Annotated in this window: 45 protein-coding genes and 1 tRNA gene (1 of these 46 running past the window's edge); 24 read left to right on the forward strand and 22 right to left on the reverse strand. The window is 32.6% G+C overall.

The genetic code is table 11. The annotated features are described in order from the left end of the window. Positions 1-297: 297 nt before the first annotated feature. The 3 genes from O9267_RS11310 to O9267_RS11320 form a co-directional block, all read right to left on the reverse strand. Positions 298-954, reverse strand: coding sequence for a response regulator transcription factor (locus tag O9267_RS11310; protein WP_298179493.1), 657 nt, complete (start codon positions 952-954; stop codon positions 298-300). Between the two features lie 7 nt (positions 955-961). After that, the gene (locus O9267_RS11315; RefSeq protein ID WP_298179496.1) at positions 962-1729 is read right to left on the reverse strand and encodes an ATP-binding protein; all 768 of its coding nucleotides are present in this window, start codon (positions 1727-1729) and stop codon (positions 962-964) included. Positions 1730-2336: 607 nt separating this feature from the next. After that, entirely contained in the window at positions 2337-3044 is a 708-nt protein-coding gene (locus tag O9267_RS11320) for a hypothetical protein (RefSeq protein WP_298179499.1), read from the reverse strand. A 265-nt stretch (positions 3045-3309) separates the two neighbouring features. Here O9267_RS11320 and O9267_RS11325 point away from each other — a divergent pair, with 265 nt between their 5' ends. From O9267_RS11325 to O9267_RS11405, 17 genes are all read left to right on the forward strand, one after another. Then, on the forward strand, positions 3310-4092 hold the full coding sequence (locus O9267_RS11325; RefSeq protein WP_298179502.1) for a hypothetical protein: 783 nt from the start codon (positions 3310-3312) through the stop codon (positions 4090-4092). Positions 4093-4748: 656 nt separating this feature from the next. Continuing rightward, positions 4749-5132 (forward strand): HU family DNA-binding protein, encoded by a 384-nt coding sequence (locus O9267_RS11330; RefSeq protein ID WP_298179504.1) that lies wholly within the window; start codon positions 4749-4751, stop codon positions 5130-5132. A 1062-nt stretch (positions 5133-6194) separates the two neighbouring features. After that, positions 6195-7031, forward strand: coding sequence for a DUF4328 domain-containing protein (locus O9267_RS11335; protein ID WP_298179506.1), 837 nt, complete (start codon positions 6195-6197; stop codon positions 7029-7031). Between the two features lie 187 nt (positions 7032-7218). Then, positions 7219-10113 carry an SNF2-related protein gene (locus O9267_RS11340; RefSeq protein ID WP_298179508.1) on the forward strand — a complete coding sequence of 965 codons (2895 nt, stop codon included), beginning with the start codon at positions 7219-7221 and terminating at the stop codon, positions 10111-10113. Position 10114: 1 nt separating this feature from the next. After that, positions 10115-10864: a DUF3800 domain-containing protein gene (locus O9267_RS11345; RefSeq protein WP_298179510.1), complete on the forward strand. Its 750-nt coding sequence runs from the start codon at positions 10115-10117 to the stop codon at positions 10862-10864. A 2-nt stretch (positions 10865-10866) separates the two neighbouring features. Next, positions 10867-11355, forward strand: a complete 489-nt coding sequence (locus O9267_RS11350; RefSeq protein WP_298179512.1) for a hypothetical protein — start codon at positions 10867-10869, stop codon at positions 11353-11355. A 122-nt stretch (positions 11356-11477) separates the two neighbouring features. Beyond that, positions 11478-13139, forward strand: a complete 1662-nt coding sequence (locus O9267_RS11355) for a site-specific DNA-methyltransferase (RefSeq protein ID WP_298179514.1) — start codon at positions 11478-11480, stop codon at positions 13137-13139. A 9-nt stretch (positions 13140-13148) separates the two neighbouring features. Further along, the gene (locus O9267_RS11360) at positions 13149-15842 is read left to right on the forward strand and encodes a DEAD/DEAH box helicase family protein (protein ID WP_298179518.1); all 2694 of its coding nucleotides are present in this window, start codon (positions 13149-13151) and stop codon (positions 15840-15842) included. A gap of 279 nt (positions 15843-16121) precedes the next feature. Then, positions 16122-17171: a putative phage abortive infection protein gene (locus tag O9267_RS11365; RefSeq protein ID WP_298179520.1), complete on the forward strand. Its 1050-nt coding sequence runs from the start codon at positions 16122-16124 to the stop codon at positions 17169-17171. Further along, positions 17172-17738 carry a hypothetical protein gene (locus O9267_RS11370; protein ID WP_298179523.1) on the forward strand — a complete coding sequence of 189 codons (567 nt, stop codon included), beginning with the start codon at positions 17172-17174 and terminating at the stop codon, positions 17736-17738. A 58-nt stretch (positions 17739-17796) separates the two neighbouring features. Continuing rightward, complete coding sequence (locus tag O9267_RS11375) at positions 17797-18363, forward strand: hypothetical protein (RefSeq protein WP_298179525.1); 567 nt, start codon at positions 17797-17799, stop codon at positions 18361-18363. 92 nt (positions 18364-18455) lie between these two features. Next, positions 18456-19388 carry a phospholipase D family protein gene (locus O9267_RS11380; RefSeq protein ID WP_298179527.1) on the forward strand — a complete coding sequence of 311 codons (933 nt, stop codon included), beginning with the start codon at positions 18456-18458 and terminating at the stop codon, positions 19386-19388. A gap of 21 nt (positions 19389-19409) precedes the next feature. Next, positions 19410-22085, forward strand: a complete 2676-nt coding sequence (locus tag O9267_RS11385; RefSeq protein WP_298179528.1) for a UvrD-helicase domain-containing protein — start codon at positions 19410-19412, stop codon at positions 22083-22085. 383 nt (positions 22086-22468) lie between these two features. After that, positions 22469-22915 (forward strand): hypothetical protein, encoded by a 447-nt coding sequence (locus O9267_RS11390; RefSeq protein ID WP_298179531.1) that lies wholly within the window; start codon positions 22469-22471, stop codon positions 22913-22915. 66 nt (positions 22916-22981) lie between these two features. Then, positions 22982-23464 (forward strand): hypothetical protein, encoded by a 483-nt coding sequence (locus O9267_RS11395; protein WP_298179534.1) that lies wholly within the window; start codon positions 22982-22984, stop codon positions 23462-23464. 9 nt (positions 23465-23473) lie between these two features. Beyond that, positions 23474-24190, forward strand: coding sequence for a hypothetical protein (locus tag O9267_RS11400; protein ID WP_298179536.1), 717 nt, complete (start codon positions 23474-23476; stop codon positions 24188-24190). 75 nt (positions 24191-24265) lie between these two features. Continuing rightward, on the forward strand, positions 24266-24871 hold the full coding sequence (locus O9267_RS11405; protein WP_298179538.1) for a transposase: 606 nt from the start codon (positions 24266-24268) through the stop codon (positions 24869-24871). On the opposite strand, the gene O9267_RS11410 is transcribed toward O9267_RS11405, so the two are convergent. The 3 genes from O9267_RS11410 to O9267_RS11420 all read right to left on the reverse strand — a co-directional run bounded on the left by O9267_RS11410 (position 24828) and on the right by O9267_RS11420 (position 29440). Then, positions 24828-25526 carry a DUF1826 domain-containing protein gene (locus tag O9267_RS11410; RefSeq protein ID WP_298179540.1) on the reverse strand — a complete coding sequence of 233 codons (699 nt, stop codon included), beginning with the start codon at positions 25524-25526 and terminating at the stop codon, positions 24828-24830. The two genes, O9267_RS11405 and O9267_RS11410, sit on opposite strands and share 44 nt — an antisense overlap. A gap of 1225 nt (positions 25527-26751) precedes the next feature. Next, positions 26752-28215 (reverse strand): AAA family ATPase, encoded by a 1464-nt coding sequence (locus O9267_RS11415; RefSeq protein ID WP_298179543.1) that lies wholly within the window; start codon positions 28213-28215, stop codon positions 26752-26754. Between the two features lie 106 nt (positions 28216-28321). Further along, entirely contained in the window at positions 28322-29440 is a 1119-nt protein-coding gene (locus O9267_RS11420; RefSeq protein WP_298179545.1) for a VWA domain-containing protein, read from the reverse strand. A 483-nt stretch (positions 29441-29923) separates the two neighbouring features. On the opposite strand from O9267_RS11420, the gene O9267_RS11425 reads away from it, so the two are divergent. After that, the gene (locus O9267_RS11425) at positions 29924-33484 is read left to right on the forward strand and encodes a response regulator (RefSeq protein ID WP_298179547.1); all 3561 of its coding nucleotides are present in this window, start codon (positions 29924-29926) and stop codon (positions 33482-33484) included. A gap of 330 nt (positions 33485-33814) precedes the next feature. Here O9267_RS11425 and O9267_RS11430 read toward each other — a convergent pair whose 3' ends face one another. Then, positions 33815-34069 carry a hypothetical protein gene (locus O9267_RS11430; RefSeq protein ID WP_298179549.1) on the reverse strand — a complete coding sequence of 85 codons (255 nt, stop codon included), beginning with the start codon at positions 34067-34069 and terminating at the stop codon, positions 33815-33817. A 466-nt stretch (positions 34070-34535) separates the two neighbouring features. Between O9267_RS11430 and O9267_RS11435 the strand changes: the two genes are divergently transcribed. After that, positions 34536-35009, forward strand: a complete 474-nt coding sequence (locus O9267_RS11435) for a hypothetical protein (RefSeq protein ID WP_298179550.1) — start codon at positions 34536-34538, stop codon at positions 35007-35009. Between the two features lie 306 nt (positions 35010-35315). On the opposite strand, the gene O9267_RS11440 is transcribed toward O9267_RS11435, so the two are convergent. The 13 genes from O9267_RS11440 to O9267_RS11500 form a co-directional block, all read right to left on the reverse strand. Continuing rightward, a complete protein-coding gene (locus tag O9267_RS11440) occupies positions 35316-35846 on the reverse strand; it encodes an NUDIX domain-containing protein (protein WP_298179554.1) in 531 nt (176 codons plus the stop codon). Between the two features lie 220 nt (positions 35847-36066). Further along, on the reverse strand, positions 36067-37107 hold the full coding sequence (locus tag O9267_RS11445; protein ID WP_298179556.1) for a GMP reductase: 1041 nt from the start codon (positions 37105-37107) through the stop codon (positions 36067-36069). 1076 nt (positions 37108-38183) lie between these two features. Beyond that, positions 38184-38369, reverse strand: coding sequence for a DUF2892 domain-containing protein (locus tag O9267_RS11450; protein WP_298179559.1), 186 nt, complete (start codon positions 38367-38369; stop codon positions 38184-38186). A 34-nt stretch (positions 38370-38403) separates the two neighbouring features. Next, the gene (locus tag O9267_RS11455) at positions 38404-38709 is read right to left on the reverse strand and encodes a hypothetical protein (RefSeq protein ID WP_298179562.1); all 306 of its coding nucleotides are present in this window, start codon (positions 38707-38709) and stop codon (positions 38404-38406) included. 159 nt (positions 38710-38868) lie between these two features. After that, entirely contained in the window at positions 38869-42060 is a 3192-nt protein-coding gene (locus O9267_RS11460; protein WP_298179565.1) for an efflux RND transporter permease subunit, read from the reverse strand. Positions 42061-42227: 167 nt separating this feature from the next. Continuing rightward, entirely contained in the window at positions 42228-43316 is a 1089-nt protein-coding gene (locus O9267_RS11465; protein ID WP_298179567.1) for an efflux RND transporter periplasmic adaptor subunit, read from the reverse strand. A gap of 48 nt (positions 43317-43364) precedes the next feature. Further along, positions 43365-44678 (reverse strand): TolC family protein, encoded by a 1314-nt coding sequence (locus tag O9267_RS11470; protein WP_298179570.1) that lies wholly within the window; start codon positions 44676-44678, stop codon positions 43365-43367. Between the two features lie 106 nt (positions 44679-44784). Further along, the gene (locus O9267_RS11475) at positions 44785-45339 is read right to left on the reverse strand and encodes a phosphatase PAP2 family protein (RefSeq protein WP_298179572.1); all 555 of its coding nucleotides are present in this window, start codon (positions 45337-45339) and stop codon (positions 44785-44787) included. Next, positions 45339-45662, reverse strand: coding sequence for a twin-arginine translocase TatA/TatE family subunit (locus O9267_RS11480; protein WP_298179575.1), 324 nt, complete (start codon positions 45660-45662; stop codon positions 45339-45341). The genes O9267_RS11475 and O9267_RS11480 overlap by 1 nt, the downstream gene beginning before the upstream one ends. A 31-nt stretch (positions 45663-45693) precedes the next feature. Then, positions 45694-47928 (reverse strand): M1 family metallopeptidase, encoded by a 2235-nt coding sequence (locus tag O9267_RS11485; protein WP_298179578.1) that lies wholly within the window; start codon positions 47926-47928, stop codon positions 45694-45696. A gap of 174 nt (positions 47929-48102) precedes the next feature. Beyond that, positions 48103-48597: a DUF6702 family protein gene (locus O9267_RS11490; protein ID WP_298179580.1), complete on the reverse strand. Its 495-nt coding sequence runs from the start codon at positions 48595-48597 to the stop codon at positions 48103-48105. Positions 48598-48617: 20 nt separating this feature from the next. Next, positions 48618-49373, reverse strand: a complete 756-nt coding sequence (locus O9267_RS11495) for a hypothetical protein (RefSeq protein WP_298179583.1) — start codon at positions 49371-49373, stop codon at positions 48618-48620. A 3-nt stretch (positions 49374-49376) separates the two neighbouring features. Further along, the gene (locus O9267_RS11500) at positions 49377-50096 is read right to left on the reverse strand and encodes a carboxypeptidase-like regulatory domain-containing protein (protein WP_298179587.1); all 720 of its coding nucleotides are present in this window, start codon (positions 50094-50096) and stop codon (positions 49377-49379) included. A gap of 315 nt (positions 50097-50411) precedes the next feature. Here O9267_RS11500 and pepE point away from each other — a divergent pair, with 315 nt between their 5' ends. Then, positions 50412-51119, forward strand: coding sequence for a dipeptidase PepE (gene pepE, locus O9267_RS11505; protein ID WP_298179590.1), 708 nt, complete (start codon positions 50412-50414; stop codon positions 51117-51119). A gap of 41 nt (positions 51120-51160) precedes the next feature. On the opposite strand, the gene O9267_RS11510 is transcribed toward pepE, so the two are convergent. After that, positions 51161-51233 (reverse strand) — tRNA-Gly (locus O9267_RS11510). Between the two features lie 135 nt (positions 51234-51368). On the opposite strand from O9267_RS11510, the gene O9267_RS11515 reads away from it, so the two are divergent. Both O9267_RS11515 and O9267_RS11520 read left to right on the forward strand, forming a co-directional pair. Next, positions 51369-51809, forward strand: a complete 441-nt coding sequence (locus O9267_RS11515) for a GNAT family N-acetyltransferase (RefSeq protein ID WP_298179593.1) — start codon at positions 51369-51371, stop codon at positions 51807-51809. Positions 51810-51815: 6 nt separating this feature from the next. Next, complete coding sequence (locus O9267_RS11520) at positions 51816-53516, forward strand: L,D-transpeptidase family protein (protein ID WP_298179596.1); 1701 nt, start codon at positions 51816-51818, stop codon at positions 53514-53516. Here O9267_RS11520 and O9267_RS11525 read toward each other — a convergent pair. Further along, on the reverse strand, positions 53505-54227 hold the full coding sequence (locus tag O9267_RS11525; RefSeq protein ID WP_298179599.1) for a murein L,D-transpeptidase catalytic domain family protein: 723 nt from the start codon (positions 54225-54227) through the stop codon (positions 53505-53507). The two genes, O9267_RS11520 and O9267_RS11525, sit on opposite strands and share 12 nt — an antisense overlap. 245 nt (positions 54228-54472) lie before the next feature. Here O9267_RS11525 and O9267_RS11530 point away from each other — a divergent pair, with 245 nt between their 5' ends. Together O9267_RS11530 and gpmI are read left to right on the forward strand one after the other, a co-directional pair. Further along, on the forward strand, positions 54473-56908 hold the full coding sequence (locus O9267_RS11530; RefSeq protein WP_298179601.1) for a DUF5916 domain-containing protein: 2436 nt from the start codon (positions 54473-54475) through the stop codon (positions 56906-56908). Between the two features lie 107 nt (positions 56909-57015). Continuing rightward, a protein-coding gene (gene gpmI / locus O9267_RS11535) for a 2,3-bisphosphoglycerate-independent phosphoglycerate mutase (RefSeq protein WP_298179606.1) crosses the window boundary here: on the forward strand, positions 57016-57671 show its beginning. 862 nt of this gene lie beyond the right edge of the window; 656 of the gene's 1518 nt are visible here — the first part of the coding sequence; its start codon is at positions 57016-57018; its stop codon lies off the right edge, out of view.

The following is a 57671-nucleotide window of genomic DNA, read 5'->3' on the forward strand; positions in this document are numbered from 1 at the left end:
TTTAGTGTAATAGCTGGCGCAATTACACAAAAACCACTCGAATTGACGGTAGTGGTAGATTGATGAATTCTTATCGTCAAAAGACCTGACAGGTTTTAAAAACCTGTCAGGTCTAAAATTACAAGTCCTATAAGAACTAAAACCATACTTACCCTATCGTCACTTCGAGTGGTTTTGTGAATCTCGTTTTTCAACAAGAGGAGCAAAATTGTATCGAGAACCTATGGAATTCTGAAATCTGCTTTCATTCACCACTTCGTACCTCGTATTTCGTACCTCTAACTTTATTCTCGTATTTTACAAAAACGGTTCTGTTAGTTTGTATTTGAAAGAGAATAACACTAGTCCTACTTTTGACTTTATGTTGTATCTTTCAAATAGGGCTGCTCTGTAACTTTCTATTGATTTTACTGATAGATTCATTATGTCTGCCATTTGGTCGTAGGTTAGTTCTTTTTCGTCGCAGACTAGTTTTAGGAAATGTAATTCTCTTTGGGATAGGGTGATTTCTTCTTTTGTTTTGGTGGTGTCTGTTTGGTGGTTTCTTATTCTTTTTAGTATTTCGGTTACGTTGTTGTAGCCTATTTTTACTATGTTGTCTATGGCGAATTTTAGGTCGTGGGCGGTGCAGTTTTTGTGCAAAAATCCTCTTGCGCCGTGGTGGTAAGCTTCGTTTATTATTTGTTCTTCAAAGTGTTGGGTTAGTAGCAATACTTTGTATTCTTCTTCTTTTTCTTCTAAGGCTTGTAGTACCTCTATGCCGTTCATGTTGGGCATAGAGTAGTCTAGTATGTACATGTCTGGTTTTGGTTGTAGTGGCAATGCTTCTAGAAAATCTTCTCCATTGTCAAATTCTTGAATGACTTCAAAGTCGCTTATTTTTTCTAAAAGTTCTTTTAGTCCGTGGCGCACTATAGCGTGGTCATCGATGATGCAAATAGTGGTTTTTTCCATATTACAATTAGTTTTCAGAAAGTGTGATGGTAGTCCCTTCACCTATTTCAGAATTGATGGTTAGTTTATAATTGATGATTGTAGCTCTGCTGGACATGTTTTGCAAACCAAGCGATTGTTTGTTCCCTACAACCTTTTGGTCAAAACCTTTGCCGTTGTCTTGTATAGTCATGGCAAAACTTGGTGTTGTGCTAATTGTTACGCTAATTTGTTTGGCTTTAGCATGCTTGAGTGTGTTGTTGATGATTTCCTGGAAGATGCGGTAGATTACTATTTTTTCGTTGGCGGTGAACTCTTTTTTGGTTTGCTCTTCTTGGTTTAGCACAATCTTGATTTTGGGGTTCTTCTGCAAACGCTCTACTTCGGTGGCGATGGCTTTGAACAAATCTTGTTGCAACAATAACTGGTTATTAAGCGAATGACTGATGCTTCTAATCGAACTAGACAAATTGCCAACCGACTGAGATAGTGGTTCTAGCAAAGTATTTAGCTCGGCAGAGTCCAGTTTTAGGTTTTCTAGTTGAAAGTTGATGTAGGTTAGTTGTTGTCCTGCATCGTCGTGTAGATCTTGTGAGATATTGTTAAGGACTTGTTCTTGGGTTTCGAGAATGGTTTGGTTTAAAAACTTTTGGAAATCAATGTCTTTTTGATACAATTGTTGGGTGTACTTTTTTACTTTGTTGATGTAGAGTTTGATTAATACTACACAAAATAAAATTACAAGACTTACAAACAACAAGCCAATAATTATTCCAATGGCGATATTATTTAGCATATTTCTTTCTTTCTTTATAAATATAAATATTGATTAATGAGTAGTAAATTATGTTTACAAAATAATTCACGAAAGTGTAAAGTTTCACTTCTCCAAATAAGACTGTTCCTGTAACCGATTTTGACCTAAAGCCAAGCATAAAACTCATTCCTAAAAAAAATAATATTGGTGCAAATAACAAGATGTAATTGTTGGAAATGAAAAAACTAAGGTTTTCTTTTTTTAAATTTGAATAACTTTCAAAAACAAATAGTGTTGTATAAATTAAGGCTCCAAGAATAAAGGCATTAAAATTAAATTCCTTAAAAATAGAGCTATAGAAAAGTGAAAAACAATTAAAAAACAGAAAACCCCAAATAATGGATGTTGACAACTTTGGATTCAAACTTTGTTTTTGTAGTAACAGTATCCATAAAAGGTTGTGGGCTAAAACATAGATATTGTTATTAAAAAAAGTATCTATTCTAAAGTGTTTGAATAAATCTGTTACTATAATATTTACTACTGATAAAAATAATAATAACCCTAGCATTTTGTTCTTGTTATTGAAAACAAAATAAAGCACTAGGGTTATTACTATATATAGTTTGATTATCATTTATGCTGCTTATTTTCCTCGAGTTGGGTCTTCAACAATGTCAAAATATTGGACTTTATTATTTGAATAATATGCTTTAAAAACGGCAACATTGTGTTTTCCTTCATAGGTACTCGGAGGTGTTGTTTTTGGGATATCTTTTATGGCTTTTCTAATTTCAACTTTTTCAAAAAGAGGATCTTTAGTAAGTGATTTAAAAGTTACAACTGGAAGACAAGAAATAAAGTTATCAAACTCGTGTTGGTTTACTATTTTATGAGTAAAACTTGCATTTTTCTTATCATCAAAAGTAAACTTTACATACTCCAAATCAGTAGCTCCTTTAATCATTTCAACAACTTCAGCTTTGGTCATTGTCTTTGGTAAAGCAATATCATTTGCCCAGAAATTTTTAGTATAAGTTGAATGTTCTCCTTCTGATATTTCATGTTTATCATTTATTTCTCTTAATGCCAGCATTGCTATAGTTTCAGAGGAGCGAGTTTTAATGACAACATTTTGATGGTAAATTTCCAATAATGACTGGAGCGAATAAGTAGCAAATACTTTTTTGATAGAATCGTTTGCGGTATCTCCAGTAACTTTGGCTTCATCTTTAACTTCCGTTGTATCTGAAACCGCTTCTGTAGTCTCTTCTGTTGGTTTTTTATTATTAATGCAAGAAAACACAATAAGCGACATTATTACTGATGCCATCCAAATTATACTCTTTTTCATAATTTTTGTTTTTTAAGGTTAGTTTTAATTTTTAACAAAGATTCAATTTCAAGTATTTATATCAAATAGGCAAACCCCTAAATTGAATAGTGTTTTCCCTATTTACTAATTTACTTGCTAAAATAATAAAATTTCTTTACAAAATCCATATCTACAACTATTTCAATAAATTAGAGAAAAACCCATATTGTTTTTAGTGGTATACATAAGTTGTTATAATTAGGGTTGAAGTAGTTTTGGAGTGAAACTTTAAAACATAGAAATCATGAAAAAAATCATTTTTACAGCCGTATTATTATTAACAATTACTTCTTTATTTTCTCAAAAAATCGCCTATTCACACAATGGTGAAAAAATAGAATATAAAAAAGAAAAAATTGATTTAAACTTAACAAAGTCAGGAAAAACAATTAAACGAGTACGCACAACAGAAGCTTTAGCTTTAAGTTCGTTAATTTCCTTTTTACCAACTATAGTAGATGAAGGTTTTAAGTTAACTACCAAATTGATTGAAAACAACATAAAGAAATTTACAGCAGAATATTCTAAAACTACAAGTTTTTTAGATGCCGCATCAGGAGAAATTCCAAACATTGAATTAAATAGAACTTTAGATGATACTAATCAAGCTTTGAAAATTATTATTGAACCTTATTTAGTAAATGGCACAGAAAATTTTGTATATTATGTAAAGGATATTGCTTTAAAAAACTCGGCTGCAAAATTTAAAAAAGGGGATTTATTAGATTACTCTATCGAAATTCATGTGATGGTATTAGAAAATGGCGCAAAAAAAGCAATTGAACTTAAGCCAATACAGGTGTTATCATTTGCTTTTGAAAAAAACCCAACTTTTAATCAATCTAATTATGAATATAGAACAGAAATGATAACAATTTCTGAAAACGCAATGATAACTGATATTTCTGTAAAAGTTATCGAGACAAATTCCAGAAAAATTAAAGCCGAAAAAATTCAATCGTTGTATAATGATCATAAAGATACATTTAAAACTATTATCAATAACTATCTACCAAAAAGTGAGTAGCCATCTTTAATGTAACCCTCGCAGGGTTTGGAACCCTGCGAGGGTTTAATTTTAAAAAATAGATTAGTATCCTTACGATCCAATGATAAACTAAACTAGTACTTTACACTACCGTCACTTCGAGTGTCCGCCGCGGCGGATGTATCGAGAACCTATGAAAAACTAAACCCATTAGACCTGACAGGTTTTAAAAACCTGTCAGGTCTTTTCCTTGATTATTTCCAAACAAAACGAAGAAAAAGAAATCGTTAAAGATATAACCGACTTTACTGATGTTACGCTTGACTTTTTAATAGAAGCTCCTCCTTGTCAACACCTTACTTGACTTTTTTACTGGCATTGGACAATTATTTTTTGCAACTGTTTAGATTATAACTCGACATAAAACTTTTGTTTATCTATACCACATACGCCGTCTATAATGCTTTTATTTTCAATAATTTACAAAATACCAAATTATTATTCAACTGTATTTCAGCATGTTATAAAGCGTTCTAAATTTCACTTATTTGTTAAAAAATGGCTACGATTGTGAATAAGTTTGACTTTCTATTCACGCAACTTTTTATAATCTTTGTAACAGACAGTTAGGCATTTTGGTTCCAATTTGTACTAAGTCAAAAATTTTTATTTTTTAACTTAATACTTTTAAAAAAATGAGTGTTAAATTCAAAGTTCTTCCTAGAAAGAACCCGCAAGACATCCTTGCACCAGAAAAATTCTATGCTGCTGCTATTGCAGATGGCGAAACTGATTTAGAAAGACTCGCGGAGTTAATTTCTTATCAATGTACTGTGACCGAAGCCGATTGCTATGCGGTATTGATGTCGTTAGAACACAATATCATTGGCGAATTGAATGAAGGTCGTATTGTAAAACTAGGACGTTTGGGTAACTTCCAAGTAGGATTAAGTTCTGAAGGTAAAGACACCGCCGATGAAGTAACATCGAGTGCCATTATCAAAAACAGAATCCTTTTTAGACCTGGTAAAAAATTGCGTAATTTGTTGACTACGCTTTCTTACCGCAAAGCCAGCTAGAACCCCGTAACTAAGCAACTTAGTTATTGTAAGACCTCGAGTATTCCAGTGCTCGGGGTCTTTTTTTTACCTCAAATTCGTCCCGACGAACCAATTATCTAGTCCCGACGAACCAAAAAAAATGTCCTGATGAGTTAAAAAAAAGGTCAGGACAAACTAAAAACAACCTCATCTAACAAAAAAAACACCAACTTTTACACTTCAACAAAAGCAAAACAAGAAAAAAACCTCTTTTCACACCCACTTTTCAACATATCTCCTACCCAAAATGCAGCATCTAAAAGCTAAAAAAACATCCCTCGAGTCAGTCAAAGTATAGGTCGAAAAAAGAAAAAATCAGTCGAAAGCGACAACTGCAAAACATCGTTTATCCACGTCGCGAACTAAAACGTTAGAAGAAGTAACAAGAAGTAGTAAAAGGCTTTTAATGCCAGACTAAGCGATAGCGAAGCAGCTGCTCAAGACGTGCAACGTCGAAGTAGAAAACGTAGCGCCCTTTGTGCCTTCTTTGTGCCCTTCGCGGTTAAACCCCAAGCGCAGCGCCTAAAGAAATCCGCAACCATCCGCGCCTGCGAAGCATCCGTAAAATCCGCGTTCCATAACAAAAGTCGAGCAAAGTTGGAACAGACAACTTATAATGTCGGTCAAGCCTTCTTCAAAGCCGATGATGTCAAAACACCTCGCTTAACCCCATAAAAAAAAGCCCAAAAAAAGCAGCTAGAACCCCGATTTTTGAGCAATTTAGATATTGTAAGACCTCGAGTAATTCCAGTTACTCTAACGAATGTTGTAAATTTAATACATTTTTTTTACTATACTAACACTGTTTATAACTTCTTTTCACCCTTTATTTACAGGTATTCACACGTTATTTTCAACTAAAAAACACACCCAATAGAAAATAAAATCACAAAAAAAAGTTTTATACTTTCCATTTTTTCCACTTTAAAAAAAGTTTGCCACTCGCAAAATCTTATATCCAAACAAAAATTACTTGTTAAAACAAATTATTTTAAATACGTTTGACACCTCTATACACTTTCCTAACCAAAACCATTCTTGATGACCGAAGCGCAACTCTCTGTATGTAAAACCTGTTTGAACCGTAAAAAAGGTGTTTTTGATGCGCAAGATATTTGCAATGTTAGAGGACTTCGACTCAAACCCGAAGAAGAATGCTCTTATTATGAAAAAGATACCCGAGTTATTACCGCTACCGAGGACAAGCAACTGTATATAAAACCCAATGCCGACCGAGCTAAGTATGCCATAATTGCTATTCTGGTAGTCATGTGCATAAATATTGTGGCTTCAGTGTCTTCATATTTTCAGTGGCAACTGTTGCTTGATTATAAAAATGGCATGGCACTTACCGATGAACTATCTAGTGCTAACAATTTGCGACAAGAGATTATTAGATTTGTTTTTTTAATTGCTTTTATAACAAGTATTGTCTTTTTTATTCTTTGGTTTAGAAGAGCTTATTATAACCTACAAGTGCGCACAGGCAACTGCCGTCATAGCGATGGTTGGGCAGCTGGAAGTTGGTTTGTACCCATTATCTGTTTGTATAGACCTTACCAAATAATGAAAGAACTTGCCGAAGAAACCACTAGCTTGCTTAGTATTGCCAGTGGCAAAGAGGTAAAGTCAGACTCTGATGTTATTAGTATATGGTGGGTACTTTGGATTTTTACTAACTACATTGTAAAATATGGGATGAATTGGGCTTTCAAAGGAGAAAGCATTGACAATCTTATAAATGGTACCTTGCTCGCTATTGCCAATAATCTTTTGGGCATACCATTGGCAATTATTACAGTTTTTATGATAAAAAAATACGCTGCTAAAGAAACCGCGCTAACCCAAGAAGAAAAAAATAGCGAATTTATACTTTAACTCGCTTACTAAAACAAGCACATACTAACTCTAATTAACATCATTACGGGAAACCGTAAAAGGTTCCTGTTTTTTGTTTTTATATTTGTTAGAATTAGGGGAAATCCTTATAAAATAAATTGGCTATGTCGGTTTTATTTGTTACGTTTGAAAAGAATATTTTTCTTTAAGAAAATAATTAATATTAATGAAGTTTACATCCTATCATGCTAAATATTTTGCATATGAATTGACTAGACAAAGACCTTCTAATGATTTAGGAAAGTTGACTTCGTCATTACAAGATGCACAAGTGGATTTAAATCCTCATCAAGTAGAAGCTGCTTTGTTTGCTTTTCAATCTCCATTATCTCAAGGTGCTATTTTAGCAGATGAAGTTGGTTTGGGTAAGACAATTGAAGCAGGTATAATATTATCACAACAATGGGCGGAACGAAAAAGAAAGCTGTTGATAATTGCTCCTTCAAATTTGCGTAAGCAATGGAACCAAGAATTAGCTGATAAATTCTTTTTACCTTCAGTTATTTTAGAAACAAAATCATTTAATGAGCATTTAAAAGCAGGTAATTTAAACCCATTTAATCAAAATGATAATATAGTAATTTGTTCATATCACTTTGCTAAAAACAAAGCAATTTATATTGAACAAACAAATTGGGATATTGTTATTATTGATGAAGCACACCGATTAAGAAACGTTTACAAAGCGTCTAACAAAATTGGTAATGTAATAAAAGATGCAATCCAAAAAAGAAAGAAAGTTTTATTAACCGCAACACCATTACAAAATTCAATTCTTGAATTGTATGGATTAGTAAGTATTATAGATGATTTTATTTTTGGAGATTTAAAAAGCTTTAAAAGTCAATACAGCAGACAATTAGATGAAGGTAACTATGAGGATTTAAAAAGCCGATTGCTACCAATTTGTCATAGAACTCTAAGAAGACAAGTTTTAGAATATATCAATTATACAGAAAGAAAAGCCTTTTGCGAAGAGTTTTCTCCATCAGATGAAGAACACCAATTATACGAATGGGTTTCTGAATATTTACAACGTCCAAAACTATACGCATTACCAAATAGTCAACGTCAATTAATGACTTTGATATTAAGAAAACTATTGGCTTCTTCAACCTATGCTATTTATGGAACGTTAGATGCTTTAGTAAAAAAATTAGAGAAAATAATTCACAAAAATGACACTGATTTATTAAGTGAATTAGAACAAGATTTTGAAACGCTTGAAGAAATCAGTGATGAATGGGTAGAAGATGAAATCGATGTTATTCTAGAAATAGATTACACGCCAGAAGATATTGAAGCTATAAATTCTGAAATTGAAGATTTAAAAAAGTTTCGTGATTTAGCACAAAAAATTAGAATTAACTCTAAAGCCGAAAGGTTAATTGTAGCGTTAGAAAAAGCATTTGTTGAAATTGAAAAGTTAGGAGCTAATCAAAAAGCATTAATATTTACAGAAAGTAGAAGAACACAAGAATTTATTTACAATCTATTAGAAGCAAGAGGTTATAGAGATAAAGTTGTTCAATTCAATGGAACTAATACAGATGCAAAATCTAAAGAGATTTACAAGAATTGGCTAGAAGAACACAAAGGAACTGATAAAATTACAGGTTCACCAACTGCTGATAAAAGAGCAGCTTTAGTAGATTACTTTAAAGAAGACGCAACTATTATGATTGCAACCGAAGCAGCAGCTGAAGGTATCAATTTACAATTTTGCTCTCTTATTGTTAATTTCGATTTGCCCTGGAACCCACAAAGAATTGAACAAAGAATTGGACGTTGCCATCGTTACGGTCAAAAACACGATGTTGTAGTTGTTAATTTCTTGAATATTAAAAATGCAGCCGACCAAAGAGTTTATGAATTATTAGACCAAAAATTTCAATTATTCGATGGCGTTTTCGGTTCCAGTGATGAAGTATTAGGTGCTATTGGTAATGGTGTAGATTTTGAAAAAAGAATTGCTCAAATATATAACGATTGTAGAACGGTAGAAGAAATAAAGAATGCTTTTGATAGTCTTCAAGATGAATTACGTCCTGAAATATCAGAAAAAATACAAACAGTTAGAACTACGTTATTAGAACATTTTGATGATGATGTAAAGAAAAAATTGAAAAGCAATTTGCTTGAAACAAAACAGTATTTAAGTACTTTTGAAGATATACTTTGGAAAACTACACAATATTTTTTGAATGATTATGCTGAATTTTCAGATGATTATTCATTTAAATTAATAAAAAATCCATTTCCTAAAGAGAATATTCATAGTGGGCCATATATGATTTTGAAACCTAAAGAAGGACAAAAAAAATCAGATATTGTTATTCCAGATGATACAAATGTTTACAGAATTGGACATAAACTAGCACAACGAATTTTAAATGTTTGTAAAGAAAATGAAACTTTAGTTAAAGAAATAGTTTTTGATTACACCGGTACGCAAGGAAAGATTTCTGTACTAAATGAATTAATTGGAAAATCTGGTTGGTTTCAATTACAACATCTTGGTATAAATTCATTTGAACAAGAAGATTATTTATTGATGGCTTGTTATACTGATGATGGTGAAACAATTCATAGAGAAATTGCACAACGCTTTTTCTCTCTTAATGCAGTTGAAAACGAAACAATTGAATTAACAAATGAAGTAACAACAAATTTTAAAGATTTAATTTATAGAGAGCGTCAAGAAATAATATCTGAAAATGCTAATAGAAACAGAGACTTTTTTGATGTTGAAATGGATAAATTAGACCAATGGGCTGATGATATGAAAATTAGCCTTGAAAAGGAAATTAGAGACCTTGATGCTGAAATAAAACTGCGTAAAGCTGAAGCAAAAAAAATGCTTAACCTAGAAGCAAAAGTAAAATCGCAAAGACAAATTAAAGAGCTAGAAAAAAAGAGAAGTGAAAAGCGACAAACATTATTTTCTGCTCAAGACGATATTGATGATAAAAAGGAAACTTTATTGACTGATATTGAAAAGCGCTTAAATCAAAAAATTGAGCAAAAAGAACTATTTACCATTAAATGGAAAATGATATAATATGAAACAATTAATCAATATTTATTGTGACGAAAGTTGTCATTTGCAAAATGATGATGAAAAAGTGATGGTACTAGGTGCAGTATATTGTCCTGCTAACGAAAAAGAAGATATTTTTAATCGTCTTAAAGAAATAAAAACAAAACATAATTTAGTTCCTAAAAAACCGAAATCTGAGAGCGATAACCGTGCATATTATGAGTTGAAATGGAATAAAATTTCAAATAGTAAACTAGAGTATTTTTTAGATGTAGTAAATTATTTTTTTGATAACGACCATATCTCATTTAGAGTTTTAGTAGTTCCTGATAAATCAAAAATAGATTATCAAAAATACAATCACACTCACGATACTTTTTATTATAAGATGTATTTCAGTATGCTGAAAGTGATTTTAAAACCAGACCACGCCCACAATATATTTATTGATATTAAGGATACTCGTAGTACCGAAAAAGTACATAAACTCGAAAAAGTATTGAGAAACGATCAATATGATTACTCTAAAGAAATAATAAAGAAAGTACAACAAGTTCGTTCTCACGAAGTAGAACTAATAGAATTGGCAGATTTACTTACAGGTGCAATGGCGTATATTCATAGAGCAAAAACAACTAGTGAAGCCAAAGGTAAAGTTATTGAATTAATTAAAAAACGCTCTAAATATTCGTTACAAAAGTCAACCTTAATTCAGGAAAAAAAATTCAATATTTTTATTTGGGATGCCGAACGAAATAAAAATTTATTATAGTTATGAGTACATTAGTTTTTCCTGATATAATTGAGCTGAATGAATTTGGGGGTGATTTTCATAATTACTTTAATGCCGTATATGCCATTTTCGCAAATGATTTTATAAAAACGCAACCGCTTTATGTAGGACTTAAAGTGGCGGTCAGAAAATATCCAGAAGTCGATGGTTTACACAGAACATTTTATCACATTACACACGAAGGAGAAGATGAAGAAAACAGAACACCTGACTTAAAAAGAATGGAAAGAATTAGATTTCCTAAATTTCTAATAGAGAATGAACAACACGAAGAAATTCTAATTTGGAAAAATAAAAGAGGTAAAGATGAAAGAATAGTTTTGTTTAATCAAACAGAAAATTATATCATAATCCTTACAGATAGGAAACAGTTTTATATGTTTATAACAGCTTATTTTATTGATACAGAACACCGAAAAAGAAAACTATTAAAAGAATATGAAGACTATAAAAATGCCAAAACCGCTTAGCGGAACTAAACGGTCTCTTATACTCCTTTAACGCTTACAGCTAATTAAAGCTTGGTCACTGAGATGGTGCAAAGATACAAAACAATTATTAATCCTCAACAAGAGGTGTAAAATTTTTTACAATGTCCAAAAATAAACTCCAAAAACTAGAATTAACTTGGATAGGCAAAGGAGATGAACCCAAGCTAGAACCAAGAATTCTTATAGAAAATCCTGAATACAGTTACGGTGACCCAAATACCGAAAACATACTTATTCACGGCGATAACCTTTTAGCATTAAAAGCTTTAGAACAAGATTTTGCAGGCAAAGTAAAGTGTATTTACATTGACCCACCATACAATACAGGTGGCGCATTTGAACATTATGATGATGGTATAGAACATTCACTTTGGTTAAGTTTAATTAAACCTCGTTTAGAAATATTAAAGAATTTATTAAGTAATGATGGTTCTATTTGGATAAGTATTGATGATGACGAACAAGCATATTTAAAAGTTTTATGTGATGAAGTATTTGGAAGAAGAAATTTCATTAATAATGTGATTTGGGAGAAAAAATATTCTCCACAAAATGATGCAAAATGGTTATCTGATAATCACGATTTTATAATGGTTTATGCTAAAGAGAAGGATATTTGGCGTCCAAATTTATTGCCACGAACTGTAGAAATGGATAAACGATATAAGAATATAGATAATGACATTAGAGGACCTTGGAAATCAAGTGATTGTCTAGTTAAAACTTATTCTGCAAACTATGATTACCCAATAACTACTCCTTCTGGTAGAATTGTTAATCCTCCATTAGGAAGATGTTGGATGACTTCTAAAGAAAGAATGCAAGAATTAATTAATGATAATAGAATTTGGTTTGGTTCTGATGGTAGTAATGTTCCAGCTTTAAAAAGATTTTTAACAGATGTTAAACAAGGTATTACAAGTTTAACCATATGGAAATATACAGAAGTAGGACATAATCAAGATGCAAGAAATGAAGTAAAGGTTTTTAATGATAAAACTGTTTTTGCTACTCCAAAACCTGAAAAACTAATTCAAAAAGTATTATTTCTTGCTTCAAATCCAGGAGATATAGTATTAGACAGTTTCCTTGGTTCAGGTACAACATCAGCTGTTGCTCATAAAATGGGTAGAAAACATATTGGTATTGAATTAGGAGAACACGCAAAGACACATTGTTATCCAAGACTAAAAGCGGTTGTTGATGGAGAACAAGGTGGTATTTCTAAAGCTGTTAACTGGCAAGGTGGCGGTGGTTTCAAATTCTACACTTTAGCACCAAGCTTACTAAAACAAGATAAATTCGGCAATTGGGTTATCAGTCAAGAGTACAACCCAGATATGTTAGCAGCGGCAATGGCAAAACAAGAAGGATTTACCTATTTGCCAAACGAAGATAAGTTTTGGAAACAAGGGAACTCTAGCGAGAACGACTTTATTTTTACAACTACTCAATTTATAACAGTTGAAACTTTAGACAGCATTCACGATGATATGCAAGAAGGTGAAAGTATTTTAATATGTTGTAAAGCATTTCAAAAAGAATGTAAAAGCAAATACCCAAACATTACACTTAAAAAAATACCGCAAATGTTATTAGACAGATGCGAGTTTGGTAAAGACGATTACAGTCTAAACATTGTTAATCTTCCAACAGAAGAACCAAACAATGAAGAGGATTTAATTGATGAAATTGATACTGAAAGCGTACAAGAAATAAGAGATAACAAAGAAGTTGATAATCAAGGTACATTATTCGAATAGTATATGAACATGAACACAATAGCCAATAACATAAAATTACGCCTTTCACTTCGTGAACCATTGCAAGAAGCATTAGATATTGTAGCTCAATTATCAGGTGATTTATCTTTAACCAAAGTACCAGATAACGAAGAAGAAGCTTTAGTATTTATTAAAAATGAATTAGACAAAGTAAAACATAGTTTTACCACTTGTACTAGCTTTCAAAGAGATTTTCCATCTGTTGCGTTTTCTATTGCAACAGGTGTAGGTAAAACACGGTTAATGGGTGCTTGTGTTGCTTATTTGTATTTACAGAAAGGAATTAAGAACTTCTTTATATTAGCACCTAACTTAACCATTTACGATAAATTAATCGAAGATTTCGGAAATCCTGCTTATCATAAATACGTTTTCAATGGCATTTCAGAGTTTGTGCATAACAGACCAGTAATTATTACAGGAGACAATTACAACCAACAAGGAAACCTTTTTAAAGAAGGAGAAATTAGAATAAACATTTTCAATATTTCTAAATTCAATTCTGATAATAAAGGACAAAAGAAAGATGGTGTTTCATTAGCTCCAAAGATTAAAAGACTATCTGAATATTTAGGACAATCTTATTGGGAATATTTATCAGGCATTCAAGATTTAGTAATCCTTATGGACGAAGCACATCGTTATCACGCAGATGCTTCCAAAAATGCAATCAATGAACTAAAACCAATTTTAGGTTTAGAACTAACCGCAACACCATTTGATGAAAAACAAAAACCTTTTCAAAATGTGGTTTATGAATATTCATTAGCTCAAGCTTTGGCAGAAGGTAAGTATGTTAAAAATCCAGCTATTGCAACCAGAAAGAATTTCAAACGTGGTGATTTATCTGAAAAGGAAATAGAAATTATAAAATTGGAAGATGCAATTAGTGTTCATCAAGATACTAAAACGGAATTAGAATTATATTCAAAAAACAACGGAGTTAAATTAGTAAAACCATTTATTCTAGTAGTTTGTAAAGACATTAATCACGCTAGAGAAGTGTATGATTTAATCAATTCTAGTGATTTTTATGAAGGCGATTACAAAGGTAAAGTGTTACAAATTGACAGTTCAACAAAAAAAGAAGAAGAAATAGAAAAGCAATTTTTGTCATTAGAAAGTTCAGATAATGATATAGAAATTGTAATCCACGTTAATATGCTAAAAGAAGGTTGGGATGTTACCAATCTTTACACAATTGTTCCTCTTCGTGCCGCTAATGCAGCTATCTTAATTGAACAAACTATTGGTCGTGGTCTTCGTTTACCTTTTGATGGTAAAAGAACCGGTATAGATAGTATTGATAAACTTACAGTTATTGCTCACGATAATTTTGAAGCCGTTTTAGCTGCGGCAAAAGATCCAAATTCGGTTTTAAACAAAATGAATTTCATAGAAATTCCAGAAGAAAATTTAGGAACAAAAACCGAAGTAGTTACTTCAAAACCAGTTTTTGAATTAAAGTTAGAAAGTGAACAGGTTGAGGTTAATAAAATTGAAAACAAAGAAAATCAGCAAAAAGCACAAAATACACTTGATGCAAAAAAAGCAATTATAAATTCATTACCTGATTTTAATACATTACCTGAAGTTCGTAGAGTTGAAGATTTAAACAAAGAAGAAGTAAAGAGAAAAGTAATTCGCCAAATCGAGAAGAAACTAAACGAAGGTCAACAAAATATCTTTGCTTTGGATATACTAAAAGAAGCAGAAGAAACCTATGAAAAAATTGTTGCTTCCTACAAAGAAAATATTATTGAAATTCCTAGAATGGATTTAGTTTTAGGTGAAGTTACAGCTACATTCAATCATTTTAATTTAGATACTACTAATTTTAATTATCAAGCACTAGAACAAGAAATTATCAGAATGGGTTTATTGGATAAATCTGTAGAAACAATCAAAGCAAAATCAAGTGGTTCTTATGGAAATCCTGTAAAAATGATTATTGCAGAATTAATTGATTATCCCGAAATTGATTATGATGATAATGCCGACTTATTATATCATTTAGCAACCCAAGCATACAATGCTATAAAAGAAAACATTGATAAAGAAGAAAATATATTACAAGCAATATTCCAATTCAAATCAGCAATAGCAGACAAGATATATTTGCAAATGAAAGCTAATTTTTCGCTTTCAACTCCAGAATATGTTGCACCAAGAGTATATCCATTTACCAAAATAGAACAATGGAATTTCTCCGCTTTAGTCAATGCAGGATATAAAGATTATAGAGAAATAGTTACTCCAACAATAATGGTTCCTAAATACGTTTTTAGAGGTTTTGAGAAAGCTTGTCATTTCGAATATAAGTTTGATAGTAAGACAGAACAAGACTTGGCATTTGTACTAGAAAACGATAATAAAGTTTTAAAATGGCTTCGTCCTGCAAATAATCAATTCCGTATCTATTGGGATAATAATTCAAAAAGATATGAACCCGATTTTATTATTGAAACAGAAGATACAATCTATATGGTTGAACCAAAATCATCAGCAAATATTAATGACGCAGATGTATTAGCTAAAAAAGAAGCCGCTATAAAATATTGTAAGTATGCAACAGAGTTTACTACTCATAACGGAGGTAAACAATGGAAATATTTGCTAGTACCACATACTGAAATATCAAGAACAATAAATTTTGATTTATTAATTGCAAAGTTTAGTTAAGAATGATTGCTAAAATAAATTAGTATAGTTTTAAAATACATTTCGAAAAAAAAATAAAAAAAAATAGCATTCTCAAAAGAGGCAATAAGCATTTACGGTATAACTATAAAAGAGATTGATAAAAACTGCTAGAAAAAAATGTAATTGACTTACAAGGTTTTAAAGCGTCAAAAGTAATGGTTGAATTAAAGAGGATTTTGAGAAGTATGCAATAGAGAAAGTATGAAACCAAACTTATTTGAAGTAGCAACAAAAATTTAAAATTTTATTTAAAAATTAATGAGTAAATTAAAAACATTTGACAGTAATTTCATAAAAATATTATTAATATTTCTGGTATTTATTCTGTTAGTCTTATTCTTTCCTTACTGGATTAGAGATAAATTATTTTTTTATGAGTTTAGTGATATGGGGCAAATTGGTGATACTCTTGGGGGTATTATGAATCCATTTATAGCTATAGCAGCAGCGTTGTTAACTTTTTTAGCTTTTTGGGTACAGTTCAAAGCTAATGAGCAGCAAAAAAGGGATTTACAAATTGAAAGATTTGAAAATAAATTCTATGAAATGCTTAAAATTCATAGAGATAATATAACTGAAATTACTATTGGTAAATCGTTAAGAGGCAGAAAATCTTTTATTTCAATGTTTAATGAATTAAAATTTACATATTATTCAGTAAAAAGATATTATGAAACTGTTTATAGGCCTTTAAATCTTCAAGAAGATATTGATGATGATTTAATTTATAATATTTCATATTTGATATTCTTTTTTGGGATCGGTAGAAATTCTTCATTAATAGTTTTAGATATAATTGGTGAGGAATATGAAGGATTTTTTAATTCGGTAGAAGAATTTATTTCAGGACAACAAGTTTTATGGCGTCAAGAAAGAGGAAATGGTAATCCAATTGATGTTGAAATAAATGATGATATTAATTTTACACTTGATATTAGATATGTGCCTTGTAATGGTCAAATGTCTAAATTAAGTCATTATGTTAGGCATCTATTTCAATTAGTCAAGTTTGTTGATGATGCCGATGAAAAATTATTTGATTACAATAGTAAGTACAATTATATAGCCTCTATTCGTTCTCAACTATCTGCACATGAACAATTACTATTATTCTATAACGCAGTTTCAGCTTTAGGAAAACCGTGGCTAGAAAATCCAAACTATTTGAAAAAATATTGTGTAATAAAAAGTTGTCCTTTACCATTAGCTAACTTTTATAAAGATCCTAAAGAATTATTAGGCGATAAAAATGAACATGGCAAAGTTATGTTTGAGTGGGGTGAAATAAAAAACAGATTAAATTCTTAAATGAAAAAACAATTAAACTTAGTTTTAAAAAAAATAACAGAAATAATTCAGAATAATTATGATGATTATGATGAAGGGAAATCAATCGTAATTAATAGTTCATTATTTAATGAAATATATTGTGAGAAATCAAACATTACAACTTGTAATGAACATAATGAAATTTTCAGTGAGATTAAAAAAATCAAAATGAAACCTGTTTTATATTGGTTTTCAATTGATAATAATAATGTTACTGCGACTACTTTAAGAAATAAATACTTAGAATTTAAAGATTTAAAATTTTCAAGAAATAGTGCTTCATACAAGCCATTCATAGACCCAAAGTCAAGAACATTATATGTAGGAAAAGTCAAAAAAGATTTTCATTTAAGATTAGTAACACACTTAGGTTATTCAAAAAATAAAGATACTGCTGGTTTACAATTATTTCATTGGTATAGGTTAGAAGAATTTGGAAATCTAACTCTAAATTACATAGTATTCAAAGAAGAAATGTGTGACTTAATTACTATATTAGAAATGGAATTAGCTAGAAAATTAAACCCGATTATAGGAAAATATTAATTATTAAAAAAAGCTTAATAAGCCGATTTGATAAAAAACTTTGAAATCATCTTAACCTATGCACAAAGCGACTTTTACCATTAAAAAATCAAAGTTAAAAAGTGAGTTATCAAAAATGCAAAATGCCTATAAAGGCATCTCCAAAAAAGCACCTGCTGCTGCACTTGAATTAACTATTACTGATGAATTACTTACACTTGTTGTGCCTGGGATAAAGTTAGAAGTGCCATGTAAAACTAGTAGCACTGCGAAGGTCTCAATAGGATTTTATTATTTTTATGAAATTATTAAATCGTGGAAAGATTTACAAATTGAATTCACTATTATTGATGATGAAATGCAAATTGGTGTTTCAAAGTTTAAAGTGCAGACCACCTTTTTTGAAGATGACAAAATATTAAGAAGTATAAAATTACCTATTAACTATACTGATTACCACCTATTACAACTAGAAGATAAAGGTTTTACATTAGAAGAGTTAAGATTTAATGATTTAGAGTTTGAAGTGCATCAAGCCAAAAAAAGATTAAGAAGTAATGTTAATAAAACAAAAGATATACTTGGTGTTTATGGTGTAACATCAAAAGAAATAGAGGAGATTCTTGAAAAAAAAATAAAGTTATAAAGACCAACCAACCATTCGATTATCAAGTTTTCTTGTAAAGAGAGAAAAGTTAATGGCACAGAAGATTAAACAATATTATTTTTCATTATAGAATGGCTGAATTTTTAGACACAAAAAAAATAAGAGAGTATCTCAGTAAAATTATCGAGACTGCTGAAAAGGAATTAGTAATTATAAGTCCTTATATTCAAACGAATGATCTGTTTATTGAACTATTAAAAAAAGCCGATAAAAGAGGTGTTGAAACTACTTTAATATATAAAGAAAAAGAAGTAAAAGAGTTTGAAAAAGACAAACTTAAAAGCATTGACAATCTCAATTTGCTTCATCATCCCAACTTGCATTGCAAATGTTATTATAATGAGAATTATTTAATAATTTGCTCTATGAATCTTTATGATTATTCACAAAGAAACAATAGGGAAATGGGCGTTTTGTTTAGAAGAACAAATGAAGATTCTAACGGTTGGAATGATTATAAAAATGGTCAAGATGATGAAAGTTTATTTCAAGATGCCATAACAGAAATAAAAAGCATCATCAATAGTTCAGAATTTGAAAAAGAAAGTAGAGAAACCAAAACGATTGGTTTTGAAATGGATATCATCAAAACCGATTATGATTTAATAGTTGAAAAATGTCAAAAATATAATAAGCATTCAAAGAATAAGAAGTTTTCACCTTTTCAATCTGGTGAAGAATGGTATTCTAAATGTGAAAACTTTCTTGACCATGTCGATTTAGTTTTTGAAGGAAAAAGAGCTGTAATAAATCTAAATTTTGATGAAAGTCGATTACATAAAATATTTGAGTACTTATCTACAAAAAATCATGACAATGAGTACAAAGAAATCGATTGTTTTAGAATGTATTGGACATATCATAAATCATCAATATATCTCTATGAATTAAAAGGACATAGTTTGTGGTCATTGGAGAATGATGATTTCTATCCAAGATTTTTTGTTGGATTAAATGAGGTATTTAAAGTAATAAAACCAGTAATTGATGGTACAAAGAAATAAAACATAAAATTAAGATACTGAATGAATTTTATTATACTTATAGCAATCATTTTGTTCTTTTCAATGCTATTGTATTTTTATAAAATTGAAAAAAACAAGTACAAAAACCCAATCTTCAAAGAGCATCTTACCCATATAGATTCCTTTTTTGAGGTAATTGAAAAGTTGGATGATTACATAACATGGGTACATCGAGATGAAATAAAAAAACAGTTTAGCGATGTTGGGAACTACTTTAAAAACAAAACTACTTTTTATAAGAAAGAAGAAAAGGTTAAAAAGTTTAATGAAATTTATCAAGGTTTTGATGCGTACATTACTAACTACAATAAAAACTATGTGCAGTCTCAAAAAGAAAAACTCTATCTTTATTTTAACGACATTGAAGGCAAACCACTAGACGACCAACAACGAACAGCGTTAATTACAGACGAATATTCCAACCTAATCATTGCCGGTGCAGGTTCGGGTAAAACCTTAACCATTCTCGGAAAAGTGAAGTATCTTATTGAACAGAAAAAGATAGATCCCGAAAACATTCTATTGTTGTCCTTCACCAAAAAAACGGTTGATGAATTAAATGAACGATTGCAAAAAATAGGTCTTACCGCTCGTGCCACTACTTTTCATAAATTGGGCTATGACACCCTAAAAAAATACCAAAACACGATTCCTGTTGTTACCAATGAAAACACCCTTTCCAAAATAATAAATACCTATTTGGGAAAAGAGATTTTTGAAAATGAAAAATCCTTACAAGCTTTTGTTGAGTATGTAGCCTGTTATATGAACATTCCAGAAGGACACGAAAACTTTGATTCGCTTGGTGAAAAATTGGATACTGAAAAAGGTATTGATTTGCAAACACTAAAATCTAAATGCGAACCTGAACCATTAAACAAAGTAGCCAAAGCAGCTCTTGACACCCTACAAGGTGAAAAAGTAAAAAGTGTTGAAGAACTTACCATTGCTAATTTTTTGTACTTGAATGGTATTGAATACGACTATGAAAAACCCTATCCATTTAGCAACACTGTAGTATATCGTCCTGATTTTTATCTGAAAGACTACGATATTTATCTAGAACATTTTGGTGTGGATGAAAACAATCGTGCCAACTGGCTTACTCCATATAATTCAGAAAAATATGTAGAGGAAATGGAGTTGAAAAGAGAAACGCATAAAACAAATAACACCAAACTTTTGGAAACCTATTCCTATTACAATCGAAATAATGTATTGTTGGACAAATTAAAAGAAATGCTGGAAAAGGAACAGGTGATTTTCAAACCAAGAGATGTGAAAGATATCTTTAAAAAAGTTACCGATAATGATGCCCATTTTGGAAAAGAAATCACCAAACTTATAGTAACTTTTATCAATCTAAGTAAGTCAAGACAATTAGATTATGATTCCATAACAAAATTGTTTACCGATAGAAAAAAAGAACCAAATAGTTTTATGCTTGAAAGGCAAGAACTCTTTTTAAAATTTGCTCTTCCAATTTTAAAAAAATATGATCAAACGTTGAGAGACACTAATGAAATTGACTTCAATGACATGATTAATCTGGCAACAGACCTCATCAAACAAAACAAACCACACTATACTTATCAGCATATTATAATAGACGAATATCAGGATATTTCCTATTCGCGATTTAATTTAATCAAAGAAATTAGAGCCTTATCAGGCGCAAGATTAATTTGTGTTGGAGATGATTGGCAATCCATTTATCGTTTTGCAGGTAGTGACATTTCTCTATTTAGTAATTTTGAAAAGTATGTTGGTAAATACGAACAGTTATTTATTGAGCAAACCTATCGCAACTCACAAGCACTGATAGATATTACTTCAAAATATATTCAAAAAAACACCAAGCAAATTCCAAAAAATCCCAAATCGAAAAAAGAACCTTTAGAAAATCCAATACAATTTGTTTACTATTCAGAAAACAATGCGGAAGCTGTATTTATTAATGAAGTTAAGAAACTAATTGATAAAACGGGGAAAAAGCCTATTTTGGTCTTAGGTCGTCATAGCTTTGATATCAATGAATTCATCAAGTTTACACCTAATGGCAGCATAACGTATTATGAACGCAATGATAAATTAGAAATAAAAGGGTTGGAAGATATAGACATTAAATATATAACGGTACACAAATCGAAAGGATTAGAAGCGGAAAATGTTATTGTGTTAAATCTAAAAAATCACTTACTAGGATTTCCCAATAAAATGTCAGACGACCCGATGTTGTCTTTATTACTAAGTGATGATGAAGCCTATCGTTTTGCGGAAGAAAGAAGATTGTTTTATGTAGCTTTAACCAGAACAAAAAACGAAGTTGTGTTACTCATTCCCAGAGATGTTTCTTTATTTGCAGAAGAATTAGTAGCAGACAACGACTTTTTGCTAAGTGCCAACAATGAAAAGCTAAGCAAGACCAATTGTCCGTATTGTGTAACAGGACATCTTGTAATCAGGCAAAACCCGATAAAGAACAATCAATTTTTGGGTTGCTCGCATTATCCAAGTTGTAACCAAACCTTCAATAACATAGAAATTTTGGAAAACACGCTTCTTTGTTCGAGTTGTAAAAGTGGTTTTATGACAAAAAGAAGCGGAAAGTATGGTGATTTTTTAGGATGTACTAATTATCCAAGATGTAGCAATACTATAAATTTGGAAGAATAATATTAATTGGAGGACTGAAGGTGGAAGATAATAGTTTTGAATTTTGCTTCTAAGTTCTCGATACATTTTTTATATAATTGCTTGGTCGCAATTACATAAAAAACACTCGAAGTGACGGAGGCAGTAGCTTGGAGTTGTGAGTTGTGAGTTGTGAGTTGATAATGAGATTCCTCCAGAATGACAAGATTGTGTAAAAGAATATCAGAAAATTTTGTTTCCAATAGTTCTCGATACAATTTTTGTATAATAGCTGGCGCAATTACACAAAAACCACTCGAAGTGACGGCAGTGGTAGATTGAGGTTGTGAGTTGTTAATGAGATTCCTCCGGAATGACAAACGAGGCGGATAAAAAAATAATTAAATAAAAACGTTTTTATTACTATGCTAACAGAATCACAGAAACAATCTATTACCCATTATGAACGACTGGGAATAATATTTAAGTTAACAGAAAACAACTGTGTAATTGTAAGTCAAGAGCGTTTGATTAATGGTTATATTCTTAATCAGAAACAACTACATACTATAGCCAGAGAAGTATTTACAGAAGAGAATACTAAACTTGCTGTATATAGTTTAGATGTTAGTAAGCTAACTATTGAATGGATTATAGAAAAAATGAAGGAGTTCGGTATAAAACGCAATGATTTGGTTAAACAGTTAGCAATTGAAAAAGAATACATAACCAAACTGTTTCCTAACAAATTAGGAGAAACTAAAACTGGGTTAACAAGACCTATGAAAGCTTTGTTTTATTATTACTTTTTGACATTTGAATTAAATAGGAATTTCCGAAGTTTTACTGATGATGAGATTCCTACGAAATGACAAACGAGGCGAATAAAAAATAAAAAATCTTTATATTTACAACGATAAGCAATAACAACGCACTGAATGGCCGCCTTACACTACTACAAAATAGCAAAGTTTTTTCTTCTTATTCCTATTATCACTGGGACAATTAGTATGGTAGAGCTGTTTTTGCCTTTAGAAAAAATTACAACAGTAGTAGATTATAAAAAAATAAGCGAGCGTAAAAAGTTTGGTACGACTACTCACTCTATAGACTTTGTTACCTATAACGATCAATTTACGGAGGAGATTTACAACGCAGTAAACGAAGGCGACACAGTGAACTTGGAAGTGCTACATTTTTCTAAAGAAGTGAGAACTTTGCAGTTAAAAAACAAACCTGTAATTCTGGAAAATGCTACCAATGAAGTTTATTTTCAGATAGGAATGGCACTAGCCTTTATAGGATTGGGTGTCTATTATATAAGAAAAAGTTATTATACCAATACGAATTATCGCTATATTATTTTTCTGTGCATAATAAGTTTTGGATCTCTAATTAGAATACTAAGTTTAAATAGTTAAGTTATGAATATGTCTAGAAATCAATGGTTACTGTTGCTAACAGTAGTAGTTTTTTTGTTTATGGTTGACCCAATGTATGCCGGTCCTGGTGGTGCTGTGGCTAAAGTGTTTTTCAAAACATGGTGGGGTAAAATAATATTAGGTGTAATTACCATAGTGTTTTTGCCTTTAATAATATACATAAGGCTAATAGAATACCGAAAAGCAAAAAAGATAAAGTCGCTACTAGCAAAGTTAAGTGTGAAGCACAAAGAGTTTAGTTGGCTAAACTTGGATAAAGAGTTTTCTAATGTAATAAGAAGGGTGTACAATGCATGGTCAAATGAAGACTTGAGTGAGGTGAAAAACTATATGAATCATTGGTACTGGCAAAATCAGCAATCGGTTTTTTTAGACCAATGGAAAAGGGAGAATTTGAAAAATGTATCAAGCATGAAAGAGATTAAGAAAATAAGACCGTTGTATTTGGAATTGTCTGAGGAACCAAATTTGGAAGGCTCCAGAATTGCCATAGCCATAGATGTAGTAGTAGAGGATTATCTAAAAGATAGAACAACCAACAAGATTGTACAAGGTAAAGAGGGTTATGATTTGGAGGAATACGTTTGGTTTTTGGAATATACGGAAGGGAAATGGCTTTTGGACGATATAAAAGAGGGTGGTTTGTCGCTAGAAATAGCGAAGATTCCGAATGTTATTCCGGAGAAGATTGGGATTGTGGTGTAGGTTTTAAAATAAACCCTCGCAGGGTTTGGAAAAATACAGTGCAAAATTAGAATTCAAAAACAAAAAGGCAACGTAGTGACAAAATTCAAAAATAAATATAGAATTGAACCTGCCCGATTGAAAAATTGGGATTATGCCAAAAGCGCAGCCTATTATATTACAATATGCACCGCCAATAGGAAACATTTTTTTGGAAAAATTGAAAATGAAGAAATGATGTATTCGGAAATTGGAAAAATTGTTGAATTAGAATGGTTAAAAACACCCGATATAAGACCCGATATGAATATAGAATTAGGTGAATTTGTGGTAATGCCCAATCATTTTCATGGGATTGTATTTATTGGGGATAATGAATTTAATGGTGAACGTGATGGTGAACGTGGTGGTGGTAGAGACGCGATGCATCTCGTCTCTACGGATGATATATACACAAACAAATTTGGACCACAATCCAAAAATGTATCATCCATTATTCGCGGATTCAAATCGGCGGTAACCATTCACGCAAGGAATATAAATCCTGAATTTGGTTGGCAACCACGTTTTTATGACCGTATTATTAGGGATGCAAAATCGTATGAGGTGATTTCGAAATATATAATCAACAATCCAAAAAAATGGTTTGAGGATGCATTCAACAAATCAACAACAAACGATATTCATCATCCTTCTCGATAGGCGCTCTGTGAATACAAGGTGGTACCTGTTGCGTTGGATGATCTACTGCTAGTCGCCAAAGATGTCCTGTTCCTAAATTGGTAGGCGTTGCATTGGGTTGCGCTTGGTAATGCAAATCAAAATAATTATCTTTTAAAAAATCTTCAAATTCCTCGGATGGACCATCATGAAGTGCTTTTAATTTTTCTCGAATTTCAGGAATTAGGATTTTTTGTTGTGCGTGCTCGTTGGCAATAATATCACTTGCGGCTCCGTGGTAAGTGCATAAAAAAGTATCGGTTGCGATGGGTGATCGATCTACATGATAGGAATACACATCGGTAGAAATAAAATCAAATTCGTCATCTCGTTCGTAACATTTAAGTAAATTAAGAACGGGGGAAGCTCCGAAATCGGTTAATAACTGTAAATCATTTAAGATAATTTCTCTAGCTATTGCGCCTTGTTCTGATAGTTGGAGTGCTAGTAGGTCGTTGGGTTCCACTACTGTTATATTTTCTTTTAATTGGAGTTTGCTTACAATGTCGTTAAAATCGCCTTCTAAATTTCGGTACCAGCATAGGGCGTTGTTTTCTCCTTTGAAATCGGTGGATACCAGTTCGGAGAAAGTGGGTACTGTTTTAATTTGTTTGTTGTTGGAGAATATGCTGTCCATGGTTGGTTGGTTGCTGTGTTGCAAAAGTAGGGAATTGTTGGGAGATGGATGGTTTTATGTTTTAGGCGCTGCGCTTGGGGTTTAACCACAAAGGACACGAAGAAGGCGCGAAGTTCGCTAGGTTTTTTTTTGGTTTGTATTTAGGCGCTGCGCTTGGGGTTTAACCGCAAAGGACACGAAGAAGGCGCGAAGTTCGCTATGGTTTTTTTGGTTTGTATTTAGGCGCTGCGCTTGGGGTTTAACCACAAAGGACACGAAGAAGGCGCGAAGTTCGCTATGGTTTTTTTGGTTTGTATTTAGGCGCTGCGCTTGGGTGGGGAACGCGGATGAAACGGATGCTTTGCAAACGCGGATTTGTACGGATTTTTTTTGGAACACGGATTGGAGAACTTTAGCGCTATGCTTAGGGTTTAACCGCAAAGAGCGCAAAGAAGGCGCTAAGTACGCGAAGATTTAATTAGAACGCGGATGAAACAGATACTTCGCAAACGCGGATTTGCGCGGATTTTTTTTGGAACACGGATTGGAGAAATTAGAGGAATCTTTAAAATTTATTGCTTCTAAGTTCTCGATACATTTTTTATATAATCGCTCGGTCGCAATTATATAAAAAACACTCGAAGTGACGGTGGTGGTGAATTGATAAATTCGTTTTCATAAGATACATAAATTTATAAGTCCTAGAAGCACTTTATTCGTACTTTCCACTATCGTCACTTCGAGTGATTTTGTGGAACGTAGTGGAGCAAAATTGTATCGAGAACCCATGGAAAACTAATTTAGTGCTCATAAGTTGTCGATACTTTTTATAAAAAGCTATCGCATTTTATAAAACACTCGAAGTGACGGTGGTGGAAAATTGATGAATTCGTTTTTTAAGATATTAAGATTTACAAGACCTAGAAGCACTATACTTGTACATTATACTATCGTCATTTCGAGTGATTTTGTGTTTCGAAAACGCTAGTTTTTGAAATGCAAAATTGTATCGAGAACCCATGGAAAACTAATTTAGTGCTCCTAAGTTCTCGATACTTATTCTAAAAAGCTATCGCATTTTAGAACAAACTCGAAGTGACGGAGGTGGTAGGTTGATGAATTCGTTTTTATAAGATACATAGATTTATAAGTCCTAGAAGCACTTTACTCGTACTTTTCCCTATCGTCACTTCGATTGGTTAATTGCAACCTTATCTACTAGACAAAAACAGTTTGTTTTTTTTTGTTACAATTTATTGATGTAGTTGCTGTATAAATCTTTAAACTGATAGCCTTCCGCTACCCTATCTTTACTCAATTTGTCGTATTCTACCAATCCCCAAAGCAAGAATTCTTTTAAGAAATATTTGTCTTCCTGAGGAAATTCGGGTTGGTATTTTTGAATTAAATCTTCTAATGGTTCAATAGCGTCTAATTGTTTCTTATATTCTTCATCTGAAGCATCGTCTAGCAATTCGAAACCTGTTTCTGCAAAAAACCATTCTAATAATTTTGCATACGGACTAGCAGTCGCATCACGTTCTAACTTTTCAATTTTCGGAAAAAAAGCTGGAAAAAAAGTGTGAATGGCATCGCCAATTAGGTGTTGTGCTACTACTGCCGCACCTTCTTGTTCGCCTTCATATACCAATTCAACTTTGCCCGTGATGGCTGGAATGATTCCCATAAAATCGGATAAACGTACCGAAGTGGTAGCTGCTCCAGCTATCAAAGCTCTACGTTCGGCGGTGCTCAATAAATTTTCATAAGCGGTAATGCTCATACGGGCACTTACGCCACTTTTAGCATCGATGTATTCGCTTTCCCGTGCTTCAAAACTAATTTGTTCCAATAAATCTTTGGCTAATGAAGGCACATGAACAACATCTGATTGGTTTTTATCCAATTTTGCTTCTTGGTGTGTTATAGTTCTGGCAATTGCAATTGATTCTGGATAATGCGTTAGTATTTGAGAACCAATTCTGTCTTTTAAAGGAGTTACAATACTTCCTCTATTGGTATAATCTTCTGGATTGGCAGTAAAAACAAATTGCATATCAAGAGGCATTCTCACTTTGAATCCGCGAATTTGTATGTCGCCTTCTTGCAAAATATTGAACAAAGCTACTTGAATACGTGCTTGTAAATCGGGCAATTCGTTGATAACAAATATACAACGATTGGCTCTAGGAATCATTCCGAAATGAATTACTCGATCATCGGCATACGATAATTTTAAATTAGCAGCTTTTATAGGATCTACATCACCAATTAAATCAGCAACAGTTACATCTGGCGTAGCTAATTTTTCGAAAAAACGTTCGCTTCTGTGAATCCATTTGATTGGCGTTTCATCACCTTTTTCGGCTAGCAAATCTTTTGCAAAACGTGAAATAGGTTGCAAAGGATCATCATTGATTTCGGAACCGGCAACAATAGGAATGTATTCGTCTAATAATTCAATCATTTTGCGAGCTAAACGTGTTTTTGCCTGCCCACGAAGTCCTAATAAATTGATATTGTGGCGCGATAAAATAGCGCGCTCCAATTCAGGAATTACGGTATTTTCAAATCCGTGAACTCCTTCAAAAACTGGTTTACCCGATTTTATTTTGGTTCGTAAATTATCACGCAATTCATCTTTAATACTTTTAGAAAAGTAGCCAGCTTGTTTTAACTGACCTACTGTATTTATGTTTTCTATTTTCATTTGTTTTATTTAACCACTAAGCTCACAAAGTTTGCACGAAGTTCACAAAGTATATTCGTTATTATTATATTCTGTTATTTGTAATCTATTTTCTATTATCTGAAATCTACTTTATCTTCTTCTTCCTATTCGTTTCATAATCTTCAAAAATCATTTCGCCTAATCCTTTCAATCCTGTGTAAAATGCTTTTCCTTGATTGGCTTCTGTAAATCGGTTTACAAATTGTTGCAAATAAGGATCATTAGCAATCATGAACGTTGTAATGGGAATGTGCAATTTTCGGGCTTGTGCCGCTTGATTGTAGCATTGCTCAACGATGTATTCGTCTAAACCGTTACTGTTCATGTAGTAAGTACCATCTTTTTCGCGAACACAACTTGGTTTACCGTCGGTTATCATAAATATTTGTTTGTTGGTATTGCGTTTTCTGCGCAGCATGTCCATTGCCAATTGCAATCCGGCAACAGTATTGGTATGATAAGGTCCTACTTTTAAATAGGGTAAATCTTTAATGGCTATTGGCCAAGCATCGTTACCAAAAACTAGGATATCAATGGTGTCTTTTGGGTAGCGAGTTGTAATTAATTCAGCCAAAGCCATAGCTACTTTTTTGGCAGGCGTAATACGGTCTTCGCCATATAAAATCATACTGTGACTAATATCAATCATTAAAACAGTGCTCATTTGCGCTTTGAACTGAGCATCTTCTAACACCAAATCATTTTCGGTTAGTTGAAATTCGCCTATACCATTATTGATTTGGGCATTTCGCAAGCTCTCTGTTAAGGAGATTGTATCTAGAGCATCACCAAAGTTGTAAGCTCTAAATTCGCCTGTTTGTTCATCGCCGTTTCCTGAATATTTGGTTTTATGATTGCCACTACCCGATTTATTTAGATTGCCAAAAATTTGATCTAAAGCTTGTTGTCGAATAGCTCTTTCGGTTTTGGCTGTAATACCAGTGCCCGAAGTTCCGTCTTCTTTTAGTTCTTCACGGATGTAGCCTTTTTTCTTTAAATCTTCAATAAAATCATCGATGGTATAGTTTTCGTCCGTCAGTTTATATTCAACATCTAGTTGACGCAACCAGTCAATAGCTTCGTCAAAATCGCCCGAAGTATGAGTGATTAACTCTTTGAAAATTTCAAACAGTTTGTCGAATGGCGAAAGGTTGGGTGCTTCGTAGTTCTTGAAGAAAAATCCTTTTTTAGTGTTCTTTTCCATAAGATATAAAATTACAGTTTAAAGTTAATAGCCCAACGAAAACGAATATTAATTTTAAGTTAAAATGAGTTTTTACCAATAAAAAGCATGAAGTTGATGAGACTTCTAATTTCTACTATCGTCATTTCGAGTGATTTTGTAGAACGTAGTGGAGCAAAATTGACCCGAGGCTTTTGCCGAACTGAGCGCCTCTAATCGAGAACTCATGAAAAACTGATTTAGTGCTTCTAAGTTCTCGATACTTTTTATAAAAAGCTAACGCATTTTATAAAAAAATCTAAGTGACGGTGGTGGTGGGTTGATGAATTTTCGTTTACCGTTTTAGCACTTATAAGCATTTTTATTCAAAAAATTTACAGCAAAAGATTAAAAAACATAGTTATTTGACATCTATTTAATATTTTTTTTATAAATTTGATATTCCTGCTGTTTACATTTTATGATATAGATTACCAATACTAATATTAAGCCCCATTTTTGCTTATGAATGAAGATGAAATTAAAAGACTTGAAGCACTTAGAGGATATGATATTTTAAATTCTGATCCTGAAAACGAGTTTGATAGAATTACCGAATTAGTTGCCACTATTTGTGATATGCCCATATCTTTTATAAGTATAGTCGATACAAACCGTCACTGGTTTAAATCGAAATATGGTTCGGATATATGCGAAACACCGCTTGATATGTCTTTTTGCAAGTACACCATTCAGTCCGATGATTTTTATATTATTGAAGACACACACAATGAAGAGGAATATAAAAATATGGAAATTGTTACAGGTAGTCCGTTTGTTCGTTTTTATGCGGGCTATCCGTTAATTGACACAAAAGGGTTTACACTTGGAACTATTTGTATCATAGACACAAAGCCTAACAAATTATCTGAATTCCAAAAAAAATCAATCAAACTGCTGTCGGAAGATGTAATCGACAAAATGATTGCTCGTAAAAACAAGATTGAGAAAGAAAAGTTTGAACATTTTTTTAATTTTTCTGAAGACTTAAAATGCATAGTTAACTTTAAAGGGGAAATAAAAAAATTCAATCCTCATTTTATTAACTTTTTCAAACTTTCCAAAAAAAAGGCTTTCAAAACTAATATTTTAAGTTTAATAAATGCCAATGAAATTGAAGATGTTATTGAACATACAAAAGGCGTTTTTAAAGGATTTAATGTTTCTTATTTTACCATAAAGTATATCAACAAAAAAAACAAAGTTTTTTATATAGAATGTAATATCAATAGCAATGTTGAACTCGAAGAAATATATATTATTGGTAAAGATGTTACAAAAAGTAAATTTCTTGAACTAGAAATAAAATTTGAAAGGGATCGTCTGACCGAAGCTCAAACCATAAGTAAAGTAGGTAGTTATGAGTTAAACTTGAAAACCAAAAAATTATTTTGGTCAAAAGAGTTGTACAAAATTGTAGAAATTAGTGAAAAAGAAAAAGGCCCAAAATTATTTGAATTATTAAGAGAGAAAATTCATCCTGATGATTTGATTATATTTGATGAATTATTAGCAAAATATGGTCATGAAGGATTTGAATATAATTTCAGATTACTGTTTGATGGAGGTACAAGGATAAAATACATTAAAGGCATTTCCAAAATAATTAAAGATAAAAATGGTGTTCCTGAATATCATTTGGGAACCAATCAAGACGTTACGCAACAAAAATTACTAGAATTTGAAAACAATAAGAATTTAGAACTTTTAAATAAAGCCCAAAAAATTTCTAAAATAGGCAGCTGGGATATTGACGTAAAAACTGGCGAACGAATCTGGTCAAACGAATTGTACTCCATATATGGAATAGAGAACCATGAAGTTCTAAATCAAACTGAGCGCACAGAATTAGTTAAAAAAGTTATCCATCCTGATGATGTAGAAACCTATTTAAACATGACCAAGCAGGCAATAGCAACAGGAATTCCTTTCAAACATGAATACCGAGTTATATGTAAAGGTGTCACAAAAACACTATTAACCATTGGAGAAGTAATAAATGATGATAAAGGTAAGCCAATAAGATTTATAGGAACTACACAAGATATTACGGAAAGAAAAAAAATTGAACAGCAGTTAAAAACTAGCAAAGACAATTTCAAAATTACCTTTGAAGCTATTTCGGAAGGATTAGTGCTACAAAACCCAGAAGGTAAAATTATACAGTGCAATAAAGCCGCTGAAAGAATATTGGGTTTAACACAAAATCAAATGATTGGAAGAACATCAATAGATCCAAGTTGGCGATGCATTCGTGAAGATGGAAGTCCCTTTTCAGGACGTTATCATCCAGCAATGCGGGCTTTAAAATCTAAGAAATCGGTTTCTAATGTTATTATGGGTGTTTATAAACCAAACGATGAATTTTCTTGGATAAATATAAACTCTGTATTGTTAGAAAATGGTGCTGGAGTGGTAAGTAGTTTTTTAGATATTACAGCAAGATTAAAAAATGAAAAAGAGCTTGTTTTAGCTAAACAAAATGCCGAGTTAGCCAACAAATCAAAATCGGAGTTCTTGGCTAATATGAGTCACGAAATAAGAACGCCTTTGAATGGTGTAATAGGTTTTAGCGAACTATTAAATAAAACAAAACTTGATGAGAATCAACAACTTTATTCATCAACCATAAATAATTCGGCTAAATCATTACTAGGAATAATAAATGACATATTGGATTTTTCAAAAATCGAATCGGGTCAAATGGAGTTGGAAGTTCAAAAATCTGATTTAGAAGACATCATTCAACAGTCTACCAATATTGTTTTATACCATGCCTCTAATAAAAATATTGAACTAATACTAAATATTTCTCCAGATGTTCCTAAGTATATTTGGACCGACTCTGTTAGATTAAGACAAGTGTTAGTTAACCTGATGAGTAATGCCATAAAGTTTACTATAAAAGGAGAAGTCGAACTTAAGGTAGAAACGGTACTAAAAAGCAAGAAAAATATTCTATTAAAATTCAGTATCATTGATACAGGTATCGGAATGGATTTAAAAAAAATTCCAAAAGTATTCCATCCATTTTCACAAGAAGACACCTCTACTACGAGAAAATTTGGCGGAACAGGTCTTGGTCTTTCTATTTCCTCCAATTTGCTTTCGTTACTAAATGGTTCTAAAATAAATATTGATAGCAAAATAGGTGAAGGAAGTACTTTTAGTTTTGAAATTCAATTTATGTATGAAGATGTATCATCTCAGAAAAAATATGATTTGAGTGGTGTAAATTCCATTTTGCTACTAGAAGAAAACCAAAAAATAAAGCAAATTATTATTGATTCTTTGAGCGATTATTCAATAGAAATTACACACTTCAAAAATGGAACTGATACATTGAAAAACTTCAATGCGAAGAGTCTGCCTGATGCAATCATAATTGACAAAATGATTAAGGATTATGATGTTTTTGAGCTTTTGAAAAAAATGAAATCTGAGTTTAACATTACTATTAATAAAATCCCTATCATCCTATTACATAATTCAACTGATATTCAAAATATTTATTTGTTTAAAAGAGAATTTACTAAAATTGATCATTTGATAAAACCTGTTTATCCAACAGCTTTATTACAAAAACTTTCGTTACTAAATCAAAAAACTGTTCTTTCTGATGTAAAACAACAAGAAAGAACGTTAACCTATTCTGAAACCAAAACGATTTTAATTGTTGATGACAACAAGGTAAACTTGCTTTTGACAAACAAAATAATAAGTAAATTAATAAGTAATAGCGAAATTATTAATGCTCATGATGGTATTGAAGCAGTTGAGAAATTCAAATATTACAAACCCGACATCGTTTTTATGGATATTCAAATGCCAAATATGAATGGTTATGAAGCAACTCATGAAATTAGAAAGATTGACACTGAATTGAAAACACCTATTATAGCCTTAACAGCAGGTATTGAGGTTGGTGAAAAAGATAGATGTTTGAGGGCTGGCATGAATGATTATCTATCCAAACCTTTTAACCAGTGTGATTTTTATAGTATTTTGGAGAATTGGTTGGTATAAAGGAACGCTTCGCTCGGAGGTTAACCACGAAGTACGCAAAGGTTTGATGGAAAAGCAGATGAAACGGATGCTTCGCAAACGCGAATTTTTTTTGGCGCTGCGCTTATGATGGAACGCGGATGAAACGGACGCTTCGCAAACGCGGATTTACGCGGATTTTTTTGGAACACGGATTGGAGAAATTAGAGAAATCTGTATAATTTAGTGCTTCTAAGTTCTCGATACCTTTTATAAAAAGCTAACGCGTTTTATAAAAAACTCGAAGTGACGGTGGTGGAGAATTGACGAATTCGTTTTTTTTAGGAATATAAGTATTATATCTAAAGGGGGTTATTCCTGCTTAACAGCTGGTTGTTTTGCTTTTTGTTTGGCTAGTTTTTTAGCTCTTTTTTTAGCATCTTTTTCATTTTGTTTTTTTTGTGCTTCTATTCTAACAGCACGTTCCATATTTGCTTGAGCGGGTCGAGGTGGCTCTTGCTGCATTTTATCCAAATCATTTTCTTGACGTTCTTCTTGTCGCTCAGTCTGAGCTTGCATTGTAGTAAGTCCTACAAAAAATAAAATAGCTAACAATATTTTTTTCATAACGTTTGTATCTAAAAGGATTAAAACTTTATCAAAGTTAGGCTATGTTAATCGATGGCGTTTTACAGAATAATTTAGAAAGTTTGTATAATTCAATGGTTTATAGGACGAAATGTTTTTTTGGAACACATAGAAAAATAGTTTTTGACGCTGCGCTTGGGTTTAACTGCTATGGACGCAAAGAGGGCGCGAAATTCGCTAAGGTTTGATGGGACTCGGATGAAACGGATGCTTCGCAAACGCGGATTTTTTTGGAACCAGGATGGGAGAAATTAGAGAAATCTTTATAATTTAGTGCTTCTAAGTTCTCGATACTTTTTATAAAAAGCGGGTGCATTTTATAAAAAACTCGAAGTGATATTAGTGGTAGATTGATGAGTTCGTTTTTTTTTAAGGCATATAGTTGAAGGCAATATTTTGACAAAAAAAACGTTATTATTCATCAAACAATTAAAAACCTAAAATTATGAAAAACTTAAAAAAAATTAAATTTAGTTTAGTAATAGCAATGTTATTTGTTTTGACTACATCATCTATGTGTAGTAATGATGATGATAATCCAAATCCAACAGTTAATAATCCAGCTGATGTTATTAACATATTAAATAACGGAACTTGGAGAATAACATTTTATTATGATACTGACCAAGAAGAAACTACTAATTTTAATGGTTACAATTTTACTTTTGGAGCAAGTAATGCCCTAACCGCTTCAAATGGAACAAATAATTATACTGGAACTTGGTCTGTAACTGACATTAATAGTAATGATGATAGTATAAGTGATTTAGATTTTAATATTACATTTAGTTCACCTTCACAATTTGAAGAATTGACAGATGATTGGGAAATTATTGAAAAATCTACAACTGTAATAAAACTAAAAGATGTTAGTGGTGGAAATGGAGGAACAGATTATTTGACATTTACGAAAAATTAATACTGCCTACAACAGCAGTTACAAGAAATTGCTAGGCATGGGATTTATCAGAATTGGTAATTGTTGAATCAAAGTTTTGGTTATATTTGTAATAGTCAGTGAATGAAGTACGAAACTTCTTGTAGCTGCAAAACGATATATACTTCCCAGCAACACATTACTTCTTCTTTTACATAACATCACTTCGCGCCTCGTATTTCGTATCTTTAACTTTATTCTCGTACTTTCCTCTATCGTTACTTCGGGTGTCCCGATTTCAATCGGGATGTTCTAGAATCTATGAAAAACTGAGTATTAAAACTTTTTCTATAGATACCGCTCGCCTATCACGCTTCTAATGGATACAAATCCGATTTTATTCAGGTCTATTTCGTTTCTTTTTATCCAGGTTAGGGCTTTTATTTCGTCGGCAGCTTTTATCGAAATTACTTCACTTTTTAGTTCACATTCGTAGAAAATATCCATAGTTCTGTAGGGAACGTTTTTGTATAAATAATTATTAGGTGATGTAGTAATGAACTTTAACTCTTTTGGTGTGATATTCAACCCTAATTCTTCATTAATTTCGCGACAAGCGGCTTCTTCGGCGGTTTCGTTTGGGTCAATAAATCCGCCAGGTAGGTCGAGTTTTCCTTTGTCGGGGTCAACATTTCGTTCGGTAAAGAGAATCTTATCTTGGTAGGTGAAAATAATAGCCACAGCTGCCGCAATATTGTGGTACAAAACAAAATCGCAATCGGAACAGTGTAACTTGAAGTTGTTCTGATTGGTAACGTTTGGAGAACTGCAATTGGGGCAGTATTTGAAGAATGATTGTTGTTTGTTTATTAATTCCATGATGAGATTTTTTTTCGCGCGGTGCTTGGGGTTTAACCACTAAGGACACGAAGAAGGCGCGAAGTTCGCTAAGGTTTTTACTTTGCTTTAAATGTTACGCTTGTTTTTTTTAACCACATAGAGACATAGGTTTCTTTATCTGTATTAGGCGCTGCGCTTTGGATAGAGTTATTACTATTATAACTCTCGTAGGGTTTAGAACCCTGCGAGAATGTTAGATTTACTTGGTAAAAATTCTGTTTTCTTGTTCTATAACTCTTATGAAGGTGGTTCTTTTGGTTAGCTCTTTCAACTTAGAAGCTCCAACGTATGTACAAGTACTCCTTAAGCCACCCAGAATATCATGTAAAGTATCAATTACATCACCTTTGAAAGGTACTTGAACGGTTTTGCCTTCGCTAGCTCTATATTCTGCGACTCCACCAACGTGTTTTTTCATAGCGGTTTCTGAACTCATTCCGTAGAATTGCTTGAATTTTTCTCCGTTGACTTCTATTGTTTCTCCACCGCTTTCTGTATGTCCGGCAAGCATACCGCCAAGCATTACAAAATCGGCTCCAGCTCCAAAAGCTTTGGAAACATCACCAGGAATAGCACAACCGCCATCGCTAATGATATGTCCGCCCAATCCATGAGCGGCATCGGCACATTCAATAATAGCAGAAAGTTGTGGATAACCAACGCCAGTTTTGACACGTGTTGTACATACCGAACCTGGTCCGATTCCAACTTTGACAATATCGGCACCTTCTAATAGTAATTCTTCTACCATTTCACCCGTTACTACGTTTCCTGCAATGATTACTTTATCGGGATATTGTTTGCGTGCTTGTTTTAGGAAACCTACAAAATGCTCAGAATACCCATTGGCAACATCAATACAAATAAATTTGAGTTGCGGATTGCTTTGAAATATTTCGGCTATTTTCTTAAAATCTTCTTTTCCTGTTCCAGTGCTAACGGCTATATAATCGCAAATATCCGAAGGCGCTGTTTGGATAAAGTCATTCCACTCTTGAACAGTATAATGTTTGTGAATACAAGAGAATAATTTTTCTTTTGCCAATGCCAATGCCATCTCAAAGGTTCCAACGGTATCCATATTGGCCGCCATAATCGGCACGCCTGTCCAAGTCGCAGTGCTGTGTTTAAACTTAAATTCGCGTTCTAACGACACTTGAGATCTACTATTAAGTGTAGAGCGTTTGGGTCTTATCATTACATCTTTAAATCCTAATTTAAGTTCGGTTTCTATTCTCATTTGGTTTACTTTTTCAATGTATTCAAATGTATTACTTTCGGAGAAATTTAGAAGCTGTTTTTTGGATTTATGTGGGTGGAATTTATTAACAATTGTTAGTAAAAGAAGGCGCGAAGTTCGAGAAGATTTAATGGAACGCGGATGAAACGGACGCTTCGCAAACGCGGATTTACGCGGATTTTTTTTGGCGCTGCGCTTATGATGGAATGCGGATGAAACGGACGCTTTGCAAACGCGGATTTGCAGTGATTTTTTTGGAACACGGATTGGAGAACTTTAGCGCTATGCTTAGAATTTAACCGCAAAGAGCACAAAGAAGGCGCTAAGCACGCAAAGGTTTAATGGGAATGTGGATGAAAACGGTTTTTCTTTTTTTAAACCACATAGAATCATAGGTTTTCATAGTTTTATATTTTTGGCGCTGCGCTTGGGATAGGCGACAAAGTTTTTGGTGCTGCGCTTAGGATGGAACGCGGATAAAACGGATGCTTCATTAACGCGGATTTACGCGGATTTACGCGGATTTTTTATGGAACACGGATTGGAGAACTTTAGCGCTATGCTTAGGGTTTAACCGCAAAGAGCACAAAGAAGGCGCTAAGTACGCGAAGATTTAATTAGAACGCGGATGAAACGGACGCTTTGCAAACGCGGATTTGTGCGGATTTTTTTTGGAACACGGACTGGAGAAATTAGAGGAATCTTTAAAATTTATTGCTTCTAAGTTCTCGATACATTTTATAAAAAGCTGACGCATTTTATAAAATACTCGAAGTGACGGTAGTGGTAGGTTGAGGAATTCGCTTTTTTAGACATATAATTTATAAGTCTTAGATACACTATACTTGTACTTTTTCTCTATTGTCACTTCGAGTGATTTTGTATTTTGAAAACGCAAGTTTTTGAAATGCAAAATTGAACCGAGGCTTTTGCCGAACTGAGCGAAGCTAATCGAGAACCTCTGAAAAACTTATTTATTGCTTCTATGTTCTCGATACATTTTATAAAAAGCTGACGCATTTTATAAAATACTCGAAGTGACGGTAGTGTAGGTTGACGAATTCGTTTTTTTATGGTTAATCTTTTACCCCTAACTTAGTTAAAACATCTGCCATCAAACACCATTTTGTAATGGATGATTGTAATAAATTTGCTCCTACAAAAGCCGTAAACCACAACCAATTTTGATTTACATATAAAGATAAAAGTATACTGATAAGTATAAAAGTTCCGGCTACTGCGTGTATGATTCTTGTTTTCATTTTAATAGTAATTAGTGAATGGTGAATAGTTTTTCTAATTCGATTTTTCAATATTGATAATAGCTGAATGGATATGTGATAGCGTTTCTTGTTTTGCATTGAATTCGTCAATTCCATTAAATACATCATCTACCTTATCATTTTCTACAAATGCATAAAATAGTATCGATTCGTTTTCGTTCATTTCTGTTCCAAACCAATTGCTTTCGATGGCATCTTCTGAAGTGTTTCTGTAGCCAGTAACTTCTCGATAAGAGAAGGTTTTGACTTGTGCTTTTTTTAGAATTTGTTTTACTTCGTTTTCAAATTCGGCTACTGCGGTTATTAATAATAGTTTCATGTTTAAAAGTTTAAGGTTTAAAAGTTTAAGAGTTTAAGGGTTTAAAAGGCATAGCTTAAAAACTAAAACTTATATTTAAAAAGTACTGCGACAAGATCAGTGTGACAATTGACTGAATACTGCGACTGAACACTGAATACTGCGACTGAACACTGAACACTAATTCTCCCATTTTTTTCTTTCAGTGATATAGTAGATTAATGGCACTACAATCAAAGTTAGAATTGTTGAAACGATGGCTCCAAATACTAACGAAATCGCTAATCCTTGGAAAATTGGATCGAATAGGATGATTACGGCTCCAATTACAACGGCTCCTGTTGTTAGTAAGATTGGTGTGGTTCGCACTGCTCCTGCTTCGATAATCGCTTGTTTTAATGGAACTCCATCGTTCAGTCGGATTTCGATGAAGTCGATGAGCAAGACCGAGTTCCTGACCATTACTCCTGCTAATGCAATCATTCCGATGAAAGAAGTAGCTGTGAAAAAAGCTCCCAATAACCAGTGACCAAATACAATTCCTACCAACGAAAGCGGAATTGCCATCATCATGACCATAGGCGTTTTGAAATTTTGGAACCAACCTACAATCAGCATATAAATAATCACGATTACAATCGCAAAAGCTACACCTAAATCACGGAACACTTCTAAGGTTATTTGCCATTCTCCATCCCATTTTACCGTGAAATCACTTTCGTCTGATGGTTGGTCCATGTACAATTCGTTGACTTTGTAGCCTTTTGGCAATTTCATTTTTTGCAATTCTTCGTTCATTCCCAAAATCGCATATACTGGACTTTCTAAAGTTCCTGCCATATCAGCGGTTACATACACTACTCGTTTTTGGTCTTTTCTGTAAATTGTTTTTTGTAAAGTATCCGCAACTACTTTTACCAAATCAGAAACAGGAACTACATTTCCTTGACTTCCTTTTATTTTTAGATTCTGAATGTCTTGCAAAGATGTTTTGTCTTTGTCATCAAGAGAAAGTACAATTCCAACGCTATTATTAGAATTTTCATCATATAAATTAGAAACTGGATATTCTTTCAATAAATACGTCAAATTTCCAACTACTTGTTGTGGTGCAATTCCGTTAAGCATTGCTTTTTCTTTGTCCACTTCCAATCGATATTCGGTTTGATTGTCTTCGGTCATCCAATCGACATCTACAATATCAGATGTTTTTTCTAAAATACTTTTTACCTGATTGGCAACTGCAATTTGGTCTTTATAATTTGGACCGTAAATCTCGGCAACCAATGTTGATAAAACTGGTGGTCCTGGTGGTACTTCAATAATTTTGACATTCGCACCATATTTTTTAGCAATCTTTTGCACTTCTGGACGAACAATTTTAGCAATATCATGACTTTGTAAATCTCTATCTTCTTTGTGCAGCAAATTCACTTGAATATCCGCCATGTTGCTTCCACCACGCAAATCGTAATGGCGTACCAAACCGTTGAACGTAATTGGTGCTGAAGTACCAATGTAATTTTGATAATCCACCACTTCTGGAATAGTTGTAAGATATTGAGCTATTTCTTGCGTAACAGCTGCAGTTCTTTCTAACGTAGTTCCTTCTGGCATATCAACTACTACTTGGAATTCGTTTTTGTTATCAAAAGGCAGCATTTTTACCAAAACGGATTTTGTGAAAAACATCAAAACTGAACCTACTAATAAAACAACCGTAATTCCCAACATCACTCTACGTTTAGTAGAATTTTCTAGAAATGGACGTTCAATTTTATTATATACTCTATATATCCAAGACGTTTCCAATCCTTGTTCAGCTTTGTGTTCTTGTTCGTCTTTTTCGTGCAATAAATGGTAACCCAAATAAGGCGTAACCGTTAAAGCTACAAACAATGACAATAACATCGCAATAGAAGCTCCAATTGGCATCGGACTCATATAGGGTCCCATCATTCCTGACACAAACGCCATTGGAAGGATAGCTGCAATAACGGTAAACGTTGCTAAAATCGTAGGATTTCCAACTTCGTTAATCGCAAAAATAGCCGCTTGTTTGAATGGTAATCTCTTCATTTTGAAATGGCGGTGCATGTTTTCTGCAATGATGATACTGTCATCTACTACAATTCCGACCACGAAAACTAATGCGAAAAGCGTAATTCTGTTAAGTGTATAACCCAACATATAGTATGCAAACAAAGTCAAAGCAAACGTTAAGGGCACAGAAAAGAACACCACTAAACCACCTCGCCAACCCATGGCAAGCATTACTAAAAGTGTTACGGCAATAATCGCAATTCCCAAGTGCATTAACAACTCTCCTACTTTATCTGAAGCTGTTTCGCCATAATTACGAGAAACCTCTACATGAACATCATCGGTAATTAATGTTTTCTTCAAACCGTCAACTTTTTCAAGTATTTTATCTGCAATTTTCATAGCATCAGCTCCTTTTACTTTTCCGATAGAAATAGTAACCGCTGGATATTCTGATTTGTTTTTAGTATATTTCTCATTGGCTTTTCCGTAACCGAAAGAAACATAACTTCTTGGTGTTGAAGGACCATCTTGAACAGCAGCGACTTGTTTTAAATACACTGGCATGTTTGCATTTACACCAACAACTAAATTCTCAACATCTTCTGAATTCGATAGAAATTGTCCTGTTGTAAGCAAGTATTCTTTATCATTAGAAACAAAACTTCCCGATTGAGAACTTCCATTATTAGCTTGAATCATTTGCATAACCGACAAAGCATCCACGCCATTTTCAGCCATTTTATCTTTGTCTAAAACTACTTTTAGCTCACGCGTTCTTCCACCAATTTCTTTGGTGATGGCAACGTCTTTTACTTTTTCAATTTCAGAAGTTACTTCTTCGGCAATTTGACGAATTTCAAAATCGTTTAACGTTTCGCTCCAAAGCGTCAATCCCATCATAGGAACATCGTCAATAGAACGCGTTTTTACCATAGGTTTGAAAACACCTTTTGGGAACATGTTTTCGTTTTTCATCAACTCGTCGTACAATTTAACATACGAGCGTTCTGAATCTTCGCCTACATAAAATTGCACAATAATCATCGCTTGACCATTCATAGCCATGCTATGTAAATGTTCTACACCTTTGATGTTGGACAATACTTTTTCTAATGGTTTTATAACACGGCTTTCCACTTCTGCCGGACTTGCTCCTGGATAACCAATCATTACATCGGCCATTGGAACATTGATTTGTGGTTCTTCTTCACGCGGAATTAAGAACGAACTATATACACCAATTATCATCAATCCAACCATCAATAGAATGGTCAATTTAGAGTTGATGAAAAAATGGGCTATTTTACCTGATATACCTTCTTGCATTTTTTTTTTAGTTTATGAGTTTAGAAGTTTATGAGTTTAAAAGGCAATGCTTAAAAACTGAAAACTTATATTTAAAAAGCACTGAGACTGCGCTCAGTGTGACACTGAAAACTGCGACCGATTACTGCGACTGATTACTGCGACTGAAAACTGCGACTGAACACTGATTACTGAACACTAACCAAAACTCCGTTATACAATTTACCTTCTGCGGAAACAATGTATTGCTCGTTAGCCGATAATCCTGATAAAACTTCTACTTGACTTCCGAATGATTTTCCGGTTCTTATCCATCTTAAAATGGCTGTTTTTCCGTTGGCTACTGTGTAGATACCTGTAAGTTGTCCTTGTTTTACCAAAGCACTTTCTGGCACCATTACTTTATCTGATTTTACAGTTGTTTCAGCTTTTGGCTTGTTAGCTATTGGAAATTGAACATTCACAAACATTCCTGATAAAATGGCTTTGTCAGTTGTATTTAAGGTTACTTTTACTAAATATTGTCCGCCAGTATTTTTAGCAGAACCACTTACTTCTGATACTTTTCCTGAAACTTCTTTGTTGATTGATTTCACTAAAACCTTAACCAACATTCCGTTTTTAATTTGAGCAATATCACTTTCAGAAACCATGGCGGTTACTTGCATTCTCGAAACTCCTTCAACACTTACCAAAGGCATTCCTGGATTTGCCATATCACCTTCTTTTACAAACGTATTGGTAACTTCTCCAGAAAATGGAGCGGTAATATTAGAATATGAAAACTGTGCCATTACTTCATTTCGCATTTGTTTGGCGCCTTCTAAACCTGCTTTAGCCATTTCGTATCGCGAAGTCATATCGTCTAATTCCTTTTGAGAAGCACTTTGCTGATTGAACAACGCTGTAAATCGTTCATAATCTTTTTTGGCATTATTATAAGCTGCAGTTGCTTGTAGAATTGAAGCATCGACTTGCGCTTTTTTGGCTTGTAAGTCGGTGTTATTTACACTAACTAGAAGTTGTCCTGCTCCTACTTTTTGCCCCACTTTTACGTGAACTTTAGTCACATAACCCATCATTCGGGTAGAAACATTGGCGCTATTTTCGGCTTCAATTTTCCCGCTTGCGGTTACAAATGGCGCATTAGAATCGGCAGAAATACCGCTTACTTGAACTGCAATGGCTGGTTCGTTGTTAGTAGTTTCTTTCGTTTCCTTGCCGCATGATACGAATAAGATTGTTGAAAGGGTTAGGATAGTTATTACTTTCTTCATAATGTTTTCTATTGTCTTAATACTTAATACTCTAATCTTAATACTCTTTTACTTAGTTAAAAATTGCAAATACTGCTTAGTGAAATTATACTCGAAAACTGATTGCAAATGCTCCAATTCTTTTTGAATCATTTGGGTTTCTGATTGTAATAAATCGGTTGTTTTTTCTAATCCTTGCGTGAAACGGTTTTGACGAATTCTGTAGGCTTCTTGAGATTGTTCAAATGCTAATTGCGAAAGATTTACTTTATTTTCGGAATCTTTTAGTTGGCGATTGGTTTTATTTAATTCCAATTGGCTTTGTTTTTTGTATTGATCTGTTTCTACTTCGGCTTTTTGGAAATCGGCTTTGGCTTTGTCGAATTTTCCAATGGTTTTGTAACCGTCAAAAACATTCCATGATAATTGTGCACCTACTAAATAGCCTTTGGCTGAAGTTCCTAAAAAGTTTTGGTCGTACAATTCATAACTTCCGAAAGCATTTAATCTTGGTAAAAAAGCCATTTTAGACGATTGCAACATTTTTGCATAAGCATCAGACGATTTACTCATCGCTTGAATATCTTTTCTATTGCCTGATAATGAAGTGTTTATTTCTTTAATTACAATTGCATTATCTAATTCTTCCGATGGTTTGTAGATTTTTCCATTACTATCTTCATTCAATAAAAAAGCTATATAATCGGAAGCATTTTGCACATTACTTTTAGCATACTGCAATTGATTTTCGATTTCGTTTACACGAACTTGAACGTTTAGCAAATCAGTTTTTTGCAACATACCTTGTTTGAAATAGTTTTCAACTAATTTCAAATTGGCTTTTCCTGTTGAGTTGGCTTTTTCTAAAACTTTTACAGCTCTATAAGCCAATTGCAATTGCATATAAGCTTTAGAAACTTCCAATTCTAAATACTCTTTGGTACGTTCGGTTTGCAATTGATACGCTTCCATTTTGGCTTTGGAAGCTTGTCTTCCGTACAAACCATCTACATTGATAAGCGGTTGTTGGATTTCAAATTTGGTAGAGAAATTTTGTGTTTTGGCTGGATCATTTAACAAAGCAGGATTGAAATCGGCCATTGTCAAAATCTCCTGATTCAATTTGGAACCAAAAGCCATCAACGGATTGGTAGTTGAAATTCCGGTATGCGACATATTGATGTTGGGCAAAAAAAGTGCTGCTGATTGGCTAAAATCTGCTTTTGCTGATTGGTAATTTTTTTCGGCAATTTTGATTTGCAAATTCTTCTCGGCGACTTTTTGTACTAATTCACTTTTAAAAATAGCCAATGTATCTTGACCAAAACCAAAAAATGAACTCAAAAATGTTCCTGTAAAAATGATGTAACTTATTTTCTTCATAATTTTCTATCTGAATTATGAAGCAAAAATAGATGGGTAAAAATGCGCTCACAGTAACAAGTGTTACAGAGTAACTAATGTTACCAAAAAAAGCGTTTTCATTTGGCTAATTTTTCAAAAATTTGAATGCGTAAATTTTGTAAAAAAGAAAACCAAAAGTCGCTCCAAAAGTATAACCCGTTAAAATATCAATTGGAAAGTGCAATCCTAGATAAATTCGGCTATAAGCGAAGATTAATGGAAATAAAAACAACAAGTATATATGTTTGTAATATTTTCTCATTATCAAATAAACAAACACGGTAGTAGCCATTGAATTGGTAGCATGACCAGAAAAGAAACTGAAAGTATCGCTCTGTTTTACAACTCTGATAATGTCTTTTATTTGCAAATCATTACATGGTCTAAGACGTTCAAAAGTATATTTAAAAAGATTAGCCGTTTGATCACAAATAAGAATTAAAAAAGCAATAAATAAAATCATTATTCCAAGGTTTTTTAATCCCACTTTTTTGTAAATAAGATAAAAAACCAGCAGAAAAATTGGCGTCCAATTGGTTTGTTTGGTAATAAACAACCATAAACCATCAAAAGCAGGCGAACCTAACCCGTTAAGAAAAACAAATAATTCTTTATCGAGCGCAATTATTTTTTCGAGCATTATAGTTGACGTTTTATAGGCCCAGTTAAATCGTCAATAGATTCTTTGACATCTTTAAGAGGATTGATGTCCTTAGCGCCCAGATTATCTTTTATACTTTCAATTTCAGTGTTAAAACCGCTTGTTAAATCTTTTATAGAAGTATCCAAACCATTAGCTTCGGCACTTTTTTGAATTTCCGTTTTAATTTCGTTGGTTGCGTTTTTAAGTTGCGCCATACCTTTCCCAAGAGTACGAGCAATCGTTGGGATTTTGTCAGCACCAAAAAGCATTAAGGCAATGAAAATTATAAAAATCATTTCGCCTCCACCTATTCCAAACATAATTTTTTATATTAAAATTAGCTCTGCAAATTTAGTCAAATTTTGATTTTATTTCTTGTTTTGGCCAAGTATTATTGGTCAAATCTACATCGGCTGTTTCTTCTTTTGGATCGAGCACAATTTTGGTCACTTTTTTATCGGTAGCAAAAGTTCGATTGGCTTCCTTATCATTCATTCTCCAAATTTGTGCAGGAAAACGATGTGTTTCGGTAGTTCCATCTTCAAAGGTTAGTTCTACAATAATTGGCATTACCAATCCGCCTGGTTTGTCAAAAGTTACTTGATAGAAATATTTAGGCGTTTTAAGTTTAGCTTGTTCTTCTTTAGAAAACGTCTCGTTAATATATGTTTCTAATGATTTTGAATCTTTAATTTCAAAAGGCTTATTCATAGAAGCTTTAAAACTTTCGCTTCCTTCGGACACCATATAAACCATTGGTCCTTCGATGCGATTGCGTCTTCTTCTAGTTTTTAGAAAATCTTTCACTTCTTTAGGTTCGTCATTACTTACAAAGTATTTTTTTACTTCTTTGATTCCCATATCAACATTATCTGTTGTGTAAAACCATCCTCTCCAAAACCAATCAAGGTCAAAGGCAGAAGCATCTTCCATTGTTCGGAAAAAATCTTCAGGTGTTGGATGTTTGAATTTCCAACGATTTGCATAGGTTTTGAAAGCATAATCAAACAATTCTCTTCCCATAACCGTTTCACGAAGAATATTCAATGCTGCCGCAGGTTTTCCGTAAGCATTATTTCCGAATTGACGGATACTTTCAGAATTAGACATTATAGGTTCTAATCCTTTTTCGTCACCGCTCATATAAGGCACCATACTTTTGGCTGGACCACGATCAACAGGAAATTTCGGATCCCATTCTATCAACGCCATATATTCCATAAATGAGTTAAGACCTTCATCCATCCAAGTCCATTGACGCTCATCTGAATTGACAATCATTGGGAAAAAATTGTGTCCAACTTCGTGTGCAATAACGCTCATCATTCCGTGTTTTACTCTATCAGAATATTTTCCATCTGGTTCTGGTCGTCCCCAATTCCAACAAATCATCGGGTATTCCATACCTTGATCTTCAGCGTTTATTGAAATCGCTTTTGGATAAGGATAATCAAACGTATGGCTTGAATAACTTTTTAATGTGTGTGCTACTATTCGAGTAGAATATTCTTCCCACAATGGATTTCCTTCTTTTGGATAAAGCGAAATTGCCATAGCTGTTTTAGAACCTAACTGCACCGCCATGGCATCGTAAATAAACTTTCTAGAAGTTGAGATTCCGAAATCTCTAACATTCTCTGCTTTAAATTTCCATGTTTTTTTCTTGTCTGAAAATCCTTTTTCGGCTACTTCAGCTTCGGCTTGTGTTACTACAATTACTGGTTTGTCAAATGATTTTTCGGCTTGTGCATAACGCGCTACTTGTGCTGGTGTAAAAACTTCGTTTCGATTCAGTAAACTTCCTGTTCCTTCCAATATATGATCGGCTGGAACGGTTATGTTTACTTCAAAATCGCCAAAAGGCAAAGCAAACTCACCTGCTCCCCAAAATTGTTGATTTTGCCAACCTTCCACATCATTATAAACCGCCATTCTTGGATAAAATTGTGCGATAACATAAAGTCGGTTTCCATCTGGAAATTGCTCATAACCAGAACGACCACCATCTAAGCGATAATTATTGATATTATACCACCATTTAATAGAAATAGTAATTTTTTCACCTTTGGCAAGAGGCTTTGGCAACTCAATACGCATCATGGTTTGATTGATGGAGTATTGCATTGGTTTTCCTAGCGCATCATTTACATATTCTATATTAAAACCGCCATCAAAATCTTCTTCTAGGTATTTTCTTGAAAATCCTTTTGGACTAGAAACTGGATCGGTAACATTGCTATCAACTAATGGTGAAAGTGACTTGCGAGATTGTTGATTTTGATCTAATTGTAACCATAAATAGTCTAACGATTCCTTAGCATTATTGGTATAAGTGATGGTTTCTTTTCCGGCTAATTTGGCATTTTTATCATCTAGTTCGATGTCAATTTTATAATCCGCTTTTTGCTGATAATATTCTGGTCCAGGTGCTCCAGAAGCTGTACGATACATATTGGGCGTTGCCAACAAATCATACATTTGTTTGAATTTATCTGGGTTTTTTTCGCTTTTAGGTTTTGTAGTTGTATTATCTTGAGCGAATATAAAACTTGGAAATAGCACTAATGCTAAAAGAAATTTGTTCATACCTTAGTTTTTGAAGCTATAAAAGTAATTATTTTTATCTAAAGTGCTAAAATAGATATTATTTTAACTGTTAACACGAATTATAAATGAAATTTCACACAGATTTCACTAATTAACACGAATTTGATTCTCACTAAATTTCACTAATCTGTCAAATTAAAAAAAATATTTTCTTCATTTTAACATTCCTTTGGTGTTTTCGGATGTTAAAAGAAGACTGTGCTTTTCGCCATTGAACTTGGCTTGAATGATATTTTGCTGTTCATCGTGAACTTCGGTAATGATTGAATTTTCTACTTCCAACGTCTTTATTTTGGAAATCTCTTTGATTGAAAGATAACAGATTACTACATTTTCTTCAACTTCTTTGCTAAAAAAAATCATTGGCTTTAGTTTGCCATTTACTTTTATTTGAAATTTTTCGGCTAAGTATTTTTTCATCCACTCAACATCTTGTGATGATTCTTTTTCGGTTGCAATGTAAACTTTTTGTTTGTACTTTTTTTCTAAAGCTTCATTCAAGTCATCAATAAATATTCGGGTAGTTATTTGAATCATTTTCTTTTTGGGCACAAATTCGATTTGGTAAATAGCTGTGTAAAATTTGTGCATTCCGAAAGAGGAAAACACCAAAAATGCAATTGTGATAACTAAACCATTTTTTTTCATTTTTCAAAAATAGGTAATTGCTACTTTCCTGCTAACATTTCAAGGTATTTAATTGCTAATTCTCCCATTCTGAATCGGGCAAGTGTTTTGTTTTTGGTTTTTATAGCTTCTGCATAACCACTATCTTCTACAATGTAAAACTGGAAAGCTTTGACATATTCTTTTGGGATTCTTAGTTTTTCGATAAAATAACTTTCGTCGAAATAATCTTCTGTTTTGGCTCTTGAGAATTCTTTCTTTTCAACTTCTACCACTTTTTTGAGCATGGCAGTTCTTCCAGACATCATATTAAACAACGGATCAAGCCCGATTGAACCACCAGTTGTACCATCAACATTTCCAGTCATATATGGATTAGAAGCTGTATTTAATTTTCGTTCAGCTGGCGTATAGGTTTTTTGACCTTTTGGAATAATTCCCATTGCAACCGCATTGATGTGTTTGTATTGAAAAACCATTACTTCTCTTAGTTGATTCATAATAGGTTCCATTTTGACAAAAAGTAATGCTTTTTCAAAATCTTTTTGTTTCAAAATCACCTTGTTGGCTTTGTATTGAACAGATGAAAATAATATTGTATCACCAACAGAAGCATTTATTGAGAAGTAACCACCTTTTTCGGTAAGAATTCCTTTTTCGGTTCTGGAATTAATAACATAAACAGCATTAGTATCACCATATTCAGCTATAACTTTTCCATTAAGCGTTTCTCCTTGCTGTGCAAATGAAGTTAATGAAGTAATAATAAGTAGAAATAAGGCGATTAAATAACGCATCGGCTAGTCTTTAGATTGGATGGTTTGTATATACTCTTTCGATAAATTAATCATGAGAAATTTGGCTAATGTTTTATTTTTAGTTTTAAGTGCATTTTGCAAATCGACATTTTCTACTGCATAATATTGAAATCCTTTGACGTACTCTTGTGGAATTTTTAGTTTTTCAACAAAATAATTTTCTTCAAAAAGGTATTCTAATCTTACTAATGCTTTTTCGTTTTTCTCTACAACAACTTCTTTTTTCAGCATTTCTGTTCTGCCCGAAATCTTGTTTAAAAGTGGATCTAAAAGTCCCGTTGTTGCCGTACGAACTTTTCTTTCGGCAGGTGTATACGTTTTTTGATCTTTAGAAACAATTCCCACTGAAACGGCGTTTATCTCGCTTTTCTCAATAACAACTTCTTTCAATTCAACCGTTTTGGCGCTCATCAAAATGTAAATCAATTCTTTATCGAGATCACTTTCATTGATAATTCGGTATACTTTCTTCAACTGAACCGAAGACAATACTAACGTTTCCCCTACTCTAGCATTGATGTAAAAATAACCTTGTTTATCGGTTACCGTTGTTTTTTCAGATTCTACATTTTCAACATTTATACCTTCTAAATCGCTTATATCAGCATTGACCTTTCCTTTTATTTGGTAGGTTGCGCCATTTTGAGCTTGCGCCATTGTTAGAAACAAGATGAAAATAAGTTGTAAGTAAAAATGCTTCAATGTTAGTTCGTTTGATTTGTTTTGGTAAAAATATCGCATTGTCTTCCAAAAAATTAGCCAATGGAATTGTAATTTTTTGTTAATTTAACGTGAGTTCGACGTAAGCAAATTTAAATTTTAGACACGAATTGCACGAATTTACACGAATTATAATTTTAACAATTAAATTTCACGAACTAAAATCTAATAAATCAGATTTTATTGGTGTAATTTTCCATCTTCAATTAGTGTAAAATGGTGAATGTTTTTTTGGTTTTTTATATCGAACTCACGTTAATTATTAATTTGTAAATTTGATGAAAATTTAAATTGAAAATGAAAAATCTACTTATAGCCAGCACCTCAACCGTTCATGGTGGCGAATATCTTGACTATTTATTACCTACATTAGAAAATCATTTTGCTTCATGCAACACCATTTTGTTCATTCCTTATGCCAGACCAAGTGGCATTTCGCATGATGAATATACCGAAAAAGTTAGTGTTGCTTTTGCTAAAATAAATAAAAAAGTAAAAGGACTTCACGAATATGAAAATCCAGCAGAGGCTATTGAAAATGCGGAAGGAATTTTTACTGGTGGCGGCAACACTTTTGTATTGGTCACACAACTATATGAAAACAAAGTAATGTCTGTTTTAGCCAAAGCCGTAGAAAACGGAACTCCTTATCTTGGCACAAGTGCTGGAAGTAATATTACAGGTGTATCGATGCAAACTACCAATGATATGCCGATAGTTTATCCGCCAAGTTTTGAAACATTGGGAGCGATTCCTTTTAATTTGAATCCGCATTATTTAGATCCAGATTTGCAAAGTAAACATATGGGTGAAACCCGTGAAACTAGAATAAAAGAATTTCACGCCTACAATTCTTTACCAGTTTTGGGATTAAGAGAAGGAAGTTGGCTAGACGTAAAAGGTTCTAAAATCATTTTGAAAGGCGAACTTACAGCAAGATTATTTCAACAAAACAAATCGCCTCAAGAATTGGAGCCAGGAGCTGAGTTGGGAGATTGGAGTTAGAATAAAAAAAACCTCTAACGTTAATTAGAGGTTTTTTGCAGAGCGGAAGACGAGGCTCGAACTCGCGACAACCAGCTTGGAAGGCTGGAGCTCTACCAACTGAGCTACTTCCGCTTTTGTGAGTGCAAATATAATAGATTTGTTTCTTTGGATGCAAATTTTTTTTAATTTTTTTTTCGGCTAAATTTTGATTCTTATATTTGGACTAGCTAAGAGATTTATTTTTAATTTGTTATAAACATTTTTGCAATGAAATTAATTCAAAAAATTGCTTCAAAACAGACTTATACTGTTAGAAATGCTGTGTTGAGACAAGGAAAACCTATAGAATCTTGCCATTTTGATGGTGATGATTTGGAGACAACAGCTCATTTTGGTCTGTTTATTGATAAAAATATAGTAGGAATTGTATCTGTATTTCAAAATAAAAGCGATATTTTTGTACCCGAAAATCAATATCAAATTCGCGGAATGGCGGTTTTAGATGATTTTCAACAAAAAGGTTTTGGTCGTGAGTTGGTTCTTTATTGTGAAAATTATATTTTGACAAAAAATAGCAATCTAATTTGGTTCAATGCAAGAGAAAATGCGGTTGAATTTTATCAAAAATTAGGTTATTCAACACATGGAAATTCTTTTATAATTGATGGTATTGGCAGCCATTATGTAATGTATAAAATGTTAGCATAATTGCTTATGAATAAACTTTACTTATTTATTTTACTTATCGCAATTACAAGTTGTCAGAAACCCACTAAAGGAATTGTTTCTAACGATAATGCTTCTTTTTTTGATTTGAATCTATTTGAAAATAAAATAAAAATTGATTCTGTTGCTTTAAATGATACTGAAAACAAACTCTTAATAGATTTTTACAAAAACTATAATTACCAAACCGTTTGGCAATCAGAAGAACATAGAAATTTTGTACTTCAAGAAATTGGAAATGCCGAAAATGAAGGATTAGACCCTATTGACTATTGGTATAATTCTATTAAAAAAAATGAAAGCAATTATGATGATTTGACCGATGAACAATTAGTAAATTACGATTTGTTGCTCACACAAAGCATGCAAAGTTACATTTCCCACATCAGCAAAGGAAAAGTAAATCCGCTTGTGGTATATGATGATTATGACTTGAAAGAAAAAATTGTTGATGTAAATTCGATTTTAAAAGATTGTATTGATAAAAATGATTTTTCGGATATTATTGAAGACTGTAAGCCAAGTCATCCAATGTATAAAAACTTAAAAGAAAGTTTAAGAATTCTTAAAGCCTATCCAAAAGTTAAAACAGAAAATTTTGATTCGAAAACTCCAAAATTAATTCCAGGAAAATCATACAAAGCCATTGTGCTACTAAAGAGAAAGATTAACTACTGGAAAGACGCCGTAATTACCGATTCGTTATCGAATGTTTATGACAAAGAAACCGTTGCGGGTGTAAAAAAATTTCAGAAAAGACATGGTTTATATCCTGATGGTGTTGTAGGTGCAGGCACAATAGAAGTATTGAATTTTACAAGAGAACAGCGTATTAAACAAGTATGCGCAAATCTAGAAAGATGGCGTTGGTATGCAAAAGATTTTGGATCAAATTATTTATTAATCAACATTCCAGATTATAGTTTGGTTGCTATAAAAGATGGTGATACAATGCAAAAACAACGAGTAGTAGTTGGAAAAAAAACACGTCAAACACCAGTTTTAGAGTCTAAAATATCAAATATCAATTTGAATCCTAATTGGACTGTGCCACCCACTATTTTGGCAGAAGATGTTTTTCCTGATGCCATAAAAGACAGAAACAAATTTAACAAGGATAAATTAAAAATTTACAATTGGAAAAAACAAGAAATCAGCCCATGGCAATGGAAAATAGAAGACGCGAACAAATATCATTATGTTCAATTACCTGGAAGAAATAGCGCCTTGGGGTTGATGAAAATCAATTTTAAAAATAAATATTCTGTTTATCTGCATGATACTAATCATAGAGATTATTTCAAATTTACTTATCGTGCATTAAGTTCGGGTTGTGTGAGACTTGAAAAACCTTTAGAAATGGCAGAATACATTCTTAATGATGAAGAGAATTGGCCTCTTGAAAAAATTCAAGATACTACCAATATTAACCATTATATTAAACTGAAAAAAGAAAAGTTTAATGAACAAGCAAAAAAAGATGCCGCAAGATTGGCAAAAAATCCACTTTTAGTAATTACACCCAAAAAGTTTGTTAATCCTGAATTAAAAACAATTGTTTTAGGTATAAAAGATGATATTTTTGTTCATCAATTATACTGGACAGCTTGGCAAAACAATGGAGTTTTACAGTTTAGAGAGGATATATACTGTAGAGATTCTGACCTATTTGCTTACTTATACTATTAATTTACTTTTTTTAGCATAAGTATTATCAGGCGCATAGATAAATAAGCAAGATTTGTTTTTAATAGTCTTGATAATATTTTTGCTCAATTTTTGAGGTAAAGCAGGACAACCTTGGCTTCTTCCAAGAATTTTATTCTTATTAGACTTTATATAAGCATTAGAAACATAAGGAGCTCCATGTACCACAATATCTCTCATTCTAGCTTTGTGATTGATTCCTCTTTCTAAACCGTCAAGTTTTAATGACAATCCGTGGCTTCCAACATAGGTTTCGCCTGTTGCAAAAAAACCTAAACTACTTTTATTAGAATCTGCTTTGTTAGAAAATTTGCTTGCATAAACTTTTCCCGAGTTAACACCATGAGCAACTAAAGTATTGTAAAGTATTTTATTTTCGTTCAAATCTATTACCCACAATCTTTTTTGGTAAGATGGTAAACTATAATCTACTATGGTTAGGATATTCTTTCTGATTTTGCCTTGTTCTTTCAAAGCATAAAAACCTAACAAGCCTTTTTCAAAACTTTTTAGTTTAGGCAATGCATTTTTATTAGTTTCAAGATTGTTATAAACTTCTTCAATAAACAACATTTTATCTAATGACGTCATCGAAGAAAAGGAAGATGGCGAAGTGATTTTTACATTTGCTTCTTTTGCAGTAAAAGAAAACAATGAAAACGATACAAAAAACAGAATCAGTTTAAAATTCATAGGTTAATCTTTTAGTAGTTAAATAGTTTTGGGGCGACAAATATAGAAACAAATTTTTTATTAACAAATTTTTCAACAATAAAACATCGATTAAAATCAATATTTAACGTTTAAGCGCAAGCCACATACTCAAATACCATTACTATTAGAAGTTAAATACCAAAAACCAAGCCAATAAAAAATTTTAATGAAACAGTAGGAAATTTCGATAAATTGGCTACTTTTGCTCAACTAACCAACAGCTCATGAACCGTTTGCAATTCAATTACCTTATCTATTTTATGTTTTTTTGTTTTTTGGTACATGGGCAAAAAAAAACATACTCAACCAAGTTTACAAATGAAGCAATTTCTATTGATGGTGTTTTTGACGAAGAAATTTGGAAAACAGCATCAATTGCTAAAGACTTTGTAAAATATGATCCTGATAATGGTAAACCAGAAGCAGATTATTGCAAAACAGAAGTTAAAATAGCTTATGATAACGAAGCAATTTATGTGGCAGCAACTTTGTATGACAATGAACCTAACAAAATTTTAAAAGAAATATCCAACCGTGATGCAGAAGCAGTTGCAGATCAATTTGGAATATTTTTTAATGGTTTTAACGACGGACAACAAGAATTTAGATTTTACGTGACGGCTGCCGGAGTTCAAAAAGACTATTTATACACAAATGACAATGGCGAAGATGGCTCTTGGGATGCTATTTGGGCGAGCAAAGTAAAAATTACTGACATTGGCTGGACAGTTGAAATGAAAATTCCCTATGCAGCCTTGCGTTTTTCTCCAGAAAAAAAACAGACTTGGGGATTGAATCTTTTTAGAGAATTTCGTCGCGAAAGACAATACTATACTTGGAATCTAATTGATACCAAAATACCCACTGAAGCAACTCAGGCAGGAATACTTGAAGGTATTGAGAATATAAAACCACCAACCAGACTGTTTTTTATTCCTTACTCTTCTTTTTACTTAAATGCTAATGAATATCAAAAAACCAAAGGTGAGTTCAAAGGTGGATTAGACATTAAATATGGCATTAACGACGCTTTTACTCTCGATGCTATTTTGGTTCCCGATTTTGGACAAACAGCTTTTGATAAAGTTGAATTAAATCTTACGGCTTTTGAACAACAATTTGCAGAAAACAGACCTTTCTTTACAGAAGGCACAGAACTTTTTAGCAAAGGAAATTTATTCTATTCAAGAAGGATCGGTGGCGAACCATCGACTACTCCAGAACTTGACGAAAATGAAGAATTTGTAGAAAATCCTTCAAAAGTAAATTTATTAAATGCCTTAAAAATTTCAGGAAGAACTAAAGATGGTTTAGGAATTGGGTTCTTAAATGCCGTTACCGAAAAAACTTATGCTACTATAAACAATACAACATCAGGAGAAAATCGTAGAGCCGTATCTGAGCCATTGGCAAATTACAACATTCTTGTGGTAGATAAGCGATTTAATCAAAATTCGTCAGTATCGATAATAAACACTAACGTAACTCGTAATGGAGAATTTAGAGATGCCAATGTTACCGGATTATCTTTTGATTTAAGAAACAAACAAAATTCTTTTCAAATCTTAGGCAACAATAATTATAGTGCCGTAAATGATTATACAGATAAATTTGGAACAAAATCATTTTTAGAATTTAATGAAACTGCTGGCAAATACAGATATGGAATCGGTGGTGAATATACTTCTAACGATTATGATAATAATGATATGGGAATTAATTTTATAACGCATTATCATGCTCTTTATGGTAATTTTAGCTATAGAATTCTGAATCCCACAAAAAGATTCAATCGATTCAGTATTTTCAACAATGCTTATTCAGAATTTGATAATAGAACAGGAAGAGTTCAAGAATTTACTTTTAACACAAACATAAATACGACTAGTAGAAAAAATGATTATTTAGGTTATGGATTATCATTTAGACCTGTAGAAGTTTCTGATTTTTACGAACCACGTTCTTTCAATGAAGCCCGTTTTCTTACACTTCCTAAATATGCAAACGGTTATATATATTTTTCATCTAACTTCAATAGAAAATTTGCTATTGATCTAAATCCATCGGTAACTATTATAAATGAAGATAAACGTGCAACATACAGTATGGAAATTATGCCACGTTACCGATTTTCAGATAAACTTTCACTGATATATGATTTCTTTATAAGAGCACAAAAAAATGATATTGGGTTTGTTACAAACAAAGATGATAATTCGAGTGATGTTTATATGGGTCGTAGAGACAGAACAACTATTACAAATTCTGTTACAAGTAAATTTTCGCTCAATAATGTAATGAACTTAAACCTTTCTTTGCGCCACTATTTATCTTATGCGACCTATAACCGTATAAGTACGTTGCAAAACGATGGAAGTATACAAACCAACGGGATTAATCCTCAAGATTACAGTAGAAATTACAACACTTGGAATTTAGATTTGTCTTATTCTTGGTGGTTTGCCCCTGGAAGTCAAGTAAGTGTTTTATATAGAAACAATAGTGTTACTGAAGAAGATAAATTTACCGGTGTAGATAACAAATTTGATGCTAACATAAAAAAATCTTTAAACCACCAAAATCTAGACCACATTTTCTCTATTAGTGTTCGCTATTTTATTGATTATAATTCGGCTAAACATTGGTTTTCTAAAAAATAATCTTTTAGTAATTACTAAATCGATTTCGTTTTTTTTAGTTAAATTTTACCCTGTTCTTTTCAATTCAGGTTTTGCAAATGCTTATCTTTGTGTAAAATACTATCACAATGAACAAAAAAGTAATACTGATGATTCTTGATGGTTGGGGAAAATCTCCAGACCCAAAAGTTTCAGCAATCGACAATGCCAATGTACCTTTCATCAATAGTTTATATACCAAATATCCGAGTGCGCAACTAAGAACTGATGGTCTAAACGTAGGTTTGCCAGAAGGTCAAATGGGAAATTCTGAAGTTGGTCACATGAATCTTGGTGCTGGACGAATTGTGTATCAAGATTTAGTAAAAATCAACTTAGCCGTTGAAAATAAAACATTACACAACGAACCAGAATTAGTCGCTGCATTCAAATACGCAAAAGAAAATAACAAAGCCGTTCACTTATTAGGTTTGCTTTCTGATGGCGGAGTGCATTCGCATACTTCGCACTTACGCGGACTGATTGATGCATCACAAGAATATGGTTTAGATAAAGTTTATGTTCATGCTTTCACAGATGGTCGTGATGTTGACCCAAAATCGGGTTCTTTGTATCTTGAAGATTTGAATAATTATATTTACGATACCAAAGCAAAATTAGCTTCTGTTGTAGGTAGATATTATGCAATGGACAGAGACAAACGTTGGGAAAGAGTAAAAATAGCTTACGATTTACTGGTAAACGGAACAGGAAAACATTCAACAGATGCTGTTTTGAGTGTTTT

The organism is Flavobacterium sp. (assembly GCF_027531705.1).
Lineage (GTDB): Bacteria > Bacteroidota > Bacteroidia > Flavobacteriales > Flavobacteriaceae > Flavobacterium.

Bases quoted from the DNA above. Each gene is read 5' to 3' on its own strand.
- O9267_RS11475 (WP_298179572.1), bottom strand. From the start codon at position 45,339: ATGCTCGAAAAAATAATTGCGCTCGATAAAGAATTATTTGTTTTTCTT.
- O9267_RS11515 (WP_298179593.1), top strand. From the start codon at position 51,369: ATGAAATTAATTCAAAAAATTGCTTCAAAACAGACTTATACTGTTAGA.
- O9267_RS11415 (WP_298179543.1), bottom strand. From the start codon at position 28,215: ATGAAAATAGAAAACATAAATACAGTAGGTCAGTTAAAACAAGCTGGC.
- O9267_RS11470 (WP_298179570.1), bottom strand. From the start codon at position 44,678: ATGAAGAAAATAAGTTACATCATTTTTACAGGAACATTTTTGAGTTCA.
- O9267_RS11410 (WP_298179540.1), bottom strand. From the start codon at position 25,526: ATGGACAGCATATTCTCCAACAACAAACAAATTAAAACAGTACCCACT.
- O9267_RS11320 (WP_298179499.1), bottom strand. From the start codon at position 3,044: ATGAAAAAGAGTATAATTTGGATGGCATCAGTAATAATGTCGCTTATT.
- O9267_RS11425 (WP_298179547.1), top strand. From the start codon at position 29,924: ATGAATGAAGATGAAATTAAAAGACTTGAAGCACTTAGAGGATATGAT.
- O9267_RS11390 (WP_298179531.1), top strand. From the start codon at position 22,469: ATGCTAACAGAATCACAGAAACAATCTATTACCCATTATGAACGACTG.
- O9267_RS11445 (WP_298179556.1), bottom strand. From the start codon at position 37,107: ATGAGAATAGAAACCGAACTTAAATTAGGATTTAAAGATGTAATGATA.
- O9267_RS11465 (WP_298179567.1), bottom strand. From the start codon at position 43,316: ATGAAGAAAGTAATAACTATCCTAACCCTTTCAACAATCTTATTCGTA.
- O9267_RS11495 (WP_298179583.1), bottom strand. From the start codon at position 49,373: ATGCGTTATTTAATCGCCTTATTTCTACTTATTATTACTTCATTAACT.
- O9267_RS11345 (WP_298179510.1), top strand. From the start codon at position 10,115: ATGAAACAATTAATCAATATTTATTGTGACGAAAGTTGTCATTTGCAA.
- O9267_RS11370 (WP_298179523.1), top strand. From the start codon at position 17,172: ATGAAAAAACAATTAAACTTAGTTTTAAAAAAAATAACAGAAATAATT.
- O9267_RS11385 (WP_298179528.1), top strand. From the start codon at position 19,410: ATGAATTTTATTATACTTATAGCAATCATTTTGTTCTTTTCAATGCTA.
- O9267_RS11480 (WP_298179575.1), bottom strand. From the start codon at position 45,662: ATGTTTGGAATAGGTGGAGGCGAAATGATTTTTATAATTTTCATTGCC.
- O9267_RS11335 (WP_298179506.1), top strand. From the start codon at position 6,195: ATGACCGAAGCGCAACTCTCTGTATGTAAAACCTGTTTGAACCGTAAA.
- O9267_RS11340 (WP_298179508.1), top strand. From the start codon at position 7,219: ATGAAGTTTACATCCTATCATGCTAAATATTTTGCATATGAATTGACT.
- O9267_RS11420 (WP_298179545.1), bottom strand. From the start codon at position 29,440: ATGGAAAAGAACACTAAAAAAGGATTTTTCTTCAAGAACTACGAAGCA.
- O9267_RS11350 (WP_298179512.1), top strand. From the start codon at position 10,867: ATGAGTACATTAGTTTTTCCTGATATAATTGAGCTGAATGAATTTGGG.
- O9267_RS11310 (WP_298179493.1), bottom strand. From the start codon at position 954: ATGGAAAAAACCACTATTTGCATCATCGATGACCACGCTATAGTGCGC.
- O9267_RS11395 (WP_298179534.1), top strand. From the start codon at position 22,982: ATGGCCGCCTTACACTACTACAAAATAGCAAAGTTTTTTCTTCTTATT.
- O9267_RS11355 (WP_298179514.1), top strand. From the start codon at position 11,478: ATGTCCAAAAATAAACTCCAAAAACTAGAATTAACTTGGATAGGCAAA.
- O9267_RS11525 (WP_298179599.1), bottom strand. From the start codon at position 54,227: ATGAATTTTAAACTGATTCTGTTTTTTGTATCGTTTTCATTGTTTTCT.
- O9267_RS11440 (WP_298179554.1), bottom strand. From the start codon at position 35,846: ATGGAATTAATAAACAAACAACAATCATTCTTCAAATACTGCCCCAAT.
- O9267_RS11380 (WP_298179527.1), top strand. From the start codon at position 18,456: ATGGCTGAATTTTTAGACACAAAAAAAATAAGAGAGTATCTCAGTAAA.
- O9267_RS11315 (WP_298179496.1), bottom strand. From the start codon at position 1,729: ATGCTAAATAATATCGCCATTGGAATAATTATTGGCTTGTTGTTTGTA.
- O9267_RS11360 (WP_298179518.1), top strand. From the start codon at position 13,149: ATGAACACAATAGCCAATAACATAAAATTACGCCTTTCACTTCGTGAA.
- O9267_RS11460 (WP_298179565.1), bottom strand. From the start codon at position 42,060: ATGCAAGAAGGTATATCAGGTAAAATAGCCCATTTTTTCATCAACTCT.
- O9267_RS11435 (WP_298179550.1), top strand. From the start codon at position 34,536: ATGAAAAACTTAAAAAAAATTAAATTTAGTTTAGTAATAGCAATGTTA.
- O9267_RS11455 (WP_298179562.1), bottom strand. From the start codon at position 38,709: ATGAAACTATTATTAATAACCGCAGTAGCCGAATTTGAAAACGAAGTA.
- O9267_RS11325 (WP_298179502.1), top strand. From the start codon at position 3,310: ATGAAAAAAATCATTTTTACAGCCGTATTATTATTAACAATTACTTCT.
- O9267_RS11330 (WP_298179504.1), top strand. From the start codon at position 4,749: ATGAGTGTTAAATTCAAAGTTCTTCCTAGAAAGAACCCGCAAGACATC.
- O9267_RS11400 (WP_298179536.1), top strand. From the start codon at position 23,474: ATGTCTAGAAATCAATGGTTACTGTTGCTAACAGTAGTAGTTTTTTTG.
- O9267_RS11375 (WP_298179525.1), top strand. From the start codon at position 17,797: ATGCACAAAGCGACTTTTACCATTAAAAAATCAAAGTTAAAAAGTGAG.
- O9267_RS11430 (WP_298179549.1), bottom strand. From the start codon at position 34,069: ATGAAAAAAATATTGTTAGCTATTTTATTTTTTGTAGGACTTACTACA.
- O9267_RS11530 (WP_298179601.1), top strand. From the start codon at position 54,473: ATGAACCGTTTGCAATTCAATTACCTTATCTATTTTATGTTTTTTTGT.
- O9267_RS11365 (WP_298179520.1), top strand. From the start codon at position 16,122: ATGAGTAAATTAAAAACATTTGACAGTAATTTCATAAAAATATTATTA.
- pepE (WP_298179590.1), top strand. From the start codon at position 50,412: ATGAAAAATCTACTTATAGCCAGCACCTCAACCGTTCATGGTGGCGAA.
- O9267_RS11520 (WP_298179596.1), top strand. From the start codon at position 51,816: ATGAATAAACTTTACTTATTTATTTTACTTATCGCAATTACAAGTTGT.
- O9267_RS11450 (WP_298179559.1), bottom strand. From the start codon at position 38,369: ATGAAAACAAGAATCATACACGCAGTAGCCGGAACTTTTATACTTATC.
- O9267_RS11485 (WP_298179578.1), bottom strand. From the start codon at position 47,928: ATGAACAAATTTCTTTTAGCATTAGTGCTATTTCCAAGTTTTATATTC.
- O9267_RS11490 (WP_298179580.1), bottom strand. From the start codon at position 48,597: ATGAAAAAAAATGGTTTAGTTATCACAATTGCATTTTTGGTGTTTTCC.